Annotated in this window: 60 protein-coding genes (2 of these 60 only partly in view); 53 read left to right on the top strand and 7 right to left on the bottom strand. The window is 63.4% G+C overall.

Translation table 11 applies throughout. The annotated features are described in order from the left end of the window. Both secD and secF read left to right on the top strand, forming a co-directional pair. On the top strand, window positions 1-886 hold the end of the coding sequence (secD, locus tag EGJ68_RS13210) for a protein translocase subunit SecD (protein ID WP_123035040.1). The gene continues 989 nt to the left of window position 1, outside the view; 886 of the gene's 1875 nt are visible here — the last part of the coding sequence; the start codon falls outside the window, past its left edge; its stop codon occupies window positions 884-886. A 2-nt stretch (window positions 887-888) separates the two neighbouring features. Continuing rightward, window positions 889-1803: a protein translocase subunit SecF gene (gene secF, locus EGJ68_RS13205; protein WP_027948736.1), complete on the top strand. Its 915-nt coding sequence runs from the start codon at window positions 889-891 to the stop codon at window positions 1801-1803. A 92-nt stretch (window positions 1804-1895) separates the two neighbouring features. Here secF and EGJ68_RS13200 read toward each other — a convergent pair whose 3' ends face one another. Beyond that, entirely contained in the window at window positions 1896-2693 is a 798-nt protein-coding gene (locus tag EGJ68_RS13200; protein WP_123035039.1) for an inositol monophosphatase family protein, read from the bottom strand. 125 nt (window positions 2694-2818) lie between these two features. On the opposite strand from EGJ68_RS13200, the gene trmJ reads away from it, so the two are divergent. From trmJ to EGJ68_RS13110, 18 genes are all read left to right on the top strand, one after another. After that, window positions 2819-3601, top strand: a complete 783-nt coding sequence (trmJ, locus tag EGJ68_RS13195) for a tRNA (cytosine(32)/uridine(32)-2'-O)-methyltransferase TrmJ (protein WP_123035038.1) — start codon at window positions 2819-2821, stop codon at window positions 3599-3601. A 52-nt stretch (window positions 3602-3653) separates the two neighbouring features. Continuing rightward, the gene (gene iscR, locus EGJ68_RS13190) at window positions 3654-4133 is read left to right on the top strand and encodes a Fe-S cluster assembly transcriptional regulator IscR (RefSeq protein WP_123035331.1); all 480 of its coding nucleotides are present in this window, start codon (window positions 3654-3656) and stop codon (window positions 4131-4133) included. A 25-nt stretch (window positions 4134-4158) separates the two neighbouring features. Continuing rightward, window positions 4159-5310, top strand: coding sequence for an IscS subfamily cysteine desulfurase (locus EGJ68_RS13185; RefSeq protein WP_123035037.1), 1152 nt, complete (start codon window positions 4159-4161; stop codon window positions 5308-5310). A gap of 97 nt (window positions 5311-5407) precedes the next feature. Next, on the top strand, window positions 5408-5836 hold the full coding sequence (gene ndk, locus EGJ68_RS13180) for a nucleoside-diphosphate kinase (protein ID WP_123035036.1): 429 nt from the start codon (window positions 5408-5410) through the stop codon (window positions 5834-5836). Window positions 5837-5860: 24 nt separating this feature from the next. Then, window positions 5861-7009 (top strand): 23S rRNA (adenine(2503)-C(2))-methyltransferase RlmN, encoded by a 1149-nt coding sequence (gene rlmN, locus EGJ68_RS13175; RefSeq protein ID WP_123035035.1) that lies wholly within the window; start codon window positions 5861-5863, stop codon window positions 7007-7009. After that, complete coding sequence (gene pilW, locus EGJ68_RS13170; protein WP_123035034.1) at window positions 7006-7800, top strand: type IV pilus biogenesis/stability protein PilW; 795 nt, start codon at window positions 7006-7008, stop codon at window positions 7798-7800. The genes rlmN and pilW overlap by 4 nt, the downstream gene beginning before the upstream one ends. After that, window positions 7790-8221, top strand: coding sequence for a helix-turn-helix domain-containing protein (locus EGJ68_RS13165; protein WP_123035033.1), 432 nt, complete (start codon window positions 7790-7792; stop codon window positions 8219-8221). Before pilW ends, EGJ68_RS13165 begins: the two co-directional genes overlap by 11 nt. Before the next feature lie 4 nt (window positions 8222-8225). Next, window positions 8226-9353 (top strand): flavodoxin-dependent (E)-4-hydroxy-3-methylbut-2-enyl-diphosphate synthase, encoded by a 1128-nt coding sequence (gene ispG, locus EGJ68_RS13160; protein WP_123035032.1) that lies wholly within the window; start codon window positions 8226-8228, stop codon window positions 9351-9353. Between the two features lie 19 nt (window positions 9354-9372). Then, the gene (gene hisS / locus EGJ68_RS13155; RefSeq protein WP_123035031.1) at window positions 9373-10671 is read left to right on the top strand and encodes a histidine--tRNA ligase; all 1299 of its coding nucleotides are present in this window, start codon (window positions 9373-9375) and stop codon (window positions 10669-10671) included. Between the two features lie 3 nt (window positions 10672-10674). Further along, entirely contained in the window at window positions 10675-11349 is a 675-nt protein-coding gene (locus tag EGJ68_RS13150) for a YfgM family protein (RefSeq protein WP_158283656.1), read from the top strand. Further along, a complete protein-coding gene (bamB, locus tag EGJ68_RS13145; RefSeq protein WP_123035029.1) occupies window positions 11346-12530 on the top strand; it encodes an outer membrane protein assembly factor BamB in 1185 nt (394 codons plus the stop codon). The genes EGJ68_RS13150 and bamB overlap by 4 nt, the downstream gene beginning before the upstream one ends. 5 nt (window positions 12531-12535) lie before the next feature. Continuing rightward, window positions 12536-13951 (top strand): ribosome biogenesis GTPase Der, encoded by a 1416-nt coding sequence (gene der, locus EGJ68_RS13140; RefSeq protein WP_123035330.1) that lies wholly within the window; start codon window positions 12536-12538, stop codon window positions 13949-13951. Between the two features lie 10 nt (window positions 13952-13961). Then, a complete protein-coding gene (locus EGJ68_RS13135) occupies window positions 13962-14339 on the top strand; it encodes a group III truncated hemoglobin (protein WP_123035028.1) in 378 nt (125 codons plus the stop codon). Between the two features lie 97 nt (window positions 14340-14436). Next, window positions 14437-15306 carry a GIN domain-containing protein gene (locus EGJ68_RS13130; RefSeq protein ID WP_123035027.1) on the top strand — a complete coding sequence of 290 codons (870 nt, stop codon included), beginning with the start codon at window positions 14437-14439 and terminating at the stop codon, window positions 15304-15306. 4 nt (window positions 15307-15310) lie between these two features. Beyond that, entirely contained in the window at window positions 15311-15676 is a 366-nt protein-coding gene (locus EGJ68_RS13125) for a GntR family transcriptional regulator (protein WP_123035026.1), read from the top strand. Next, window positions 15673-16536 (top strand): ABC transporter ATP-binding protein, encoded by an 864-nt coding sequence (locus EGJ68_RS13120; RefSeq protein WP_123035025.1) that lies wholly within the window; start codon window positions 15673-15675, stop codon window positions 16534-16536. Before EGJ68_RS13125 ends, EGJ68_RS13120 begins: the two co-directional genes overlap by 4 nt. Then, the gene (locus EGJ68_RS13115) at window positions 16529-17644 is read left to right on the top strand and encodes a hypothetical protein (RefSeq protein ID WP_158283655.1); all 1116 of its coding nucleotides are present in this window, start codon (window positions 16529-16531) and stop codon (window positions 17642-17644) included. The genes EGJ68_RS13120 and EGJ68_RS13115 overlap by 8 nt, the downstream gene beginning before the upstream one ends. A 118-nt stretch (window positions 17645-17762) precedes the next feature. Then, the gene (locus EGJ68_RS13110) at window positions 17763-19361 is read left to right on the top strand and encodes an isocitrate lyase (RefSeq protein ID WP_123035023.1); all 1599 of its coding nucleotides are present in this window, start codon (window positions 17763-17765) and stop codon (window positions 19359-19361) included. Window positions 19362-19379: 18 nt separating this feature from the next. On the opposite strand, the gene EGJ68_RS13105 is transcribed toward EGJ68_RS13110, so the two are convergent. Next, window positions 19380-20585 carry a M24 family metallopeptidase gene (locus EGJ68_RS13105; RefSeq protein WP_123035022.1) on the bottom strand — a complete coding sequence of 402 codons (1206 nt, stop codon included), beginning with the start codon at window positions 20583-20585 and terminating at the stop codon, window positions 19380-19382. A 92-nt stretch (window positions 20586-20677) separates the two neighbouring features. Here EGJ68_RS13105 and EGJ68_RS13100 point away from each other — a divergent pair, with 92 nt between their 5' ends. The 3 genes from EGJ68_RS13100 to EGJ68_RS13090 all read left to right on the top strand — a co-directional run bounded on the left by EGJ68_RS13100 (window position 20678) and on the right by EGJ68_RS13090 (window position 24923). After that, the gene (locus EGJ68_RS13100) at window positions 20678-21211 is read left to right on the top strand and encodes a winged helix-turn-helix transcriptional regulator (protein WP_123035021.1); all 534 of its coding nucleotides are present in this window, start codon (window positions 20678-20680) and stop codon (window positions 21209-21211) included. A 107-nt stretch (window positions 21212-21318) separates the two neighbouring features. Further along, window positions 21319-23670: a TonB-dependent receptor gene (locus tag EGJ68_RS13095; RefSeq protein ID WP_123035020.1), complete on the top strand. Its 2352-nt coding sequence runs from the start codon at window positions 21319-21321 to the stop codon at window positions 23668-23670. Between the two features lie 119 nt (window positions 23671-23789). After that, window positions 23790-24923, top strand: a complete 1134-nt coding sequence (locus EGJ68_RS13090) for an SPOR domain-containing protein (RefSeq protein ID WP_123035019.1) — start codon at window positions 23790-23792, stop codon at window positions 24921-24923. On the opposite strand, the gene EGJ68_RS13085 is transcribed toward EGJ68_RS13090, so the two are convergent. The 5 genes from EGJ68_RS13085 to flgA all read right to left on the bottom strand — a co-directional run bounded on the left by EGJ68_RS13085 (window position 24920) and on the right by flgA (window position 28174). After that, window positions 24920-25414 (bottom strand): hypothetical protein, encoded by a 495-nt coding sequence (locus tag EGJ68_RS13085; RefSeq protein ID WP_123035018.1) that lies wholly within the window; start codon window positions 25412-25414, stop codon window positions 24920-24922. The genes EGJ68_RS13090 and EGJ68_RS13085 overlap by 4 nt on opposite strands. Continuing rightward, a complete protein-coding gene (locus tag EGJ68_RS13080) occupies window positions 25399-26328 on the bottom strand; it encodes a GGDEF domain-containing protein (protein WP_158283654.1) in 930 nt (309 codons plus the stop codon). Before EGJ68_RS13080 ends, EGJ68_RS13085 begins: the two co-directional genes overlap by 16 nt. A gap of 226 nt (window positions 26329-26554) precedes the next feature. Continuing rightward, entirely contained in the window at window positions 26555-27040 is a 486-nt protein-coding gene (locus tag EGJ68_RS13075) for a flagellar protein FlgN (RefSeq protein ID WP_158283653.1), read from the bottom strand. Window positions 27041-27042: 2 nt separating this feature from the next. Next, window positions 27043-27351, bottom strand: a complete 309-nt coding sequence (flgM, locus tag EGJ68_RS13070) for a flagellar biosynthesis anti-sigma factor FlgM (RefSeq protein ID WP_123035015.1) — start codon at window positions 27349-27351, stop codon at window positions 27043-27045. 103 nt (window positions 27352-27454) lie between these two features. Further along, on the bottom strand, window positions 27455-28174 hold the full coding sequence (gene flgA, locus EGJ68_RS13065) for a flagellar basal body P-ring formation chaperone FlgA (RefSeq protein WP_123035014.1): 720 nt from the start codon (window positions 28172-28174) through the stop codon (window positions 27455-27457). A 251-nt stretch (window positions 28175-28425) separates the two neighbouring features. Between flgA and flgB the strand changes: the two genes are divergently transcribed. The 30 genes from flgB to fliN all read left to right on the top strand — a co-directional run. Further along, window positions 28426-28815 carry a flagellar basal body rod protein FlgB gene (flgB, locus tag EGJ68_RS13060; RefSeq protein ID WP_233248812.1) on the top strand — a complete coding sequence of 130 codons (390 nt, stop codon included), beginning with the start codon at window positions 28426-28428 and terminating at the stop codon, window positions 28813-28815. A 2-nt stretch (window positions 28816-28817) separates the two neighbouring features. Beyond that, window positions 28818-29237: a flagellar basal body rod protein FlgC gene (gene flgC, locus EGJ68_RS13055; RefSeq protein WP_123035013.1), complete on the top strand. Its 420-nt coding sequence runs from the start codon at window positions 28818-28820 to the stop codon at window positions 29235-29237. Between the two features lie 18 nt (window positions 29238-29255). Next, window positions 29256-29963, top strand: coding sequence for a flagellar hook assembly protein FlgD (locus tag EGJ68_RS13050; protein WP_123035012.1), 708 nt, complete (start codon window positions 29256-29258; stop codon window positions 29961-29963). Window positions 29964-30019: 56 nt separating this feature from the next. Continuing rightward, entirely contained in the window at window positions 30020-31285 is a 1266-nt protein-coding gene (gene flgE / locus EGJ68_RS13045; RefSeq protein WP_123035011.1) for a flagellar hook protein FlgE, read from the top strand. A 19-nt stretch (window positions 31286-31304) separates the two neighbouring features. Then, window positions 31305-32045, top strand: coding sequence for a flagellar basal-body rod protein FlgF (gene flgF, locus EGJ68_RS13040; RefSeq protein WP_123035010.1), 741 nt, complete (start codon window positions 31305-31307; stop codon window positions 32043-32045). A gap of 12 nt (window positions 32046-32057) precedes the next feature. Continuing rightward, window positions 32058-32843: a flagellar basal-body rod protein FlgG gene (gene flgG, locus EGJ68_RS13035; RefSeq protein WP_027948765.1), complete on the top strand. Its 786-nt coding sequence runs from the start codon at window positions 32058-32060 to the stop codon at window positions 32841-32843. A 9-nt stretch (window positions 32844-32852) separates the two neighbouring features. Further along, window positions 32853-33539 (top strand): flagellar basal body L-ring protein FlgH, encoded by a 687-nt coding sequence (locus EGJ68_RS13030; RefSeq protein ID WP_233248811.1) that lies wholly within the window; start codon window positions 32853-32855, stop codon window positions 33537-33539. 9 nt (window positions 33540-33548) lie between these two features. Next, complete coding sequence (locus EGJ68_RS13025) at window positions 33549-34664, top strand: flagellar basal body P-ring protein FlgI (protein WP_123035009.1); 1116 nt, start codon at window positions 33549-33551, stop codon at window positions 34662-34664. A gap of 9 nt (window positions 34665-34673) precedes the next feature. Beyond that, a complete protein-coding gene (gene flgJ, locus EGJ68_RS13020; RefSeq protein WP_123035008.1) occupies window positions 34674-35717 on the top strand; it encodes a flagellar assembly peptidoglycan hydrolase FlgJ in 1044 nt (347 codons plus the stop codon). Window positions 35718-35736: 19 nt separating this feature from the next. Continuing rightward, complete coding sequence (gene flgK / locus EGJ68_RS13015; protein ID WP_123035007.1) at window positions 35737-37653, top strand: flagellar hook-associated protein FlgK; 1917 nt, start codon at window positions 35737-35739, stop codon at window positions 37651-37653. Between the two features lie 14 nt (window positions 37654-37667). Then, a complete protein-coding gene (flgL, locus tag EGJ68_RS13010; RefSeq protein ID WP_123035006.1) occupies window positions 37668-38870 on the top strand; it encodes a flagellar hook-associated protein FlgL in 1203 nt (400 codons plus the stop codon). 145 nt (window positions 38871-39015) lie between these two features. After that, the gene (locus EGJ68_RS13005) at window positions 39016-40434 is read left to right on the top strand and encodes a flagellin (protein WP_123035005.1); all 1419 of its coding nucleotides are present in this window, start codon (window positions 39016-39018) and stop codon (window positions 40432-40434) included. A gap of 104 nt (window positions 40435-40538) precedes the next feature. Further along, on the top strand, window positions 40539-40964 hold the full coding sequence (locus EGJ68_RS13000; protein WP_123035004.1) for a flagellar protein FlaG: 426 nt from the start codon (window positions 40539-40541) through the stop codon (window positions 40962-40964). A gap of 88 nt (window positions 40965-41052) precedes the next feature. After that, window positions 41053-42516, top strand: a complete 1464-nt coding sequence (fliD, locus tag EGJ68_RS12995) for a flagellar filament capping protein FliD (RefSeq protein ID WP_123035003.1) — start codon at window positions 41053-41055, stop codon at window positions 42514-42516. A gap of 20 nt (window positions 42517-42536) precedes the next feature. Then, window positions 42537-42938, top strand: a complete 402-nt coding sequence (fliS, locus tag EGJ68_RS12990; RefSeq protein WP_123035002.1) for a flagellar export chaperone FliS — start codon at window positions 42537-42539, stop codon at window positions 42936-42938. Beyond that, window positions 42935-43345, top strand: coding sequence for a flagellar protein FliT (locus EGJ68_RS12985; protein WP_123035001.1), 411 nt, complete (start codon window positions 42935-42937; stop codon window positions 43343-43345). The genes fliS and EGJ68_RS12985 overlap by 4 nt, the downstream gene beginning before the upstream one ends. A gap of 155 nt (window positions 43346-43500) precedes the next feature. Beyond that, entirely contained in the window at window positions 43501-44064 is a 564-nt protein-coding gene (locus EGJ68_RS12980) for a PilZ domain-containing protein (RefSeq protein WP_123035000.1), read from the top strand. 63 nt (window positions 44065-44127) lie between these two features. Next, a complete protein-coding gene (locus tag EGJ68_RS12975) occupies window positions 44128-45270 on the top strand; it encodes a sigma-54 interaction domain-containing protein (RefSeq protein WP_456298012.1) in 1143 nt (380 codons plus the stop codon). Window positions 45271-45395: 125 nt separating this feature from the next. After that, window positions 45396-46529, top strand: a complete 1134-nt coding sequence (locus tag EGJ68_RS12970) for a sensor histidine kinase (protein ID WP_123034999.1) — start codon at window positions 45396-45398, stop codon at window positions 46527-46529. Window positions 46530-46531: 2 nt separating this feature from the next. After that, on the top strand, window positions 46532-47890 hold the full coding sequence (locus EGJ68_RS12965; protein WP_123034998.1) for a sigma-54-dependent transcriptional regulator: 1359 nt from the start codon (window positions 46532-46534) through the stop codon (window positions 47888-47890). Between the two features lie 13 nt (window positions 47891-47903). After that, complete coding sequence (fliE, locus tag EGJ68_RS12960) at window positions 47904-48215, top strand: flagellar hook-basal body complex protein FliE (protein WP_123034997.1); 312 nt, start codon at window positions 47904-47906, stop codon at window positions 48213-48215. A gap of 42 nt (window positions 48216-48257) precedes the next feature. Then, the gene (gene fliF / locus EGJ68_RS12955) at window positions 48258-49919 is read left to right on the top strand and encodes a flagellar basal-body MS-ring/collar protein FliF (RefSeq protein WP_123034996.1); all 1662 of its coding nucleotides are present in this window, start codon (window positions 48258-48260) and stop codon (window positions 49917-49919) included. Between the two features lie 16 nt (window positions 49920-49935). Then, on the top strand, window positions 49936-50925 hold the full coding sequence (fliG, locus tag EGJ68_RS12950) for a flagellar motor switch protein FliG (RefSeq protein ID WP_233248808.1): 990 nt from the start codon (window positions 49936-49938) through the stop codon (window positions 50923-50925). After that, window positions 50918-51517 carry a FliH/SctL family protein gene (locus EGJ68_RS12945; RefSeq protein WP_123034994.1) on the top strand — a complete coding sequence of 200 codons (600 nt, stop codon included), beginning with the start codon at window positions 50918-50920 and terminating at the stop codon, window positions 51515-51517. Before fliG ends, EGJ68_RS12945 begins: the two co-directional genes overlap by 8 nt. A gap of 38 nt (window positions 51518-51555) precedes the next feature. Next, on the top strand, window positions 51556-52884 hold the full coding sequence (locus EGJ68_RS12940) for a FliI/YscN family ATPase (protein ID WP_233248844.1): 1329 nt from the start codon (window positions 51556-51558) through the stop codon (window positions 52882-52884). Next, the gene (gene fliJ / locus EGJ68_RS12935) at window positions 52881-53345 is read left to right on the top strand and encodes a flagellar export protein FliJ (RefSeq protein WP_123034993.1); all 465 of its coding nucleotides are present in this window, start codon (window positions 52881-52883) and stop codon (window positions 53343-53345) included. Before EGJ68_RS12940 ends, fliJ begins: the two co-directional genes overlap by 4 nt. 34 nt (window positions 53346-53379) lie before the next feature. Beyond that, on the top strand, window positions 53380-54732 hold the full coding sequence (locus EGJ68_RS12930; RefSeq protein ID WP_123034992.1) for a flagellar hook-length control protein FliK: 1353 nt from the start codon (window positions 53380-53382) through the stop codon (window positions 54730-54732). Window positions 54733-54944: 212 nt separating this feature from the next. Continuing rightward, window positions 54945-55478: a flagellar basal body-associated FliL family protein gene (locus tag EGJ68_RS12925; protein WP_123034991.1), complete on the top strand. Its 534-nt coding sequence runs from the start codon at window positions 54945-54947 to the stop codon at window positions 55476-55478. 7 nt (window positions 55479-55485) lie between these two features. Beyond that, window positions 55486-56457 carry a flagellar motor switch protein FliM gene (locus EGJ68_RS12920; protein ID WP_123034990.1) on the top strand — a complete coding sequence of 324 codons (972 nt, stop codon included), beginning with the start codon at window positions 55486-55488 and terminating at the stop codon, window positions 56455-56457. 4 nt (window positions 56458-56461) lie between these two features. Beyond that, window positions 56462-56593, top strand: partial view of a flagellar motor switch protein FliN gene (gene fliN / locus EGJ68_RS12915; RefSeq protein ID WP_123034989.1) — the 5' portion only. 219 nt of this gene lie beyond the right edge of the window; the window shows 132 of its 351 coding nt (coding positions 1-132); the start codon lies at window positions 56462-56464; its stop codon lies off the right edge, out of view.

Below are 56593 nucleotides of genomic sequence, written 5' to 3'. Positions count from 1 at the left end.
CCAGGCCAGTTTCGACGAGAACGGCCGCCCCAACGTACAGATCAGCCTCGATGGCGAAGGTGGCACGCTGATGTCCCGTGCCACGCGCAACAACGTCAAGCGGCGCATGGGTGTGCTGTTTATCGAACGCAAGTTCCGCACCCGCTACGAGCTGCAGGAGGATGGCAGCGAGAAAGCCGTACAAATCCCCTACGACGAACGCAAGTTGCTCACCGCACCGGTGATTCAGTCTGCGCTCGGCGCCCAGTTCCAGATTACCGGGCTGGATAGCCCGCTGGAGGCCTCCGAGCTGGCGCTGATGCTGCGCGCAGGTGCGCTGGCGGCACCGATCTCCTTTGTCGAAGAACGTACGGTGGGTCCCTCTCTGGGTGCCGAGAACATCCGTCTCGGTGTGAAGTCGGTGCAGTTCGGCCTGGCACTGGTGGTGTTGTTCATGATTCTTTATTACCGCGTGTTCGGTGTTATTGCCGTGGTCGCGTTATCCGCCAACCTGGTATTGCTGGTGGCATTCATGTCGCTGATCGGTGCCACACTCACCTTGCCCGGCATTGCGGGTATCGTGCTCACGGTGGGGATGGCGGTGGACGCCAACGTGCTTATTTTCTCGCGAATACGTGAGGAACTGCGCGATGGCCGCTCGCCGCAGATGGCCATTCACTCGGGCTATGATGCTGCGCTGTCGACCATTCTCGACGCCAACATCACCACACTGATCGTAGCGGTTATTCTCTATGCCGTGGGCACCGGTCCGGTCAAGGGCTTTGCGGTCACGCTGTCGGTGGGCATTGTCACCTCGATGTTCACGGCCATCGTCGGTACGCGGGCGCTGGTGAACCTGTACTACGGTGGACGCAAGGTGAGAACCCTGTCCATCGGGGGAGTTTGAGTATGAAAGTGATCAACTTCATGGGCCAGCGCAAGCTCGCCATGGCCGTCTCCGCGGTGCTGCTGCTGACCGCCATTTTCAGTCTCTCCACGCGGCAGCTGAGCTGGGGCCTGGACTTTACCGGCGGCACCCTGGTTGAGGTGCACTACAGTGAATCTGCCGATCTGAAAGCGATCCGCTCCACCCTTGATGGCGGCGGCTATGCCGGTTCCATTGTGGTCAGTTTCGGTACCGACCGCGATGTGCTGATTCGTTTGCCCCAGGGGCATGCCGACACCGACGGCACCGCACTGGTGCGGCTGCTGGAGGATACTTTTGAGGGGACCGTCGAATTGCGGCGCATTGAGTTTGTCGGCCCGCAGGTTGGCGACGAGCTGCGTGAGCAGGGTGGCCTCGCCATGCTCATGGCACTGGGTATGGTCATGCTGTATATCGGCTTTCGCTTCCAGTTCAAATTTGCTGTGGGCGCGGTGGCGGCACTGGCGCACGACGTCATCATCACGCTCGGCTTCTTTTCCATCATCGGTTTGGAGTTTGACCTCACGGTGCTGGCGGCGCTGCTGGCGGTGATCGGCTATTCGCTGAATGACACCATCGTGGTGTCGGACCGGATTCGCGAGAACTTCCGCAAGCTGCGCAAGTCGGACCCGCTGGAGGTCATCAATATTTCACTGTCGGAAACCCTGGGGCGCACGCTGGTCACCTCATTGACCACCTTGCTGGTGCTGGTTTGCCTGGCGCTGCTCGGTGGCGAGATGATCAAGGGTTTCGCCATCGCCCTGTTGGTGGGCGTGGTAATCGGTACCTATTCTTCGGTATACGTTGCCGCGAGTGTGCTGGTGCTGATGGGGGTGAGCAAGGAAGACCTGATGCTGCCTGTGAAGGAAGGGGCGGAACAGGACGACCTGATGCCCTAGCGGTGCCCGCGTGCCGGGGCGTATGAAACGCCCCGGTCAGGCCAGCGACGACCTATGCGCGGTGCGCCCACGAGGGAAACGACAGCGTTTTTTTATTTGCCCAGCAGGGGCCTGGTTGTTTGCAGCACGGCCTTGAAGCACTTCGGATTGCCGCAGACGATGTTGCCGGAGTCCAGGTAGTTATCAGAGCCGTTGATGTCGGCGACCAGGCCACCGGCTTCCCGCACCAGCAACGCGCCCGCCGCCATATCCCATTGCGCCAGGCCAATTTCCCAGAACGCATCCAGGCGGCCGGCGGCCACATAGGCCAGGTCGAGTGATGCAGCGCCCGCCCGACGGATACCCGCACACTGGCCGGCGAGCACTTCCAGACTTTTGCTGTAGGCGCCCAGGTGCTGGTCGCAATGGTCCTTGAACGGGATGCCGGTACCCAGCAATGCGCCGTCCAGTGAGGCGCGGCTGCTGACACGGATGCGGCGGCCATTGAGCTGTGCGCCGCGACCGCGGGAGGCGGTGAACTCCTCGCGGCGTACCGGGTCCACAATGACCGCGTGTTCCAGCTTGCCACGGTACAAGCAGGCGATCGATACCGCGTAGTGTGGTATGCCGCGCAGGAAGTTGGTGGTGCCGTCCAGCGGGTCGATCACCCAGCGGTATTCTGCGTTTTCGTCGCCGCTGAGGCCGCTCTCTTCACCCAGAATGGCGTGCTCGGGATAGGCCTTGCGCAGGTGATAGATGATTTCGCGCTCGGCGTTGCGGTCCACGTCCGACACGAAGTCATTGACGTTTTTTTCCTGCACATCGATCCGCTCAAGTTCGTCGGAGGCACGGACGATCTGTTCGCCGGCTTTGCGCGCGGCGCGCAGCGCGATTGTGACCATCGGTTGCATAGCGGTTTCCTGGGAGTGCGTGTTTTGGGGCGCGCGATTATAACAGCACATCAGGGCCTGATCCTACCGGCAATCTGCTACACTTGCGCACTTTTACAGGCAGCGCGTGTGCGCATGATTGGGCCATGAATCTCGACAATATTCGTATCGTGCTGGTGAACACTTCGCATCCGGGCAACATTGGCGGTGTGGCCCGGGCGATGAAAAACATGGGGCTTTCGCGGCTGGTGCTGGTGGAGCCGCGCCAGTACCCGGATGAGCAGGCCACCTGGCGGGCAGCCGGTGCACTGGACGTGCTGGAAGCGGCGGTGGTGTGCCCAACACTGGATGAAGCGATTGCCGACTGCCAGTTCGTGGTGGGCACCAGCGCCCGTGAACGCCGCATACCCTGGCCTCTGCTGGACCCCCGGCGTTGTGCCGAGCAGGTTGCCGCTCGCGCGGGCGACGAGCAGGTCGCGTTGCTGTTCGGGCGTGAGGACCGTGGGCTGACCAACGACGAGCTGCAGCGCTGCAACCTGCACCTGCACATTCCGTCTGATCCGGCCTACAGCTCGCTGAACCTGGCGATGGCGGTGCAGATTGTCTGCTATGAACTGCGCATGCTGCACCTGGCAGGCAGCCTGCCCGCGGTCGCTGAGGACCAGTGGGACGCCCCGTTCAGTACCGCGCAAAACATGGAGCGCTTCTACGAGCACCTGGAAGAAACGCTGGTGGGTATCGGTTTCCTCGATCCGGCCGCCCCCCGGCAATTGATGGTGCGTCTGCGGCGGCTGTACGGGCGCGTGCGGCTGGACGAAATGGAGCTGAACATCCTCCGCGGCATCCTCACCGAGACCCAGAAATACCTGCCCGATGCCGGCAGCGATCCCGGGCGCAGTGGCACGGACGGCGCCGCGGACAAAAGTTGATCAATTTGGTGGGTTATTGCATACTCGGGGCTTTACGCTATCGGGTATGGTCATGCGGCTGACAACCAAGGGACGCTATGCAGTGACGGCAATGCTGGATCTGGCTCTCCACGGACAGCAGGGGCCGGTAAGCCTCGCGGAAATTTCCGGCCGCCAGGCGATCTCACTGTCGTATCTTGAACAGCTGTTCGCGCGCCTGCGTCGGCGCGACCTGGTGAGCAGTGTGCGCGGCCCGGGCGGCGGCTATCGGCTGGGCCGTGACAGTGAAGCGATTTATGTCGCGCAGATTATCGATGCGGTCGATGAGGCCGTTGACGCCACTGGCTGTGGCGGCAAGGCCGACTGCCAGCAGGGCGAGGTCTGCCTCACGCATCACCTCTGGCAGGACCTGAGCGACCAGATTCACGGCTTCCTCAGCCAGATCAGTCTGGCGACCCTGGTGGAGCGCCGCGAAGTGCGCCACATTTCCTCCCGGCAGGATGCCCGCGCGCGCGTGAACCCGGAGAGCCTGGTCGCCCTGAGGGAACTGTAATCCCGGCGTTGGCCCCTGGATAACCATGCAAGCACCCGTTTATTTCGATTATCTCGCCTCGACCCCGGTAGACCCGCGGGTTGCCGAGGCTATGGGCGGCTGCCTGACCCTGGAGGGCAACTTCGGTAACCCCGCTTCGCGCTCCCATGTTTACGGTTGGCGTGCCGAACAGGCGGTGGAGCAGGCACGGCGCGACCTCGCGGACCTGATTCACGCCGACCCGCGCGAGCTGGTATGGACGTCGGGTGCCACCGAGTCGGACAACCTGGCCATCAAGGGGGCTGCCGCACTGGCCACTGACCGCCGTCACCTGGTGACCTCTCGCATTGAGCACAAGGCGGTGATTGACACCTGTGCCTGGCTGGAGCAACAGGGCTGGGAGGTGACCTGGCTGACGCCGGGGCCGGATGGCCTGACCAGCCCGGAGAGCGTGGCCGCTGCCCTGCGCCCCGATACGCTCATGGTAAGCATCATGCACGCCAACAATGAGCTCGGCACCGTCAACGACATCGCCGCTATCGGCGCGTGCGTACGCCAGAATGGCGCGTTGTTTCATGTCGATGCGGCGCAGAGTGTGGGCAAGATTCCCCTCGATATGGAGCAGCTGCCGGTTGATCTGCTGTCCATATCAGCGCATAAATTCTACGGCCCCAAGGGCATCGGTGCGCTCTATGTCCGGCGCCAGCCAAGGGTGCAACTGCAGGCCCAGATCCACGGCGGCGGGCACGAGCGGGGCATGCGCTCAGGTACCCTGGCGACACATCAGATCGTTGGCATGGGCGAAGCCGCTCGCCTGGCCACCGCCGAGCTGGCGGCGGAGAGCGAGCGCCTGCTTGCGCTGCGCGAGCGCCTGTGGCGCGGTGTAGCCGCCATTGGCGGCGTGCAGCTGAACGGTCACCCCGAGCGGCGCCTGCCGGGTGCCCTCAGCGTGAGTGTGGAGGGCGTGGACGGGGAAACCCTGTTGATGGCCCTGCGCGAGCTGGCGTTGTCCAGCGGCTCCGCCTGCAATTCCGAGAGCGTGGAGCCCTCCTACGTACTGCGTGCTATCGGTGTGCCGGATTCCCTGGCGCACAGCACCCTGCGCCTGTGCTGTGGCCGGTTTACCACCAGAGAGGATGTCGACCACGCCATCGCTCACCTGCAGGACGTTATCAGTCGCCTGCGTCAGCGCGTTTAGCGCGTGAAACCGGGCCGTAAAGCCCGTATAATTGCGCGGTTTTCACCCTGGGGCCCGCTGCCCCGATTCATTTTCTGGAATTTTTGGAGAAAGTCAGATGGCTGTTGAGCGTACCTTGTCTATCGTGAAGCCCGATGCTGTGGCAAAAAACGTAATTGGGCAGATTTATTCACGGTTCGAGTCCGCGGGCCTGCGCGTGGTTGCGGCAAAAATGCTGCGCCTGAGCGATGCCGTTGCCGGTGGTTTCTACGCCGAGCACAGCGAGCGTCCTTTCTTCCCCGCGCTGATCGAGTTCATGACCTCCGGTCCGGTTATGGTGCAGGTGCTGGAAGGTGAGAACGCCATTGCCCGCAACCGGGAGTTGATGGGCGCCACCAACCCGAAAGATGCGGACGCGGGCACCATTCGTGCCGACTTTGCCGAGTCCATTGATGCCAACGCCGTGCATGGCTCTGACTCCCCGGCATCAGCCGAACGGGAAATTGCCTATTTCTTCGCCGCCAGCGACCTCTGCGGTCGCGGCTGATAACAGGCTGCAGGCCGGCTCATCATGAACGCCACCGTTATCGCCTCGTCTGACGCCCCCGGCAAGGTCAACCTGCTGGGCATGACACAGTTGCAGCTGGAGCAATTTTTCCTCGATCTCGGGGAGAAGAAGTTCCGCGCGCAGCAGGTGATGAAATGGATGCATCATGCGGGTGTTATCGACATCGAGGCGATGTCCAATCTGGGCAAGGCGCTGCGCGAAAAGTTGCAGCGGGTGGCCGAGGTGCGCCCGCCGGAGATTGTCAGCCAGCTGGATTCGGCCGACGGCACCCGTAAATGGGCGATTCGGGTGGGCGGTGGTGGCCTGGTAGAAGCCGTGCTGATTCCCGAAGGGGGCCGCGCCACGCTCTGTGTTTCATCCCAGGTGGGTTGCAGCCTCGACTGCAGTTTCTGCTCGACCGGCAAACAGGGCTTCGAGCGCGACCTCACCGCGGCAGAAATCATCGGCCAGGTGTGGCTGGCCATAAAGTCCTACGATGCATTTCAGGCCGGCAACCGCCGCGTGGTCACCAACGTGGTGATGATGGGGATGGGCGAGCCCCTGCTGAACTTCGACAACGTGGTCGCGTCCATGGACCTGATGATGTCGGACCTTGGTTACGGTATCTCCAAGCGTCGCGTCACCCTGAGCACCTCTGGTGTGGTGCCGGCGCTGGACCGTCTGGCCAAGGTCAGCGAGGCGTCCCTGGCGATTTCTTTGCATGCCCCCAATGATGCGCTGCGCAACCAGCTGGTGCCCATCAATCGCAAGTACCCGATAGCAGAGCTGCTGCGCAGCGCGCGCGCTTATATCGACGCACAGGCCGACAGCAAACGCGTGGTGACTGTCGAGTACACCCTGATTGCCGGGGTCAACGACCAGCTGGAGCATGCACGCGAATTGGCCCTGTTGCTGGCGGACTTCCCCTGCAAGGTCAATCTGATTCCCTTCAACAGCTTCCCCCAGTCGGATTATCAGCGCCCCAGCGGTAACGCGGTGTCGCGCTTCTGGCAGGTGCTGGTGGATGCGGGGTACATTGTCACGATACGCACCACCCGTGGCGATGATATTGCAGCGGCCTGCGGCCAGTTGGTCGGCCAGGTTGTGGATCGCACCCGGCGCAGCGAGCGCTACCGGGCGGCCGGACAGGCCGCGGAGGTTGAAGCACGATGACAACGTTACCCCGGCGGACCACCCGTCCGCTGCGCTTCACCTGGCTGCTGGCTGCATTGCTGCTCACCGGCTGCGTCACCACCACAGACAGCGTGTACACCAATCCGCCTTCCCCGGAAGACGCGCTGGAACGCCGGGTATCGCTTGCGCGTCAGTATATCGGCGAGCGGGACTGGGAGAATGCCAAGCGCAACCTGTCCCAGGCGGTGAAAATCGATGACCGCAATGCGGAGGTCCACGAGGCCTTTGCGCTGGTCTATCAGAGCACCGGGGAGAAGGAGCTGGCGGAGGAGAGCTTTGAAAAGGCCATTCGTCTGCAGCGCGACTTTTCCCGTGCGCGCAACAATTATGCCGCCTTCCTGTTTTCCGAACAGCGCTATGCGGATGCCGAGAAGCAGCTGGATTACGTGGTGAAAGACACACTGTACAGCGCCCGGCCGCTGGCGTTTGTAAACCTCGGCCTGTGCCAGCTGCAGCTGGGCAAGCGTCTGGAGGCGGAGGAGTCCTTCGGTCGCGCACTGTCAATGGACCGCGTGAACACGATTGCCTTGCTGGAGCTCGCCATTCTGAAGTACGAGGACGGCGACTATCGCATTGCGGAACGTTACTACGGTACCTATCGTACGGCGGTTCGGCCGCAGAGTCCGCGAGGCCTGTGGCTGGGCGTACGCCTCGCCCGTGCGACCGGTGACAAGGACGGCGAAAGCAGCTACGCCCTCGCCCTGAGCAGCCTGTACCCGCAGTCGCCCGAATTCCAGGAATACCAGCGGACGCTGAACAGTGGGCAGTAAGGAAACGCTCGAGCCAGCCCCCGTAGTACTGGCGCCCGGCGCACTGTTGCAGGCGGCACGTCAGGCGCGCGGCTGGACGCCCGCCGAGGTCGCAGATCGCCTGCACTGGCTACCGGAGGTTGTAGGCCTGCTGGAGCGGGATGCCTACGATCGCCTGCGCCGTCCTGCCTTTGCCCGCGGCTATATCGGCGCTTACGCGCGCCTGTTGGGCCTGAACGAAACGGACGTACTCGCCGGCTTTGATCTGCACAGCCCCGATACAGTGGCGCGCTCCGCAGGCCAGTGTCCGCGTCGGCTGCGCCCCCTGCAGCGCACCGGGGTGGGCATTGTTATTGGCCTGGCGGTGCTGGCGCTGCTGATTCTGGGTTTGTGGTGGACGCAGGTCGGCCACGCCGCCACCCATCACCTGTCTGGAGGATAAGCCCATGCACAAGCCTTCTCCCATCACCCGGCGCGTCAGCCGCCAGATCATGGTCGGCTCCGTGCCGGTGGGCGGTGATGCACCGATCAGTGTGCAGAGCATGACCAACACGGAAACCTGCGACGTCGACGCAACGGTGGCGCAGATTGTGGCTATTCAGGATGCCGGTGCAGACATCGTGCGCGTGTCGGTGCCGAGCATGGATGCCGCGGAAGCGTTTCGCGCCATTCGCGCCCGGGTCGACGTGCCGCTGGTGGCGGATATTCACTTTGATCACAAGATCGCGCTTAAAGTCGCCGAGTATGGCGTCGATTGCCTGCGCATCAACCCGGGTAACATCGGCAGCGACAAGAAAGTGCGCGCGGTGATCGACTGCGCCCGGGACAAGGGCATACCGATTCGTATCGGGGTTAACGCCGGGTCGCTGGGCAAGGAACTGCAGCGCAAGTACGGCGAGCCCACGGCCGAGGCGCTGGTGGAGTCCGCCCTGCATCACGTGGACATACTCGACCGCTTCAACTACCCGGACTTCAAGGTCAGCGTGAAGGCCTCTGAGGTGTTCATGGCGGTGGCCGCCTATCGGCTGCTGGCAAAGCAGATCGATCAGCCGCTACACCTGGGTATCACCGAGGCCGGTGGCTTGCGTGGTGGCACCGTGAAATCGGCGGTGGGCCTGGGCATGCTGTTGATGGATGGTATTGGCGATACTATCCGGGTGTCGCTGGCCGCAGACCCGGTGGAAGAGGTCAAGGTCGGTTTCGAGATACTGAAAAGCCTCAAGCTGCGCGCCAATGGCATCAACTTCATTGCCTGCCCCAGCTGCTCGCGGCAGAACTTTGATGTTATCGCCACCATGAATACGCTGGAGCAGCGCCTGGAAGACATTCGCACGCCTATGGATGTGGCCGTGATCGGCTGTATCGTCAATGGGCCGGGTGAGGCGCGCGAGGCGGATGTGGGCCTCACCGGCGCCAGCCCCAGCAACCTGATTTATGTCGACGGCAAGCCGGATCACAAGGTCAGCAACCTGGACTTCGTGGACCATCTGGAGCAGGTGATTCGCCAGCGGGCCGCCTCTCTGGAGACCCAGCGCGCCGCCGCCGAGGCGCAGTTGATCGCGCGATCCAAATAATGAATTTGCAGGAGCACAGGTGACAACGATTCGAGCCATCCGGGGGATGAACGACATTCTCCCGGATGAAACTGACCGCTGGCAGTATCTTGAGCGCACCGTGGCAGAGGTGCTGGCGAGCTATGGTTACGGAGAAATCCGTATGCCCATCGTCGAGCAGACGGCGCTGTTTCGCCGCTCTATCGGCGAAGTGACGGACATCGTCGAGAAGGAAATGTACAGCTTCGACGACCGCAATGGTGAAAGCCTCACTCTGCGGCCAGAGGGCACTGCGGGCTGTGTGCGCGCGGCCATCCAGAACAGCCTCTTGGGCACGGTCCAGCGGCTCTGGTACAGCGGCCCCATGTTTCGGTACGAGCGGCCGCAAAAGGGGCGCCAGCGGCAGTTCCACCAGATTGGCGCGGAGGTGTTTGGTGTGCCCACACCGGACATCGACGCCGAGCTGATTCTTATGACCGCGCGCCTCTGGCGTGCCCTGGGCATTGATGAGCACGTGGAGTTGCAGCTGAACTCCATCGGCAGCAGTGCCGATCGCCAGGCGTTTCGCGCGGCGCTGGTGAGTTATCTGTCCGAGCATCAGGCGGACCTGGATGAGGACAGCCAGCGCAGGCTGTTGACCAACCCGCTGCGTATTCTGGATAGCAAGCACCCGGGTACCCGCGCCCTGCTGCAGCAGGCTCCGGTACTTACGGACTACCTGGACGGTGAATCGAAGGCAGATTTCGCCCGCGTGTGCGAACTTCTGGATGCGGCGTCTGTCTCCTATGTCGTCAATCCTTCGCTGGTGCGCGGGCTGGACTACTACAACAAGACAGTGTTCGAATGGGTGACCGACAGGCTGGGTGCGCAGGGCACCGTGTGTGCCGGCGGTCGCTACGATGGACTGGTGCAGCAACTGGGTGGCAAGCCCGTGCCGGGCATCGGCTTTGCCATGGGCAAAGAGCGTCTGGTGCTGCTGCTGGAAGCCCTGGAGGCGTTGCCGGCAGCCCTGCCTGCGGCCGACGTGTACGTTGTCAACTCCGGGGGACGCGCAGAGATTGCGGCGTTTGCTGCACTCGAGAGCCTGCGCAGCGCGTTGCCCGGGCTGCGCATCGTGCAGCATACCGGTGGCGGCAGTTTCCGCAGCCAACTGAAAAAAGCCGACAAGAGCGGTGCCCGCTGGGCGCTGATCTGGGGCGACGATGAAGTGGCTGCTGCCACGGTCACCGTCAAGCCGCTGCGCGAGCAGGGCGAAGCGCAGGCGACGCTGCCCCTGGCAGATGTGGCCGCGTTCCTCTTGCGCAGTCGTACCCCCGACACCACAACCGAAGGAAGCTAGATCGTGGAACAATATCGTACAGAAGAAGAACAGGTAGAAGCACTGCGGCGCTGGTGGGACGAGAACGGCCGCTCCACCCTGGTCGCCATTGTGCTGGTGTTGGCGGGGACCTTCGCCTGGCAGGGCTGGCAGCGTTACGATGCGCAGCGTACGGCGAGTGCATCGGACCTGTATCAGCAAATGCTGGAGGCTGCCGCGCGGGCACAGGAGGGTGCGGCAACGGCCGCACCGGTGTCGCAGCTGGCCACGCAGCTGCGCAGGGACTTCGCCGGCACCAGCTATGCCCAGTTTGCGGCGCTGCACCAGGCGCGTGTCGCGGTGATCGCCGAGGATCTTGAGACTGCCGAAGCGGATTTGCGCTGGGTGTTGGGCAAGGCTGACGGTGGCAGTGAAACCGCGCTGGTCGCGCAGCTGCGTCTGGCCCGGGTGGTTGCCGCGCAGGGCAATGTGGAGCAGGCGCTGGCACTGCTGGCGCCGGAAGCAATGGGCAAGTACCAGGCCGCTGCCGCTATGGCGCGGGGTGATGTGCTTGCCGGGGCCGGGCGTGCGGAAGAAGCGCTCGCCGCCTACCGCGAAGCGCAGGCACTGGTACAGACCTATCCCGCGCAGCTCAACCTGGAAACCCTGGCCGCCAAGCTGCAAAGCCTGGCCGCCGCAACCGCAGGGGATGACGCATGAGGGTTGCCGCAACACGCTGCAGTGTCCTGCTGCTCTGTTTACTGGCGCTGGGCGGCTGCAGCACCATCAAGGGCTGGTTCGAAATCGATGATGACGAGGATCCACGCCAGCCCGTGGAGCTGGAAAAGTTCGAGCAAACGGTGAAAGCCAAGCGGCTCTGGTCTACCGGGGTGGGTGATGGACAGGGCGACGGCTTGTACCGGATTGAGCCGGTGATCGGTGACGGGCGCATCTATGCCGCATCCGCCGACGGTGAAGTCAAGGCGCTGGACGTTGCCAACGGTCGGCGCCTGTGGGACGCGGATTTGGAGCTGCCGATTTCCGGTGGTGTGGGTCTGTACGAAAACAGTCTGTTCCTCGGGGCCAGCGATGGCTTTGTCATTCGTCTCGACGCCAGCAGCGGTGACCTGGTCTGGCGCGCAGCGGTAACCGGCGAAGTGTTGGCTCCGCCGCAGGGCAACGGCAAAGTGGTCGTCGCCCAGACCTACGACGGCAAGCTGCACGGCCTGGACTTCGCCACCGGCGAGCGGCTGTGGACCTATGACAGCAACATGCCGGTGCTGACCATCCGCGGCACCAGCACGCCCATTCTGCAGGGTAACCGCGTTATCGCCGGTTTCTCCAATGGCCGCGTAGTCGGCTTCGAGGCGGCCACTGGTGCGGTGGAGTGGGAGGCCCGGGTGGCCATTCCTCAGGGTCGTTCGGAGATTGAGCGTATTGTCGATGTGGACGGCAGCATGGCGCTGGTCGGCAACGAGCTGTTTGCCTCCAGTTACCAGGGCTTCGTGGTGTCCATCGACATCAACACGGGGCGCAAGCTCTGGGAGCGTCCGGTGTCTTCGGTGTCCGGTGTTTCACAGGGCTTCGGCAACGTCTACGCCTCGGATGAAGACGGCACGGTCATAGCCTTCCTGCGCACCGGCCAGGGCCAGCGCTGGACCCAGGAAGCGCTGGGCTGGCGCGGGCTCGGCCGGCCAGTGCCGGTGAGCAGTTACCTGGCCGTGGCGGACTTCGAAGGCTACGTGCACCTACTGTCCCAGGTGGATGGCAGTTTTGTCGGCCGCTTCCGGCCCGACAGCGATGGCGTGCGCGCCGACATGCTGAGTGACGGCAACGTGCTCTACGTGTTCGGTAACAGCGGCGATCTGCAAGCCTACGAACTCAGCTCCACCTCCAGGTAACAATGATGATTCCCGTAATCGCCCTGGTCGGCCGCCCCAATGTGGGCAAGTCGACCCTGTTCAACCAGCTCACCCGCAGCCGCGATGCGCTGGTCGCCGACCTTGCCGGGCTCACACGGGATCGTAAATACGGTGAGGCACGCATTGGCTCGCGGCCCTTCATGGTCATCGACACCGGGGGTATCAGCGGTGACGAAATGGGCATCGAGGCGCAAATGGCCGGGCAGTCACTGCTGGCCATTGAGGAAGCCGACGCGGTGTTGTTCCTGGTTGATGCCCGGGAGGGCCTGAACCCGGCGGACCAGGCGCTGGCCCGCCACCTGCGCCAACGCAACAAGGCCTTCCACGTTATCGTCAACAAGATCGACGGTCTCAATGAAGATGTGGTGCTGGGTGACTTCTACGCCCTGGGTGTAGAGCAACTGCATGGCATTGCGGCGTCCCATGGCCGCGGTGTGCGCCAGATGATCGATGACGTGCTCGCCACGTTCCCGGAGGATACTGAAGAAGACGCGGCCGAGGTGGATCGTCGCGACAGCATTCGTGTCGCCATTGTCGGGCGGCCCAATGTGGGCAAGTCGACACTGGTCAATCGCTTACTGGGGGAAGAGCGCGTGGTCGTTTACGACCAGCCGGGTACCACGCGCGACAGTGTGTATATCGATTACGAACGCGATGGTCAGCGCTACACGCTGATTGACACGGCCGGCGTGCGGCGGCGCAAGAATGTGCGTGAGACGGTAGAAAAGTTCTCCATCGTCAAAACCCTCAAGGCCATTGATGACGCGCACGTGGTGTTGCTGGTGATGGACGCGCACGAGGGCATTGTCGATCAGGACCTGCACCTGCTCGGTCACTGTATCGAGGCGGGCCGCGGCCTGGTCTTGACCGTGAACAAGTGGGACGGTATCGAAACCCACCAACGGGACTGGATTCGCAATGAGCTCAGCCGGCGGCTGATATTTGCCGACTACGCCGATACCCATTTCATTTCCGCGCTGCACGGCACGGGGGTGGGGCACCTGTACAAGTCTATCCTCGGTGCGCACAGCTCGGCCACGCGCAAGCTGAACACCAACCAGCTGACACGCATTCTCGAAGGGGCCGTGTTTGATCATGCGCCACCCATGGTGAACGGCCGTCGCATCAAGCTGCGTTACGCGCACCCGGGTGGGCAGAATCCTCCCCTGATCGTCATACACGGCAACCAGACCGGTAGTGTGCCCAACAGCTACCAGCGCTACCTGGAAAAGGTGTTTCGTCGCGAGCTCAAGCTGAGCGGCACGCCCGTGCGCATAGAATTCCGTACCGGTGACAACCCGTTCGCGGACAAGCGCAACCAGCTCACGCAGCGTCAGGTGCAGCGCAAGCGTCGCCTGATGGCCCACGTGAAAAAGAACGAGAAGAAGAAAAAACGCTGACGCGGATACCATGGGTAAACCGGATCTGGACAATCGCGCGACCATAGAAGGGTTTGTCGACCAGTTCTATGCCCGGGTACTTGCCGATCCCCGGCTTGCCCCCATTTTCCTCGACGTGGCGCAGATTGACCTCGACGTGCACTTGCCGCACATCAAGGACTACTGGTGCAAGCTGCTGCTCGGCGAGCAGCGCTATCGCCGCCACACCATGGCCATTCACCGCCGCCTGCACGCCAGGCAACCGCTACAGGCCAATGACTTCCAGCGCTGGCTGGCGTTGTTTATTGCCACTGTGGATGCCGGTTACGCAGGGCCCCGTGCGCAGCGCGCCAAGCGCGTGGCAACGGCAATCGCCGGCAATATGCAGCAGGGGCTTGAGCCCGGCTGAGCCCCGTTTGGGGGTGCGCTCCTCGCATTGCAGTGCTTGCGCATTCCAATTTAAGTGTTATAGTTATGTATAACACTATAGCAATGAGGCGAAAGCCATGCTCACTCTGAACCCTGTTCGCCATCCCCGGCTGCCCACGTTCACCGCTTTGTTTGGGCGTAGCACGGCATTTGGCCTCTGTCTGCTGCTCGTATCGGCGGTGGTCAGTGCCGGGGAGAGTCCGGACGTGCTGCGGGTCACCGGGTTCGATGTCCGCAACGTGGAAGTACAGGGTGCGGTCGACGTGGAGATCAGCCAGGGTGCCAGCGCCGAGTTGTTGTTGCGGGGTAGCCCTGCCAGCTTGAGCCCCGAGCCCTTTCATGTGCGCGGTCAAACGCTGGTGCTGGGCACACCGGCGGGCAGTACGCAGGCCGCCGGTGGAGTCGCCTTCAAACTGACCCTGCCGACGCTGGAATCAGTGCTGATTGCCGGGTCTGGTGATGTCTTTGTACGTCCGCTGGAGGTTGCTACCTTTACATTGCGCATGGATGGCACGGGGGACGCTCATCTCTTTGCCCTGCGCGCTGACAAAGCGCGCATAGACATGCGCGGGGCCGGCGATGTGCAGGTGGCTGAGCTCTCAGTGCCGCAACTGCAGTTGCGGCTATCCGGTGCAGGCGACATTCAACTCGGGCCCCTGCAAACCGAATCACTCGAAGCCGTGGTCAACGGGGCGGGCGATATTGCCGCAGCCGGTGAAGGCCGAACCGCGGAGGTATCTGTCACCGTGGTGGGCTCCGGCGATGTCGATTTCTCCGGGCTGGACATTGGTGAGGCGTATGTCACTGTGATCGGCTCCGGCGGCGTGCGGCTGGGGCCCAGCTCGCGGCTCCAGGCCACCATCATGGGCAGCGGCGACATCACCTATGCCGGTGAGCCAGACATTGACCAGAACGTGATTGGCTCCGGCCAGCTACAGCAGGAATAAGCCGGTGCAGTGGCACGACGAGCAGCCCATCTATCGACAACTGCGCGACCTCGTTGTGGAGCGGATCATGGACGGCTCTTTTGCGGAGGGTGACGCGGTGCCTTCGGTGCGCCAGGTGGCAAGCGACTACCGCATTAACCACCTCACGGTGGCCAAGGCCTACCAGGAACTGGTGGAAACGGGCCTGCTGGAGAAGCGCCGCGGGTTGGGGATGTACGTTACCGTCGGTGCCCGCTCGGCACTGACTGCCGATGAGCAGGCACGCTTTTTTGCCAGGGAGTTGCCGGCGTTTGCCGAGCGGGTGCGCAACCTGGGCCTGGATATCCAGCAGGTGGCCACGCGCCTGCTGCAAGAGGGAGAGGGGAAATGACAAGTGTTGTAGAGGCGCGGGGGCTGCAGCGCCGGTTTGGTCACCAGCAGGCGGTCGCCGGGGTTGACCTGCAGTTGGAAGCGGGTTCTGTGCTCGGCCTGATCGGGCCGAACGGCGCGGGGAAAACGACGCTGCTGCGCTCGCTGCTCGGGCTCACCCACTGCAAGGGCGAGCTGACGATACTGGGTGTTGACCCGCGGCGAGACCATGCGCGGCTGATGCAGGAAGCCTGTTTTATTGCCGATACCGCCGTCCTGCCGCGCTGGATGCGGGTGGATGAATTGCTGGATTATACGGCCGGTGTTCACCCCCGCTTCAACCGGGCGCACGCGGTACACCTGTTGGCCGCTACCGAGGTGGGTCTGCGGCGGCGCATCGGTGAGCTTTCGAAGGGCATGACTGTGCAGCTGCATCTCGCGCTGGTCATGGCAATCGATGCGCGGTTGCTGATTCTCGACGAACCCACGCTGGGCCTCGATATCCTGTTCCGCAAGCAGTTTTTCGAACAGCTACTGAATGATTACTTCGACGAGGAGCGCACCATCATCATCTCTACCCATCAGGTGGAAGAGGTGGAGAATATTCTTACCCACGTCATGTTCATGAACCGTGGGCGCACGCTGCTCTGTGACTCCATGCTGGCGGTGGAAGAACGTTACGTCGAACTGCGTGCTGTCGGCGAGGCTGCCACCCGCGCGGCCGGTATCCCGCACCTGGGCCAGCGGCCTTTGCTCGGGGGCAAGGCGCTTATTTACGAGGATGTGAACAAGGAGTTGCTCGCGCCGCTGGGTGACTTGCGCACGCCGGCGCTGGCGGATCTGTTTGTGGCGAAGGTGGCTGAGGACAATGCGCATGACTGATAGCAAAAGCCAACGCTGGTTCTCACTGGTGCAGCGCGAACTGCGCGAGTACCGTGTCTCACTGGTCTGGACGCCGCTGGCGACCGCGGTACTGCTCTCGTTGCTGATGTTGGCGGGCCTGTTTGTCGCCAACCAGTTCAGTTATCTCGGCGAGGTGGTGCTCGATGCCATCACCCAGGCGCCGGATGAAGACGGGTTGAACCTGAATGTGCAGGTATCTATCGATGAAGACGGCAATCGCGTCACGGAAATCATCACGCGCAGCACAGATGTCAATCCGGCCGGCGCTGAACCGCTGCGCCAGGACTTTCAAGTCACGCCGGCACCGGAGCTGGCGGACGAGCACTTCTGGCAGTTTTCCTCTGACTGGCACTTCAACCCGACCGTCCCCGCTGATGGGCCAGATGATGCAACGGATTCACCCGCCGACCCGATAACCAGCCTGCACCCGCTGCTCTACGGCGTGCACGCGATCATGTTGCTGGTGTTGCTGCTGGTGAGCGTGAACTACCTGCAGGGTTGCCTGTATATCGATCGCAAGGACCGCAGTATCCTGTTCTGGAAATCGATGCCGGTATCGGCCTGGGAGGAGGTGCTGGCCAAGCTTGCGGTGGCATTGCTGGTGGCGCCGGCCTTCTTCATTGCGGCGTCCGTGCTGACGCAGTGGGCCATGTTGCTGGTGGCGCTGGTGCTGTCCTCCCGGATACAGGTGGATGCACTGGGCGTGGTGCTGGCGAATGTGCAGATAGGTCGCGTGTTGCTGGATCAGGTGCTCGGCTGGCTGGCCAGCGCGCTCTGGGCGCTGCCGCTCTATGCCTGGATCATGCTCGCCTCCGCCGGGGCGCGCCGTTCGCCCGCGCTGCTCGCCGCAACGCCTCTGGTGGTGCTGGCCCTGCTGGAAGCAGTCCTGCTGGGGTCGCAGTTCTTGGTTGATGCGCTCTGGGCGCGTATCCCCGCGTTGGCGCCGCAGGGTGCCAGTGGCGGCTTTTTCCTGCAAGGTCTGCCCTGGCAGGGCAGCGGGTTCCTCGCCGTGGTCGCGGGCCTGCTGGTTGCCGGCTTGCTGCTGTGGGGCTGTGTCTGGCTGCGTCGCAACCGCTGGGAGCTGTGATCACGGCGCGCACCTGATTCATAGAATGAATAGTAAAAATACTTTCTATTTATTTCAATTATGGACCACTGATGGCTAAGATGCGCTGCATACCCACTTCGCAAGACAGAGGCCAGCCATGTCAGACTACCTGAAAGACGTCGAATCCTTCGCTGCACTGCGCGCTGCGCAGGGCGGCACCTGGGACAATATCCACCCCGAATACGCCGCGCGCATGAAGCACCAGAACCGCTTCCGCACCGGTCTGGACATTGCGCGCTACACCGCGGGCATCATGCGCCGCGACATGGCCGAATACGATGCTGACAGCAGCCAGTACACGCAGTCGCTGGGGTGCTGGCATGGGTTTATCGGTCAGCAGAAGCTGATTGCCATCAAGAAGCACCACGGCACCACTAACAAGCGCTACCTGTACCTGTCCGGCTGGATGATTGCCGCGCTGCGCAGTGAGTTCGGCCCGCTGCCCGACCAGTCGATGCACGAGAAAACGTCTGTGCCGGCGCTGATTGAAGAGCTCTACACCTTCCTGCGCCAGGCAGATGCGCGTGAACTCGGTCACCTCTACCACGACCTCGACGCGGCGCGTGCCGCCGGTGACGAGGTGCGGGAAAAGGCGCTGGTCCAGGCCATCGACAACTACGAAACACACGTGGTGCCGATCATTGCCGACATCGACGCGGGCTTCGGTAACGAAGAGGCCACCTACCTGCTGGCCAAGCGGATGATTGAGGCGGGTGCCTGTGCCATCCAGATCGAAAACCAGGTGTCCGATGCCAAGCAGTGTGGACACCAGGACGGCAAGGTGACGGTGCCGCACGAGGACTTTCTGGCCAAGATCAACGCCGTGCGTTATGCCTTCCTCGAACTGGGTGTCGACGACGGTGTCATCGTGGCTCGCACCGACTCACTGGGTGCTGGCCTCACGCAGAAAATCCCTGTGTCTCGCGACCCGGGCGACCTCGCACACAAGTACAACGCCTTCCTGCAAACGGACGTTGTAGAAAGTGCCGAAGACGTGCGTGAAGGCGACGTCATCATCAAGCAGGATGGCAAGCTGGTACGTCCGGTACGCCTGCCCAATGGCCTGTACCGTTTCAAGGACGGCACCGGCGAAGCACGCTGCGTGCTCGACTGCATCACCAGCCTGCAGAGTGGTGCCGACCTGCTCTGGATCGAGACCGAAAAGCCGCACGTGGGCCAGATCGGTGCCATGGTGGACCAGATCCGCCAGGTCATCCCCAACGCCAAGCTGGTGTACAACAACTCACCGTCCTTCAACTGGACGCTGAACTTCCGCCAGCAGGTGTTCGATGCCTGGAGTGCCGAGGGCAAGGACGTGTCGGCTTACGAGCGCGACAAACTGATGAGCGCGGAATACGACGCCACCGACCTGGGCCAGGAAGCGGATCGCCGTATCCAGACTTTCCAGGCGGACGCGGCGCGCGAAGCGGGCATCTTCCACCATCTCATCACGCTGCCCACCTATCACACGGCGGCGCTGTCTACCGACAACCTGGCCAAGGGATACTTCGGCGAAGAGGGCATGCTGGCCTACGTGCAGGGTGTGCAGCGCAAGGAAATCCGTCAGGGTATTGCCTGCGTCAAGCACCAGGACATGGCCGGCTCCAACATGGGCGACGACCACAAGGAGTATTTTGCCGGTGAAGCTGCGCTCAAGGCAGGCGGCAAGGACAACACCATGAACCAGTTCGGCTGAGCGTCAGGCCGAACACCCTCACGACCCGAAAGGGTCGTCCACGGAACGGGCCGGCTGGGTAAACCAGCGCGGCCCGTTTTCCGTCATGTAGAAATGGTCTTCAAGGCGCACGCCAAACGCACCCGGCACACAGATCATCGGCTCATTGCTGAAACACATGCCGGGCGCCAGCGGTGTGCTGTTGTCGCGCACCAGGTAGGGCCACTCGTGAATGTCCAGGCCGATGCCGTGGCCGGTGCGGTGGGGCAGTCCGGGTAACTGGTAGTCGGGGCTCAGTCCACCGGCGGCCAGTACGGCGCGTGCGGCGTCATCCACGCTGCCGCAACTGGCACCTATCTGCGCCGCCTCGAATGCCGCCTGCTGCGCGGCTTTTTCCAGGTTCCAGATCTCACGCTGTTGCGCGCTGGGTTCACCCAACACGTAGCTGCGTGTAATGTCGGAAATGTAGCCGTGCAACTGGCAGCCGGTGTCGATCAACACCATATCGCCCTCGTCCAGCGCCTTGGGCTGTGCAACACCGTGCGGGAACGCGCTATCCGGACCGAAGAGCACAATGCAGAAATACGAACCTGCGGGTGCCCCGACACGCTTGTGCGCCTCGTGGATGAAGGCGGTCACCTCGCCGGTGGTAATGCCCGGGCGCAGGATACGTGCCACCGCGCGGTGCACCTCCAGTGTCATATCCTTGGCGCGCTGCATCAGGGCCAGCTCCGCCGCTGACTTCTGCATGCGACAGCCGGCGGTAATCGGCGTGGCACTTTGCACGCGGCACTGGGCTGCAGCCTGTTGCAGGCCATCGACGATGAAGAACTGCGCGGATTCATCCACGCCCAGCGTCGTGACCTGCATGTCTTCCAGCAGCTGTGCACAGAGCCGGTAGGGGCTTTCATGCTCTTCCCAGCAGTGCACGTCGCCTGCCACTCGCAGAAAGCCCTGCAGCGTGCCCAGTTCGAACGCCGGTGCGATATAGCGTGGCGCGCCCTGCGCCGGAATCAAGGCCCCCACCATGCGCTCGCTGGGCGACCAGCGCGTCCCGGTGAAATACAGCAGGTTGGTGCCGGCATTCAGGTACAGGGCATCCAGCCCCGCAGCCTGCATCAGCTGCTGGGCGCGCTGCAGCCGCGCCGCAAACTCAGCGTCGCCGATGGGTTCTGCGCCGACGCTCATATCCTGCAGTCGGGCGAGTTCAGTGGCGGCGTCAGAGCCGCCGATACCTCGAGTCATGGAATCTCCTCATTGGCGTTCGCGAGGCGGTCGTTTATGCTCACCGCCGTTAGGTGGAATCATAACTGCAGGGCATGCAGGGGGAAAGGGCGATGCGTTGGACCGAGATTGATCAGCAGTTGTGTTCCGTGGCGCGCGCGCTGTCGGTGGTGGGTGAGCGCTGGACACTGCTGATCCTGCGCGATGCCTTTCTGGGTACGCGGCGCTTCGAACAGTTTCAACACAATCTCGGCATCACGCGGCATCGGCTCTCCGAACGCCTCAGCAAACTGGTGGAACAGGGGGTGCTGGTGAAGGTGCCCTATAACGAACGGCCCCTGCGTCATGAGTACCGTCTTACGCGCAAGGGACTGGGCCTGTATCCGGTTCTCATGAGCCTTGCCCGCTGGGGCGACGACTGGATGACAGGGGAGGAGGGCGTTCCCCTGCAGTACGTGCACCGCAGTTGCGGTAAGGTCACTCGGCCGTTGTTGGCCTGCAGCGAGTGTGGTGAACCGCTGCGCCCCGAGGGCGTGATGCCGCAGCCCGGCCCCTCGTTGCAGGCGATTGCCGATGACCTTGCAGAGCAGGGACGCCGCGATGTGCCGATTCCCGAGTTGATCGGTCATTCGCGGCCGCAGGAGTGAAACAGTCCGCGCGAATTCGGTGAAATTGTAACACTTCTGTTTCCTTCAACTTTTGGGGTAAGCAACTAGACTCTTGGCATACCCATAAAAACAGAAGGACGCTTGCCATGACCCCTTTCCGCAAAACACTGCTCGCCGCCGCTATCATCGCTGTGCTGCCCGTAACCGCGTTCGCTCAGCTGGAGGAAGTGGTGGTGACAGCAACCAAACGCGCGGTTTCGGCACAGGACCTCCCGTTTTCCATCAACGCCCAGTCTGAGGCCGATATCCGCCGACTGGGTGCGACCACGCTGGAGGACCTGTCGCGCAATGTGGCGGGTTTGGCAATCCAGAACCTCGGCCCGGGCCAGAGCCAGGTGTCCATTCGCGGCGTATCGGCAGGCCAGGTGGTTCGCGACCAGCCGGGGGTCAAGGAGCAAGTGGGGGTTTACCTCGACGAGACGGTGATCTCGCTGTCGCTGTTCACGCCCGACCTCGATCTGTATGACTTGAACCGTGTCGAGACACTGCGGGGCCCGCAGGGCACCCTGTTCGGTTCGGGCTCTGTGGGCGGGACCATTCGTTTCATTACCAACCAGCCTGATTTCGAAACACTTGAAGGGTCTGTCGAAGCCAACCTCAACACCATTGAAGACGGTGATATGGGTGGCCACTTCAAAGGCATGATCAACATCCCCATGAACGATCGCGCCGCTTTGCGCGTCGTTGGCTATGGTACGGAGTATGGCGGCTGGGTAGATGCCCTGCGTGAAGGCGGAGGCATCAGCGAAGACGTTAACAGCGGTGGGCGATATGGCGGCCGCATAGCGCTTGCTGTGCAGCCTACAGACAACCTCACCATCACACCACGCGTGGTTTTCCAGAAAATTGAAACCGACGGTTTCAACCGCGAAGAGGTGTACAACCTGTTTGCCAACCCCTACACCACCACTCGTCCACCCGTGCAACTCGCTGAGCGTCAGCAGTACCTCCGTTTGGATGAGGCGTTCGAAGACGAAACGATGATCGCTGATCTGGTCATCAATTGGAGCCTGGACGCGGTTGATGTGACCTATGCCGGTAGCTACGTCGATCGCGAGATTCTCGCCAGCCGCGATGCCAGTGCGCTCTCTGGCTCAGTATCGGTTGATCTCGGGTTTCCCGAGTCGGCGGTGCTGCTGCCTTCGAATCTGCGTGATACCACCGATTTACAGCAAATGACGCACGAATTGCGCTTCGCGTCCAACAGCGATGGCGCCTTCAATTGGGTGTTCGGCGGTTTCTATTCCGACGTCGAGCGTACCTATGCGCAGCGCCTGCCGACGCCGGGGTACGATGTGGTGACCGACCAAGTGTTGGGCGCGGGCACAGCGGAGGCTGTCAGCAACGGCTATGGGCCGGACTCACCCTACAATTCCGATTTGCCCTATGATATCGAGCAAACCGCGCTGTTTGGTGAGGTCAGCTACGATGTCACCGATCGCTTGAACGTCACATTGGGCGGGCGCTATTACGATTTTGAGGAGGAGCGTCGTTTCACCACGGGCGGGCTGTTCTCCAACGGTGACGATCAGGTGGACTCCACATCATCGGATGGCTTCAATCCCCGCCTGCTCGTCAGCTACGATGTCAGCGACGACATGACCGTTAACGTGCAGGCCTCGCAGGGTTTTCGCTTGGGCGGCGTAAACGACCCGCTCAACGTACCGCTGTGCGATGCGGGTGACCTGCAAACCTTCGGCAACTTTCAGTCCTATGAAGATGAAACCCTCTGGAACTACGAGTTGGGCTTCAAGAGCGAGTTCGAGCGGGTGCGCTTCAATGCGGCCATTTTCTACACCGACATCGAGGACTTGCAAGTCACCCTGGACGCCGGCTCCTGTTCATCGCGGATCAGCTTCAATGTGCCCGAGGCGCACACCCTGGGTGTCGAGTGGGAGTTGGTGGCATACCCGTCAGAGCTGCTGATGCTGACGCTGTCCGGTAGCATGCTTGAAGCCGAATTCGATTCCACCGTGGTCGACAGCGAAGGCACCGTGCTGGGCGGTGTGGAGGACGGCAACAGGTTGGCTTCGGTGCCTGAATTCCAGGTTTCCGCCTCTGCAACCTATACCTTCCCGGTTGATGCCTTTGGTTCCGATGAGATGTACGTATCCGCCGTGCTGCAGCATGTCGGTGATCGCTTCACCCAGCCCAGCGACCAGGTTGAAGGGGCGGGCAACTTCGTTTCCGGCCTGCCTTTTGGCGGCGCGACGGGCAACGAGGTTACCGCGGTGGACCTTGAGCTGGATGCTTACGAGCAGCTGAACCTGAGTGCGGGTATCATCTGGAGCACATTTGAAGCAGTGGTGTATGTGAATAACGTCACCGATGAAAATGCCCAGCTCTCCTTCGATCGCGAGCGTGGTGGTCGTGCACGTCTTGCTTTCCGCAATAACCAGCCTCGCACCGTGGGTATCACGCTGCGCAAATTCTTCTAAGGCCGACAACGGTGCCTCGGTAACGGGGCACCGCCACCTCGATACCCCGGACGGAGCATTGCGCCGGCTGGCGGGATAGTGTCTCCTTATCCGCAGGATTCCGTGTTTAAGGAAGGTGGGTGGCGCAGAGAGGCAACAAGTGGTCACAGTTCGCAGTCGGCGGCAGCTATGTCGACCGGGATGACGACCTCGTGCCTGCCTCTCTGGTCGACCGGGACTGGGAGCCACGGCCCCGTAATATGCCGGCCTCTGCCGCGGAGCTGGCCGAGCGCGGCTACGACCCCGACACCTGGGTGATAAATACAGAGCCCGAACCAGAGCCCGAACCAGAGCCAGAGCCAGAGCCAGAGCCAGAGCCAGAGCCAGAGCCAGAGCCAGAGCCAGAGCCAGAGCCAGAACCCGAGCCAGAACCGGAACCAGAGCCGGAACCAGAGCCGGAACCAGAGCCGGAACCAGAGCCGGAACCAGAGCCAGAGCCAGAGCCCGAATTAAAGCTGGAGCGAACGCCCAGGCCTGAGCCTGTTGCGGTGACGCCCTCAGAGCCTCGTGTGACTGCGGGCCAAAAGCTGTCCTGGGCCCTGTTTGCGGCCACGCTGGTGATCGGTGGCCTGGTCTACGGCTATCTGGTGCAGCAGCGCGAGGCCTTGCGTGCCGAGTTTGTCGTCCTGGAGCAGCGCCGGGCAGATGTGGTCTCCCGAGAGGACCTGCTGTTGCAGGAGCGCCTTGCCCGCGTGGTGGCGGATGGCAACGCCAGATTGGAGCGCGACCTCGAGCAGCTGCGCGATGAAAACCGCGAGTTATCCGCCATGATCGAACAGCTTGAGGCGGGTTTGACGCAGCGCGGGTCCGTGGCGGGAAGCACGCCCAGTGCGAATACTGCCGAGGCTGCACATGCTGCAGATGCTGGCGTGACACGCGAACCGGTCAGCCCTGAACCCGAGGTGCCCGCGCCGCCGCAGGCGCTCGATGAGACCACCCCGGCTGCGGCGTCAGGCGGCGCCTGGTTTGTCAATTTCGGTTCTTATGTGCAGCGCGCTATCGCCGAGCGTTGGGCACAGCGACTTGAGCGTGATGGCGGCAATGCGGTGGCGGGCCGCGTGGTGGTTCAGGCGGCCACCGTGTCCGGACAGGATCTGTTTCGAGTACGGGTTTTCGGGCTGGAATCCCAGCAGCAGGCGCGTGGTATTGCCGCAACGCTGGAGGCCCGCTACGGCCTGGCACGGCTGTGGGTTGGGCGCAGCGAGCCGGGCTAGTCGGCCAGCGCCATATTGGCGTCAGGGGCCATGGCGGCTTGCAGGTGGTCCAGGCGGCTGAGTAATGCCCGGTTGGAGGCCTGAATCGCCTCTACCTGGGTTATTAGCTGCTGTTGCGTGTCTTCCAGCGCATACAGAGCGGGCAGGGTGCTCGCGGGCTCGGCGCGCTGCGCCGGCACCTCGGTGTGTATGGGTGGCTCAGTCGCCGCCGCTATAAGGTGGGATGGCTCAGCCCCCGGTGGCGCTTTGGGTTCCGTAGCGAGAAAACCGTGGCCTGCCGCCGCGGTTGTCACCAGCAGCGCACCAAATAGCGTCCAGGTCATCCAGCTGCGCACGGCGGGTCGTGCAACGCTGCCGGTTGCGGGGCGCCGCAGTGAACGTGCGGGTTGACTTGCGGGGGCCGGGCGGCGCAGGTCACTGCGTAACCAGAGGTTGCCGTTTGTGGACGGGACCGCGGGGGCATTGCGGCGCCGCGCTAGACGCTGATGCATACCCGCCCCCGGCCCTGAGCCTTCGCGTGGTACAGGTGTGTGTCGGCGCGCTGCATCAACGCTTTGTCGTCATCACCGGGGAGCAGGTCGGCCACGCCGATACTCAGGCGCGGCAGCACCTCACCGGCGCGGGTGGGGAGCCCCACGGCGAGGTGCTCTACCGTCTCGCGTATTTTGCGTGCCACGTCTGCTGCGCCACTGAGCCCTGTGCGTGGCAGCAGAATGGCGAACTCGTCCCCGCCGAGGCGAAACAGGAGGTCTGATTCGCGCACACAGCCACGAAACGACTCAGCCAGGCGACACAGCACTTCGTCACCTACGAGGTGACCAAGCTGGTCGTTGATGTCCTTGAAGTGGTCGATGTCGATAATCATCAACGACAGCGCACTGCCATGGCGCTTGGCCAGCAGGAGCTCGTGGCTCAGGCGCTCGTCCATTGCCCGGCGGTTCAACAGCCCGGTGAGCCCATCGTGCAGGGCGGTAACCTGGGCGTGGGCCAGCTGCTGCGCAAGGCGTACTGCGCGCGCCAGGCCGCCGAGGGCGCGTTCCAGCAGCGTTAATTCGGCTTCGCTGAAGCGCTGGCGACGTGACAGGGTCACGGCGCCGAGTGTTTTTCCGTCTATATCCAGTTGATAGAGTGCGCGGTGGTGGCGCTGCTCGCCGAAAATGTGCTCCTGCTGATCGCCCGCGGTGGTAAAACCCAGGCTGTCGGCGAGCCCGCAGCGGCTGGCCCAGCGGTGGAAGCGCTCCAGCAAGACGGTCTGGTCTGCTTCACCGATCAAGGTATCGAACAGTCCCAGTATCTGGTCGGCGGCCTCGATGTCCGCCATGGGCGCGGCCAGAGGCGTGGCGGGAGACGTCGCCAGGTTGGCGGCGCGGTCGCTGACAAGGGTGAACGGCGATCTGTCGGTCATGGCGTCAATGCTCGAGTGTAGGTCCATCGAGCAGGTACAAGCAATTGCCGTGCCAATAATTATTTGTCGAATTTTTTCAGGGATTTGCCGATTTTCAAGCTAATTTGGCGTGTTTTCGACGAATAAAGTGCAGGCGGTGACATGCCACAGAGCGCCGTTTACGTGGCGACCGGCAAGAAGATGCCGGTCAGGCAGTCAAATAATTGACGTTATTCGGCTGGTCGGCTCAGGCTTTACCGAGGCTTTGGCTGTCTCTGGTGCTGTCGGCCCCGCCGGTACCCGAGTACAACCGCGGATCGCCGTCTTGCTGGCGCAATACACGCAGGGCACTGCGGGTGTGCTCTGCCAGCCGGTCTATCAGCAGGCCGTTGGCTGCGTTCAGCTCACTGCACTGCTCGCCAAGTGCAATCAGGCGCGCCTGCAAGCCGCGGTTTTCCGCACTGTTGTCGAGCCCGGCAATCTGGCGCGAGAGCGCGCCATCCGCGTGGTTGGGTGAAGCGCCCTCAGCCGACTCGGCTGCCACAGTGGGCCGTTGCTGTTGCAGACTGGAAAGCGCGCGGACTGCCGCATCCTTCGCCCGGGCGGCGCTTTCTATCTGTTGCGCATCGGCGCCGCGCAGCGCCCGTTGCTCAGCTTCAAGGTGGGTGAGTACGTTTTCCAGCGCGGTGATTTCGGCGCGCAGCGCCTGCGCAAGGTATTCACCGCTGGTCACGGTCAGGAGAGGTCCTGCTCGGCCTGCAGCAGGTTGTTCACAATGCGCTCCAGGTCGACCTTGTAGCTGCCGTCGCTGATGGCGGCGCGCAGTTGTTCCACGCGTTCCATGTTGGCATCGGGCACGTCGGCCAACTGGTTTTCCAGCTGCAGCATGTCTGTTGCCATGCGTGTGATGGTCACCGCGTCGGCTTCAACAACTGGCTTGCTGCTGGCAGCTTCGCTGCGTCCAGCCTGTTCCACGCCGCCCGTGCGCGCATCACCGCCGGCGCGCGACGGTTTGATGTTGGCATTGTTGTCGATTGGGTCCATGGCAGTGTCACACAGTCAGTGAATGGCGGGCACGTGCGGGTGCCTTGATAGGTATAGCGGCAGCAGCGCGGAAAAGTTTAGCACACGCGTGATCTCCTCGCGCTCACGGGATGTGCACACTGCCATCGGCGCTGACGATGCCCTCCACTCGCCGGCCGGACGCCAGATTGGTCACCAGCAGGCGGTCCCCGGCGGCGGCGTTGGCCATGGCGCGTCCCTGCATCGTCACTTGCAGGCCCTCACTGCCGGCGATGAGTGTGACCGTCTGGCCCCTGGCGATCAGTTGGGGCGGTCGCAACTGGCTGTGGCGCAGGGTGGAGCCGGCGCGCGCCGGGCGAACCAATTCGAGGCCGATCGCCTGTTGCGGGTCCAGGATCACGGCGTCGGTGGCGTTGGTGATGGTGCGCTCCACCAGGATGAGGTCGCGTTCGCTAATCACTGTGCCGCGGGGCAGGTTGTCGGTGAGTACCGGCAGTGTGGCGCGGGTGCTGACGTCCAGGCGCACATACAGGGTCCAGGCGCTGGGCTGGGCGCAGCGCACGCCCACGCTCACCGGGCCCAGCACGCTGGCATTGGGGCTACTGAACGTTTCCAGTGGCTCGGCGCAGGCCTGCAGTCGCAGGCGTGAGTCCAGCGGCCGCGCGCTGATTTCCAGATCGCTGTAGCCCTGTGCCTGGGCGGCATCGGTGGCCGCGCGGGTGGCAGCCGCCACCACGTCTTCCAATGCGTGCAGGGTTTCGGCACGCACATCGCCGCCGATCAGGCCGGGCATGGCCATGGCGGCAAGCAGAAGAAACGCAGTGGCGCGCCGGAAAATTGACATGATGCCTCCCAAAAGTACGGTCGGTGAGATGTAAAGCAGGAACCATGCCACGTGCTGGCGGCGACGTCCGGCGCAGGGGAGGGCGGCAATTCTTGCCGCTCAGGCGGCAAGGGGGCTGTCGAAGCGGCTCCAATGGCGCTCGGGAAATATTATAACCTATTGTATTTGTTAGCTATTTTTCTGTTGGCACGGTTCCTGATAGGTATCTCCCGCAGATGTTGTATGCACAGGGCACAGAGGAGCAATTGAGCATGAGTTTTACCGACCGGGTATTTGGCATGAGTGGGCAGGCGATGGCCCTGCGCTCGCAGCGGCTGGAGCTGATTGCGGCGAATCTGGCGAACCAGGATACGCCCGGCTACAAGGCGCGTGACATCGATTTCGCCGCAGCCATGCAAACGGCGACCGCTGGTGGGCTGCGGCGCACTCATGCCCGCCACCTCGATGCCAACGGCGGCATGAACGGCGCGGACCAGCCCCTGCTGTATCGGGTGCCGAACCAGCCCTCACTGGACGGCAACACCGTGGATGCCCAGCGCGAGCACGCCGAGTTCATGGATAACGCCATCCGCTACCAGGCCAGCCTGACCATTCTGGACAGCCGCATCAAGTCCACCCAGCGCGCGATCCGGGGCGAATAAGCATGAGCCTGTTCAACATCATGGCGGTATCCGCCTCGGCACTTGAAGCGCAAAGCGTGCGGCTCAACACCATCTCCAGCAACCTGGCCAACTCCCAGGTGGTCAGCAGCACACCGGAAGGGGCCTATCAGGCGCGCTACCCGGTTTTCCAGACCATGCTGCAGGACAGTTTTGGCGGTGGGGATGGCGCGGCTGAGGGGGTGCGTGTCGCCGAGATCTATCAGTCGAAGTTGCCACCGCGGCAGGAGTTCTCGCCCTCCCACCCGTTGGCCAATGAAGAGGGCTACATCTACCGCTCGAACATCAACCCGGTGGATGAGATGGCCAACATGATCTCCGCCTCACGCTCCTACCAGAGCAGCATCGAGGCGATGAACACGGCCAAGCAACTGATCCAGCGCACCATCACGCTGGGCCGATAACCACAGAGGATTGCACAGATGAGCACGCTTGCCGGCATTAACGAACTGTTTCCGCAGCCAGAAGCGACCCAGCGCCAGAGCAGCTCGGTCGAGGATATGGGCTCCGAAGAGTTCCTGACGCTGATGGTGGCGCAACTGAAGAACCAGGACCCGACCAAGCCGCTGGACAACATGGATTTCATGGGCCAGCTGGCACAGTTCGGCACCGTATCCGGCATTCAGGACCTGAACAGCGGCTTCGGTGGCCTGGCATCGGCAATGACCGGTAGCCAGGCCCTGCAGGCGGCGAATCTGGTCGGCCGCGATGTGGTCACGGAAGGCAATGTGGGGTTGTTGCGGCCGGTTGCAGGGAGCGCTGAAGGTGAAGGCGCTGAACCCGCGCTGGCTCTCGATGCCACGGTCGCCTTTGACGGCAGTGCCACGGCGGCAACCCTGTTTGTGCAGGATATGAGTGGCCGGCTGGTGTACAGCGCCGCGTTGCCGCCCGGTGTGGATGCCGACTTCCGGGTGCAGTGGGATGGCCGCGATGGCAGCGGCGAGCAGTTGGAAGCGGGCCAGTATCGCGTGTCCGTGGAGGCGCTGATAGGTGGGGTGTCTACCACCGTGCCGGTGTACGCCCACCAGCGCGTGGAGTCCGTGGCGATCGCCGCCGGTTCCGGCGATGTTGCCCTCAACCTGGGCAATGGCCAGACCGTGGGCATGAGCGCGGTCAAGAGCATTTTATAACGGTGTGCACCCGGTGGGGTGCACGCCAGTCAGTGTGTTGAGCCAGGAGAGAGACAATGGCCTTTGATACAGCAATTTCGGGCATTAACGCTGCGACTGCAGACCTGAATGTCATCAGTAACAACATCGCCAATGCCTCGACGGTGGGCTATAAAACATCCCGCGCCGAATTTGCGGACGTGTTTGCCACCAGCCTGCTCGGCGCCGGGGGCAATGCCATCGGCAAGGGCGTGAGCCTGTCTGCGGTGACGCAGGAGTTCGGCCAGGGCAATATCAGTTTCACCGATAACGCTCTGGACCTGGCCATCAGCGGCGGCGGCTTCTACCAGCTGAGTGTGGACGGCGCGCTGCAGTACACCCGTGCGGGCAACTTCAAGGTGGATCGCGAGGGCTTTGTGGTGAGCAATGCGGGCTCGCGCCTGCAGGGCTTTCAGGTGAACGCCGCGGGCGACGTGACCGGTCAGCTGGGTGACATCCAGATCGACACCTCCCTGCTGGATCCGAATCCGACCGGGCTGGTGGATCTCACCTCCAACCTGGATTCGCGCGAAGTGCCACCGACAGTGCCCTTTGGCGGCCCGTTTGATGCGTTTGCCGCGCCACCCACGGCGCCGGACCCCAGCTCTTTCAACGCCACCACGTCAACCACGGTGTACGATGGCCTGGGTAATCCGCACGTGCTAAGCCTCTACTTCGTCAAGACTGCAACGCCCAACGAGTGGGAAGTGCACTCACTGGTCGACGGGGTGACGACCTCCGGCCCGGATACACTGACCTTCCAGTCGAATGGTCAGTTCGACCCACTGACCCTGCCGGTCGAAGTGAGCATCACCGGCTGGCAGCCCCTCAACGCAGCCGGTGCTGGCACGGGTGCCGACCCGCAGGACATCACGGTGTCGCTCTCTGACACTACGCAGTTCGGTACGCCCTTCGCGGTGAGCAGCGTGGTGCAGGATGGCTTCTCCGCGGGCCAGCTGCGCGGGCTGGAGATTGACTCCACGGGCATCGCCTTTGCCCGCTTTACCAACGGCGAGTCGCGCGCACTCGCGCAAATTGCCCTGGCCAACTTCAACAACCCCAACGGCCTGCAGCCCATTGGCGACACCAACTGGGTGGAAACCTTCGCCTCGGGGCCTTCGAACGTGGGTGCACCGGGCACCTCTGGCCTGGGGGTAATCCAGTCGGCGGCGCTGGAGGAATCCAACGTGGAAATTACCGCCCAGCTGGTGGACCTGATCATTGCCCAGCGCAACTTCCAGGCCAATGCGCAGGTGATTCAGGCGGAAGACGCGGTCACCCAGACCGTGATCAACCTGCGCTAAGTTACGCCGAGCCTGACTGATGGACCATTTCGTCTACATCGCCGCCTCTGGTGCCCAGGAAATGATGCTGGCGCAGGCCGCCAACAGCCACAACCTGGCCAACGCTTCAACGCCCGGCTTCAAGGCCGACATGGTGAGTGCGGAAAGCCGCTACCTCGACGGTGTGGGCGTCGACAGCCGCGTGTACACCATCGAGAAGCGCAAGGGCACGGACCTGGCACCGGGCAGCCTCGAGCAAACCGGGCGCGACCTGGACGTGGCCATTGTCGGCGAAGGCTGGATGGCGGTGCAGGCACCGGATGGCACCGAGGCGCTCACCCGACGCGGTGACCTGCGGGTGGATGCCTTCGGTCAACTGCTCAACGGCGCGGGGCAGCCGGTACTCGGCGAGCGCGGGCCCATAGCGCTGCCCCCCTTCAGCTCGCTGACCGTCGGTGCCGATGGCACGGTGTCCATTGTGCCGCTGGGCGAGCAGATCAATGCGGTGGCCGTGCTCGACCGCATCAAGCTGGTGAACCCGCCGGCGGAGCAAATCGACAAGGGCGCTGACGGACTGCTGCGCCTGGATGATGGGCTGGCCTCCGAACCCGCCGCGGACGTGCGCCTGGCTTCCGGCATGCTGGAGTCCAGCAACGTCAACCCGGTGTCCGCGATGGTGCAGATGATCGAGCTGTCCCGGCAATACGAAATGCATGTGCGCATGATGTCCACCGCTCAGGAGCTGGACACGGCGTCAACCCAATTAATGCGACTCGAATAAGGAATTCAGGCCATGTCACAGTCACTGTGGATTTCCAAGACCGGCCTCGACGCGCAGCAGACGCGCATGTCGACCATTGCTAACAACCTGGCGAACGTCGGCACCACCGGTTTCAAGCGCAGCCGCGCCATCTTCGAGGACCTGGTGTACCAGAACGTGCGTCAGGTCGGCGCGCAGTCCTCGCAGGACACGCTGCTGCCCTCGGGCCTGCAGATCGGCACCGGCACCCGGGTGGTGGCGACCGAGAAGCTGTTCACCCAGGGCAACCTGACCAAAACCGACAACTCGCTGGACCTGGCCATTCAGGGCCGCGGCTTTTTCGAGATCCTGCTGCCGGACGGGACCCAGGGCTACACCCGCGACGGCTCTCTGCAAATCAATGATCAGGGCATTGTGGTGACGTCCGCCGGCTACCAGCTGCAACCGCCGATCACCATTCCCCAGAACGCCACCTCCATCAGCATCGGTGGCGACGGCACAGTCTCGGTGACGGTGCCGGGCAGTGCGGCGGTGAGCCAGGTGGGCAACATCCAGCTGACTGACTTCATCAACCCGGCGGGGCTGCAGGCCCGCGGCGAGAACCTGCTGGTGGAATCCGGTGCCAGCGGTGCGCCGCAGCCGGGCAACCCGGGTATCAACGGCCTGGGCACGGTGGTGCAGGGTTATGTCGAAAGCTCCAACGTCAACGTGGTGGAAGAGCTGGTGAACATGATTGAAACCCAGCGCGCCTACGAGATGAACTCCAAGGCCATCTCCACCGCTGACCAGATGCTCCAGTTCGTCTCCAACAATCTGTAAGAGGTGACTGTGTACGCTTCCTTCAAGTGTGTGCTGCTGGCAACTGCCCTGTTGGCCCTGGCCGGCTGTGGCGGGGTGCCCGAGAAGAGCCACGAGCTGTATGGCCCGGTGGACCCGATAGACTACTCGCAACTGCCGCAACCACCCGGCAACGGCGGTGTATTCCTGCCCTCCAGTGGCCTGGCGCTGTTCACCGATACCCGCGCAGTGCAGGTAGGGGACATCGTCAGCGTGGTGCTGGTGGAAGCCACGACCGGCAGCAAGAGCAGCGACACCGAGCTGGATAAAAGCAGTGAGATCAACCTCACCAGCCCCACCGTGTTCGGTCAGCCGGTTACCGTGAATGGGCGCTATAACTTGGGCGTGGATATCAACGGCGCCAGCGCTTTCTCCGGTGAAGCGGCGCTGGGTCAGAGCAATAGCCTGCGCGGCGCCATCGCGGTGCAGGTGGCGCAGGTGTTGCCGAACGGGAACCTGTATATCCAGGGCGAGAAGTGGATCAATATCAACCAGGGCGACGAGTACATTCGCCTGCGCGGCATTATCCGCCCCGAGGACCTGAGCCCTACCAACACCATTTCCTCTACCCTGATTGCCGACGCGCGCATCTCCTACAGCGGCACCGGCGTCAGTCAGGAAACCAACACGCCCGGGTGGCTCACCCGGTTCTTTATGAGCCCGCTGGTTCCTTTCTGAGGCACGCTGATGTTAACGCTACTCTGGACTCGTCTTTCCCCGCTGTTGCTTGCGCTGCTGCTCTCCACCTCCGCCAGCGCCGAGCGCATCAAGGACATTGCCAGCGTCAACGGTGTGCGCAGCAACCAACTGATCGGTTACGGTCTGGTGGTGGGCCTGGACGGCAGTGGTGACCAGACCATCCAGGCCCCGTTTACCATCCAGAGCCTGAAAAGCATGCTGGCGGAACTGGGAGTGAATATTCCTGCGAATGTAAACCCGCAGCTGACCAACGTGGCCGCGGTGATGGTGCATGCGGATCTGCCGGCCTTTGCCAAGCCAGGGCAGACCATTGACGTGACGGTGTCGTCACTCGGCAACGCCAAAAGCCTGCGCGGCGGCACCTTGCTGATGACGCCATTGAAAGCGGTGAATGGGGAAACCTACGCCCTCGCGCAGGGCTCCCTGTTGGTCAGCGGCTTCGGTGCGGAAGGCGCGGACGGTTCGCGGGTGACGGTGAACGCCACCAGCTCCGGCCGCATACCCAACGGCGCCACCGTCGAGCGCACGGTCGACAGCCCCTTTGCCACGGCGCCGACACTGATCATGAACCTGAACTCCGCGGACTTCACCACCGCCCAACGCGTGGCCGGGTCGATCAATGCGGCCCTGGGCGTGGGCACCGCACAGCCGCTGGACGCCGTGTCCATCGAAGTACAAGCGCCCGCCGAGCTGGCGGACCGCGTGGCGTTTCTGTCGATTGTCGAGAACCTGCAGGTTGATCCGGCCGCGGCGCCTGCCCGGGTGGTGGTCAACTCGCGCAGCGGCACCATCGTGATTGGCAGCGAGGTGCGGGTAGAGACCGCCGCAGTGGCGCACGGCAATCTGGTGGTCACGGTGTCGGAAGATATCGGCGTGAGCCAGCCTGGACCGTTTTCGCGCGTGGGTGAAACCGTGGTCGCACCGGACTCCGAAGTGGCTGCGGAGCAGGAGGATGCGCGCATGTTCCTGCTGGATGCCGGCATCACGCTGCAGGAACTGGTGACCGCGGTGAACCGTGTGGGCGCTGCCCCGGGTGACCTCATCGCGATCCTGGAAGCACTGCAGCAGGCGGGTGCCCTGCGTGCCCAGTTGATTGTGATCTAGGCGCTTCTGATGCAGGCGGCACAGGCTTCTCTTTACCACGACTTCAGCGGCCTCGCCGCCCTGCGCCGCGATGCGCGCAACGATGCGGCATCCGCGGTGGAGCCGGTGGCGCGGCAGTTCGAAGCGATTTTCGTGCAGCAGATGCTGAAATCCATGCGCGATGCCACGCCCGAAGGCGGCCTGTTCAACAGCAGCCAGCTGAAGAGCTGGCAGCAGATGTTCGACCAGCAGCTGTCGGTGGACCTTGCGGATCACGGCGGCCTGGGTTTGGCCCAGGTGCTGGTGGAGCAGCTGCAGGCGGCGGGCGCGGTAGGGGGCGCTGCGGAATCCGGGGGTGCGCAGGCGGTGGTGCCGCCGCAGGGTGGTCAGCAGGGCCTGGCGATGCCGTCGGCGCGTTACGGCAGCACACCGGTCGCTACCGGCGCGGCGCTTGCGGCTGAACCTGCTTCTACTCAGTCTTCAGGGCAGCAGCCATCCCCGGCGCAGCCGCCACTGGCCGCCGCCGGTGGACCGCCGGCCGCACCCACGCCCCCCGAAGCGTTTGTACGTGAGCTGTGGCCTCTGGCCGAACCGGCGGCGGCGGAGCTGGGCGTGGACCCGGCGGTGCTGATTGCGCAGGCAGCGCTGGAGACGGGTTGGGGCCAGCGCGCACTGCCCGCTGCCGCCGGTAGCAGCCACAACCTGTTCAATATCAAGGCCGGAAGCGGCTGGCAGGGCCCCGTCACCCGTGTGCAGACCGTGGAGTACGACGGCGCGGCGGCTCGCCTTGAGCGCGCGGCCTTTCGCGTGTACGACTCCCCGGCGGATTCCTTTGCCGATTATGTCGACCTGATTCGCAGTGCGCCCCGCTACCAGGATGCGCTGGCCAGTGCGGCCGAGCCCGAGGCCTACCTGCGTGAATTGCAGGCCGCCGGCTATGCCACCGACCCGGCCTATGCCGACAAGATCCTGGCAATCCTGCAGCGCGGCACCGTGGCAGACACCGTGGCGGAGCTAAAGAATTCCGCGCAGCTGCCGCCATCACAATCAGACATGCGGCCTGAGGCCGCTTGAACCCCGAGCGAGGCTCACCGTGGCAGATCTGCTGAACATTGGGACGTCCGCGCTGCTGTCACTGCAGCGGGCACTGTCGACGACCGGCCAGAATATCGCCAACGTGAATACCGCGGGTTACAGCCGGCAGCGGGTGGACTTTGCCACCCTGCCGCCCGAGGCGACCGGTGCGGGATTCCTGGGCACCGGGGTCAAGGTGGACTCCATCACCCGCAGTTACGACCAGTTTCTTGCCCAGGACGTACGCAGCCGCAGCTCCTCCAGTGCCGGTTTCAGCACCCTGAGCGGCCTGACTTCCCGCATCGACAACCTGCTGGCGGACCCGTCTGTGGGTATCGCCCCGGGCATTGAGGGCTTTTTTGGCGCCCTGCAGGATGTAGCCAATAACCCGGGCTCCATTCCCGAGCGCAAGGTGCTGTTGGGCGAGGCCAGTGAGCTGGCGGGGCGCTTTCAGGCGCTGGACACCCAGCTGCGCAGCCTCAACAGTGAAGTCAGCCAGCGCATCACCACCACGGTGAAAGACATCAATGCCCTGGCCAGCAATATCGCCTCCCTCAACGAGCAGGTGGTGCGCGCCACCACGGCAACCGGCGGCCAGCCACCGAACGACCTGCTGGACGCGCGCGACCAGGCCATCAACCGCCTGGCGGAAAAAGTGGGGGTGACCACCGTCACGCAGGAAGACGGCGCCATCAACGTGCTGGTGGGCAATGGTCAGGCGCTGGTGGTGGGCTTTACCGCCAGTGAGCTGCAGACCTTTCGCGACCCCTTCGACGCCACGCGGTTGAATGTGGGCATCGCCGGCCTTGCCTCCAGCACCGACATTGGCCGCTTCCTGACGGGCGGCGAGCTGGGGGCGGCGCTGTCGTTCCGCGGCGGTGTGCTGGACAGCACCCGCAATGAGCTCGGCCTGCTGGCGGCCGGCATTGCCGCCACGTTCAACGAACAGCACAGCCGGGGCATGGATCTCAATGGCCAGCTCGGCGGCAACTTTTTCCGCCCGCTGGAGCCCGCCGTGGCCGCCTCCTCTGGCAACACCGGTGCCGCCACCGTCAGCGCCAGCCTGGGTGATGTGAGCGCGCTTACCGGCGCCGACTACCGTATCAGTTTCGATGGCACCCAGTGGACCTTGCGCAACGAACAGACGGGCGCCAGCCAGACCGGCGCCGGCCCCACATTTACCGTGGACGGTGTCGACATTGCCATCAGCGGCACAGCGGCAGCGGGTGACAGCTTCCTTATCCAGCCTGTGGGGCAGGGCGCCAACCTGTTCGCGCTGGAAATTACCAACGCGGCGGACTTCGCCGCCGCCAGCCCCGTGCGCAGCAGTGTCGGCAGCGCGAACCTCGGCGACGCCGGTCTGTCGGCGCTGTCCGTAGATGATGCCGCCGGCCTGCCATTGGGCGGCGCCATCACGCTGACCTTCAACCCGGACGCGCTGGGCGTGGGCGTGCCCGGCTACGATGTGGCGGGTAGCGCCGGTGGGCCCATTGCCTACAACCCGGCCACTGACAGCGGCGGCATCGCCGTGACCCTGGGCGGCCTGAGTTTTGAGCTGGGCGGCACGCCCACCGCTGGCGACACGCTGAGTATTGCCAACAACACCGATGGCAGCGGCGATAACCGCAATGCGCTGGCCCTGGGTGCCCTGCAAACCGCGCAAACCCTGGATGGCGGTACCGCCAGCTATCAGGACAGCTATGCCGGCCTGGTGGCGGATGTCGCCGTGAGCAGCCGTCAGGCCAGCGCCGCCGCCGATGCGGAATCCACCTTGCTGCAGCAGGCGATTTCCGCCCGCGATAGCGTGCAGGGGGTCAACCTGGATGAAGAAGCCGCCGACCTGTTGCGCTTCCAGCAGGCCTACCAGGCCGCAGCGCAGGTGATTTCCGTGGCGGACACCGTGTTCCAGACCCTGCTCGACGCCACGCGTCGCTAACACCGGAGCTCCCCATGCGACTGTCAACCGCCCAGATTTTCCAGCAGGGAATCAGCAACATCCTGAACCAGCAGGCTCAGCTGCAGAAAACCCAGCAGCAGCTGGCCAGTGGCCTGCGGGTCACCACCCCGGCTGACGACCCCATTGCCGCCGTGCAGATTCTGGACCTCACGGAAGACCTGTCCCAGCTCGACCAGTTTCAGCGCAACGGCAACCTCGCCGAGGGGCAGATTGCCCTGGCGGATACCGTGCTGCAGGACGTGACAGACGTGCTGCAGCGCGTGCGCGAACTCACCGTGCAGGCCAACAACGCCACCCAGACCCCCGAAACCCGCCGTGCCATCGCCACCGAAATGGAAGGGCGGCTGGATGAGCTGGTCAGCCTGGCCAACACCCGCGATGCCAACGGCGAGTTCGTGTTCGCCGGTTTTCAGGCCCAGACCCAGCCCTTCAGTCGCAGCGGTGGGGACGTGGTGTACAGCGGCGATGACGGGCAGCGCTTCCTGCAGGTGGCACCCAACACACAGCTGGCGGTACGTGATTCCGGCCGCGCCGTGTTCATGGATATCCCCGCCGGCAACGGCAGTTTTGATATCCGTGCGACCGCCGGCAACGCGGGTACCGCGGTGGTGGATGCCAGCAGCGCGGCGGCGAACTATCAGCGCGATACCTACACTATCACCTTCAGCCAGCCAACGCCCGCCGACCCGGTCACCTTCGAGGTTACCGACAGCAGCGCCGTGGTGGTCGCCAGTGGCCCCTACGAGCCTGGCGCGAGCATCGCCTTCAACGGCGCCAGCGTGACCTTTGAGGGTACCCCGGCGGACGGCGACAGCTTCACAGTGCCCGCCGCACCGCGCCAGGACGTGTTCAGCAGCGTGCAGAGCATTATCGACAGCCTGAAGTCCTCCACCACCGGCCCCGCGGCGTCTGCGGCGGTGAATAATGCGGTGGCCAGCGGCCTGGGTAACCTCGACCAGGCGCTGGGCCGCATGTTGGAGCAGCAGGCGGACCTCGGCGTGCGCTTGAACCGCATAGACAGCCTGCGGGAAAGCAATGATGCCTTCACCCTGCAGCTGCAGGAAACCCTCTCGGAAGTGCGCGATCTGGACGTTACCGAGGCCATCAGCCGCCTCAATCTGCAGCTGGTTGCCCTGCAGGCCGCCCAGCAGAGCTATGTGCGCATTCAGGGCCTGTCCCTGTTCAATTTCCTCTAGTAAAAAAACCTGACACTTGGCCTAAAGTTCCTTCAACACCGTCCGCTAACTCTTTTGAGCGGGGAGCTCTCTCCCCGGGCCGATGGACGGTGACCAGCGACGACTCCACAGGGGAAGCCGGCGCGAAACGAGAAGGAATGAAACCATGCCTCAGATTATCAACACCAATATTCCCTCGCTGACTGCTCAGCGTAACCTAAACAGCTCCCAGAATGATGTGGCGACCTCGCTGCAGCGTTTGTCCTCCGGCCTGCGTATCAACAGTGCCAAGGATGATGCGGCTGGCCTGGCCATCTCCGAGCGTTTCACCGCACAGATCCGCGGCCTGAACCAGGCGGCGCGTAACGCCAATGACGGTATTTCCCTGGCGCAGACCGCCGAGGGTGCCTTGAGTGAAGTGACCAACAACCTGCAGCGTATTCGCGAACTGGCGGTACAGTCTGCCAACGCCACCAACAGCAGCTCTGACCGTGCGGCGCTCGACGCTGAAGTACAGCAGCTCATCGCTGAAATTGACCGCGTTGCAGGACAGACCAACTTCAACGGCGTCAAGCTGTTGGACGGCTCTTTCAGTGCGCAGATTTTCCAGGTAGGTGCCAACGTTGGTGACACGATCACCGTTAGCGCGGTGGTTGATTCTACGGCTTTGGGTTTGGGGCTGGATACTGGCGGTGCTGCAACAGCTGACATTTCTGTGGCTGGAGCGACAGGCGCTTTGACCGCCGGCGATCTAACGATCAATGGCACGGACATAGGGACTGTCGGCGCTGGCGTTACTGCCTTGGCTGCTGCTGTTACCGGGGCAGGGATTAGCGGCGTATCAGCGACTGCGACCTCTGGTACCTATACTGTTGACTATGTAGGTTCTGGTGAGCGCGTACTGGCAGCCGGCACAGATACGCTGTCGTTCGATATCTCCACTGGCGGCCTCACTGATACCGTTACAATTACTGGCACTGGTGCAGATGATGAAGTGACACTCACGGAGATCGTTGATGCCGTGAACTTGCAGAATGGTAATACGGGAATTACGGCAGCTGCAGATGGTGATAATCTTGTGCTGACTGATGCGACCGGCGGGACAATTTCTGTCACTAGTTTTGCGGTTACAACAGGCGGCACAGGTGACACGGCCACCACTCTCGAGGGTGGCACCGCGGTAGAGGGTTCGTTTGACCTGACGTCTACCGAGACGCTCACGATTGGAGGTGCAAGCCCCAGTACGGCGGGGTTCACCGCAGGCGTATTTGCAGCTACCAGTAACATCAACCTTCTCAACGTGGGCAACTCCACCGCAGCAATCACTGCGGTAGATTCGGCACTGACCGCCATCAACTCCACGCGTGCTGACCTCGGCGCCATCCAGAACCGTTTCGAGTCAGTGGTAACCAGCCTGCAGACCACCTCCGAAAACCTGGATGCCTCACGTTCACGGATTCGCGATGCGGATTTTGCGGCAGAAACGGCTAACCTGGCGCGTGCCCAGATCCTGCAGCAGGCCGGTATTTCAGTGTTGGCGCAGGCGAATGCCCAGCCCCAGAACGTGCTGGCTCTGCTGCAGTAAGTGGCTGAGACCATGCGCTAGTTGCACTGGGGTGAGGTGGTTTCCACCTCACCCTTTTGTGTTTCTGGCTTGGTCTTGAGTAGCGCAGATACGAGGATACGATCATGGCGAGTTCAATCACGCCTTCCAATGTAAACGCAGCACCGACTCTGCCCGCGAGCACGGCATCTGCGCCCGCGCAAAATGCAGCAACCCGGCAAGATATCGCCGCGAGCGGCAAGGCGGCGCCGCAGGCGCGTGAAACGCAGCAGCCAGAGGCAAAGCAGCGCGACATGACGCAAGAGCTGGCGCAGGCCTCGCGGGATATCGCTGATTACGTACAGACGGTAAATCGCTCCCTGCAGATCTCTGTCGATCAGGATTTGGGCTCTACCATCATCACCGTGAAGGACAAGGCCACCGATGAGGTCGTGCGGCAGATTCCCTCAGAAGAAGCCGTGTCCCTGGCGCGTTTTCTAGCCCGCCAGCAGGCCGAGTTGGGTGGTTCGGAATTACCGTCCAGGGGTGTGTTCATGGATCAGGAGGGATAAGCGCGCTCAGCTACGGTAGCTGGCACTTTATTTGCTAAGCTGTAACGCACAGGGTAATGATGCCGCGTAAGCGATTGTGGGGTTGTAAATGGTTTCGGTAACCGGGGTTGGCTCGGGGCTGGATATAGAAGGTTTGGTGACTCAGCTGGTCGCTGCTGAGCGGGCACCGGTCGAGAACAGACTGCTGCGTCGCGAGGCATCACTCACCAGTGACTTGTCCGGTTTTGGCACATTGAAAGGCGTACTGGCAGATTTGCAGGCTCGCTCGGCGGCGCTGCGTCAGGAAAGCACTTTCACACAGCGTACAGCGACTAGCTCAAATACCTCTGTTTTTACTGCCACAGCCTCGGCTGATGCGGCAGCCGCAAACTACAGCATTACCGTTGATGCCCTGGCTCGCACCCAGTCGCTGGCGTCCGGCAGCTTTGCAACGGCGGCCGAGGTCGTGGGCGAGGGTACGCTCACGTTCAGTTTCGGTACGGTGGACGCAACGCCAGCGGTGCCAGGACCGCAGGTGCTAAACAGCTTCACCGTGAACCCGGAGCGAGACAGCGCAAGCATTACCATAGGCAGCAGTAACAACACGCTCGCCGGTATACGTGATGCAATCAATGCGGCTGACATAGGCGTGTCGGCGGCCATTGTGAACGACGGCAGCGGCGCGCGCTTGCTATTCAGCTCAACCGAAACGGGCGCCGCTAACGCCATTCAGGTGTCAGTCGCGGATGCCGGTGATGGCGATAACCTCGACGCTGCAGGACTGTCTCGCCTGGCCTTCAATACCGATGCTGCCAATCTGACACAGACCGCGGCCGCGGGTGACGCCAGTTTCACGCTTAACGGGCTCGCTTTGACCAGTGCGAGCAACACCGTTACGGGTGCACTCGACGGCGTGAACCTTACGCTCAAGGATGTGACCAGCGGCACGCCCGCAAGCCTCGTGGTGGCGGAGAACCGTGCCGCCACGCGTAACGCCATGCAGCAGTTTGTTACTGCCTACAATACCTTTGTTTCAACATCGGCCAATTTGACCCGTTTTGATCCGGACAGTGGTCGCGCTGGCGCGCTGCAGGGTGACTTTTCTGCCCGCACGATAATCAGCCAGGTGCGCAATGCGGTGACGGCCTCGGTGGAAAACCCGGATGGCCCTTTTGGTTCCCTTGCGGAACTGGGAATAACAACATCATCCAACGGCACATTGACTATAAACACTGAGCGGCTTGATGCGGCGCTCGCGGATGGCAATGCGAATCTCGCCTCCTTGTTCAGTCGTGAAAGTACGGGTATTGCGCAACGTCTGGACAGCGTACTCAATGGCTTTTTGAGCACTGGTGGTTTGCTGGATACCCGTACGGATGGGCTTCAGGGCAGCGTTGATGCCATTGCTGACGACCGCGAAGCGCTCAACCGTCGTATGGAAGCTGTCGAAGCCCGCTACCGCGCCCAATTCAACGCGCTCGACGGTCTGCTCGCGCAGATCAACAGCACAGGCAGTTTTGTGAGTGAGCAGCTGGCGAATATCCCGCTGCCCAGTGATCGCTTCTCCAATTAGTGACAGGCAGGATTCCCGTTATGAATACCAGGCAGGCGCTCAGCGCCTACAAGCAAGTGGGCGTGCAGAGCGGTGTCACTGACGCATCGCCACACCAGCTCATCAGCATGTTGCTCGACGGTGCGATGGATCGCATCGCCTCGGCTCAGGGAGCTATGGAGCGGCGCGATACGGGTCGCCAGGGTGAGTTGATCGGTAAGGCCATTACCATCATCGACAATCTCCGTGTGAGCCTGGACCATGACCAGAGCCCGGAACTGGCCGGTCGCCTGAGCGACTTGTACGAGTATATGCAGGGGCGGCTGGTTGAAGCGAGCGCAGCGGCCGATACGGCCGCACTGGTGGAGGTGCGTGATTTATTGGGCACTATTCGCGACGGTTGGGAGAGCATTCCCGCAGAACAGCGGCGGCCCGCAGGATGATTTTGCCTTTCCCCGGTGTGGTGGCAGCTGAGGGCTCTGTTTCTGCCGCTGAAGGCTCTCTCGCAGCCGCTGAAGGCTCTGAAGCCGCACTCAGTCAATGCCGCCGGTTGGCCCGCGTGTTGACGGTTACCCGCGAAATGGTCGCCCTCGCCGAAGCGGGCGACTGGGACGCCGTAGCCGCGCGCGAGCAGGACCGTCGCGACGACCTGGCGCGCTGCTTCAAGGAGGCCGTTTCCACCGAGCATGCGGAGCTGGTCGCCGAGGCATTGGCCGCCATCCTCCACCTCAACGAAGAAATGATGGCCCACCTCAGCAAGGCGCGCGATGCGGTATTACAGCAAGGTGTCGCACAGGTGCGTACGCGTTCGGCGATCGGCCACTATGAGCGGGTGAAGTCGCAACCCTGACCGGCGCCGCAGCCCCTAAACCCCCGATAACGGCCCTCAGCCCCTGATTAAAGCTTTAGCTCCTGAGAGAGCCCCAGCCCAGATGTAAGCCACCCCCAGGGGAGTTCCGTCCCCTGCACCCTGTGGTATCGTAATGGTTTTGCGGAGCATCGGGCATGAGCAGCAAGAGCGCCGGCAACGGCCTTGTCTATAGCGATAACATTGCGCTGTCCTGGAAGCCGGTTGACTACGAGCCCGAGCAGACTCACCTGGCCATGGTCAACGCGTCCAACGAGAGCTTCCTGCGTGCCGTGTCGGCGGTGGGCGATGGGCTCAACACCAAGGACGATACGGACTCGCCGCCCGGCGTGCAGCAGGACATTGCCCGGCTCGACCTGAAGCTGAATCTGGTGCTCGATCTGGTCAGCGCGCTGGTGTACCACGAGCTGGATATCCCGCCGGTGAGCGCGGTGCAGGTGTCTGCCGAGCAGGTGAGCTGGAAGGGCGAGGGCCCACCGGCGGGCGCCCGTATTTTCCTCGAGCTGTACATTCAGCGGGGCTTGCCCAAACCACTGTGTTGCTATGGTGAAGTCATCAGTAGCCCGGAAGAATTGGCGGACGGTGGCAACACGGTGCGCTTCGTTGGCCTGGCGGGCGCCGCCCGGGTGTGGCTGGAAAAGCTCATTTTCCGCCATCACCGCCGGGAGGTTGCTTATCGTCGCGCCCACAGCGGAGATTAATCGCGCTTTTCTCCGTCAATAAGTTGACAGTTCACGCTCAGCTGCGCAGACTCTGCGCCGTGGTTGTTCTTCCTTTCTGGCTGTGTACATGGATTGATACGGTTGCCCCAGTATTCTGACATTTCTTCTCCGATTGTGGGCCCCAGTGCTGCCATGCGTGCAATTCGCCGGTTGGTGCAGCAGGTGGCGGGCAGTGATGCCACGGTCCTCATTCTGGGTGAGTCCGGCACCGGCAAGGAAGTGGTTGCCCGCGGTATTCACAGCGCTTCGCCGCGCGCCCGGGGGCCGTTTGTGCCGGTGAACTGTGGGGCCATTCCGGCAGAGCTGCTGGAGTCCGAGCTGTTCGGGCACGAGAAGGGCGCATTTACCGGCGCCATCAGCACCCGGCGTGGCCGCTTCGAGTTGGCGGCGGGCGGCACACTGTTTCTGGATGAGATCGGCGACATGCCCCTGCCCATGCAGGTGAAGTTGCTGCGGGTATTGCAGGAACGCTGTTTTGAACGGGTGGGCAGCGCCAGCTCGCAGCCCACCGACGTGCGGGTGATTGCCGCTACTCACCAGGATCTTGAGCAGCGCGTTGAGGATGGCCGTTTCCGCGCAGACCTCTACTACCGCCTCAATGTGTTTCCGATTGAGGTGCCGGCCTTGCGGGCTCGACCAGAGGATGTGCCGGTGCTGGTGCAGCACTTTCTGGCCCAGTTGGCGCGCGAACAGCGCGACAGCGTGGCGCTTGCGGCGGATGCCATGGCGGCCCTGCAGCAGTACGCCTGGCCGGGCAACGTGCGTGAACTGAACAATCTCGTCGAGCGTTTGGCCATTCTGTTTCCCGGTTCCGAGGTGGGTTTTGCCGACCTGCCGCCGAAATTCTGCGAAGGCTTCGACCCCGCTCAACCGCCCCCGGCGTCCGCGCATGGTGTCGAGGGTGAAGCGCCGGACGACGGTGCGCCTCGCGCGGTGGCCCCGGGTGTGTCCCACGAAGTGCCGGTAGCCGCCTCACAGGCTGAAACCCTGCAACTGGGCCCGGACGGCCTGGATCTCAAACAGCACCTCGCTGACACCGAGCGCAGCTTGCTGCTGCAGGCGCTGGAGCGCAGTGGCTGGGTGGTGGCGCGCGCGGCGCAGTTGCTCGGTTTGCAGCGCACCACCCTGGTGGAGAAGATGCGCAAGTTTGCATTGCAGCGCGATGCGGTGCCGTCAGATTCCTGACGCCGACGGCTGGCCGGCCTTCCCGTTTTATTTCTAAGCTGCTGAAAAATCGATGAATTCTACTTTGGGCATGGCTTTTGCTTTGACTGCCGCAATGGCGTGATAGCGCTCGGTGGAACTCGATCATGCAGCAGGCAGTACCCCTCGAAAAACACGACCTGGAAGCGGCTTTTCGCAGCCTTGCCGAGGTCTCACATCAACTGGATGCCTCCTACCGCGACCTTGAGTCGCGGGTAGCGCGCCTCAACGAGGAGCTCGCAGCCTCGCGTTCGGCGCGGCTGGATGAGTTGGCGGAGAAGGAGCGCCTGCTCGAGCGGCTGGCTTCCCTGATGGCCATGCTGCCGGGCGGTGTGTTGCTGGTTGATGAGCGCCAACAGGTGCGCGACGCCAACCCGGAGGCGGTGGCGCTGTTTGGGGAGCCGCTGCTGGGTGAAGACTGGCCCGCCGTGCAGGCGCGCATACGCGAGCGCGAGCCGGAGCGGCATCTATCGCTGCACAGCCGCCATCTGGCGCAGCAGGGCGAGACGCTGGTGCTGGTGACCGACACCACCGAACTGCACGACCTGCAGGCACAGGTGGGCCGCGAACAGCGCCTGAGCGCGCTGGGTGAAATGGCGGCGCGGCTGGCGCACCAGATCCGTACGCCCTTGTCGTCCACCACGCTGTATCTGGCGCAACTGCGCCGGCCGGACCTTGCGGTCGCGCAGCGTGAGCGTATTTGCGATCGGCTCGCCGAGCGCCTGGTGCATATGGAAGGCTTGATAGAAAGTATGCTGGGTTTTGTGCGCGGCGCTCCCCCGCGCACGGAGCTGATTTGCCTGCAGGACGTACTCGGTGATTTCCAGGCGCATGTGCAGGCGCGGCTGCAGGCCGCCGGCGCCACGCTGTCGGTGACGCCGGTGGATCGCACGCTGGCCCTGCGCGGTGACCGCGACGCGCTGGCCGGCGCACTGGCCAACCTCGTAGTGAATGCCATCGAAGCCGGCGGTGCGGCGGTGCATGTGGATGTATGGGCGGGCGCCCTGAACCGCGAGCGCATGCTGCTGAGGGTGCGGGACAACGGTCCCGGCGTGGCAGAGGAGCTGCGCGAGCGTATTTTCGACCCCTTCTTTACCACCCGGTCCACCGGCACCGGCCTCGGCCTGGCGGTGGTGGCACGCACGGTGAACGAGTTGGGGGGTGAAATCCGCCTGGGCGACAGCCCGCAGGGTGGTGCCGAGTTCATTCTGGAATTTCCGGTCGCAGAAGGAGAGGGTTGACTGTGGGAGCCGCGTTGAAAGTTCTGGTGGTCGAAGACGACAGCACGCTGCGGGAAGCGCTGTGTGACACCATCGAGTACGGGGGTTACCGCGTGTGGAGCGCCTGCGACGGCGCGGCGGCATTGCAGCAGCTGGAGCGCCAGCCGGTCGACCTCATCATCAGCGATGTACAAATGGCCGGGATGGACGGCGAGCGCTTGTTGCGTGAGGTGCGCGCCCGCAGCCCGGAGCTGCCGTTTGTGATGATTACTGCGCACGGCTCGGTGCAGCATGCGGTGGCGGCCATGCGCGATGGCGCAACCGACTATTTGTTGAAACCCTTCGCCGCAGAAGTGTTGCTGGAAATGCTGGCCCGGTTTGAACCGGTGCCGGAGCCGGGTGTGGCCATGGTGGCAGAAGACCCCGCCATGCAACGGGTGTGTCGTCTGGCAGAGCGCCTGGCGCACAGCGATGCCACAGTGTTGGTCACCGGTGAATCCGGCACCGGCAAGGAAGTGATTGCGCGTTACCTGCACGCCTGTTCCAGCCGTGCCGAGCGGCCCATGGTCGCCATCAACTGCGCCGCCATTCCCGAAAACATGCTGGAGTCGATGCTGTTTGGCTATGAAAAAGGTGCCTACACCGGCGCCCACCAGTCGCGCCCGGGCAAATTCGAGCAGGCCAACGGCGGCACCCTGCTGCTGGATGAAATCTCCGAGATGGACCTGGGCCTGCAGGCCAAGCTGTTGCGCGTGCTGCAGGAGCGTGAGGTGGAACGCCTGGGCGGCAACAAGGTGATTGCGCTGGATGTGCGGGTGATTGCCACCAGCAACCGCAACCTCGCGGAAGCCGTTGCCGCTGGCCGCTTCCGGGAAGACCTCTATTATCGCCTGAGTGTCGTGCCGCTGGAGGTGCCCGCTTTGCGCGATCGCCCGGCGGATATCCTGCCGCTGGCACAGCGCTTCCTGCAGCGTTACGCGCCACCGCGCAGTGGGCTCGCTTTCAGTAAGGCCGCCCTGCAGCGCCTCGCCGCGCATAATTGGCGCGGTAACGTGCGGGAACTGGAGAACTGCGTGCAGCGTGCCAGCCTGCTGGCACTGGGGCCAGAGATCGGCCCCGACGATATCGACTTCGTTGCCGCCATGGCGCCCGCCGCAGCAGTCGCGGCTGCACCCACTATGGTGGAAGCCACCGCCCCGGCCGAACCGCAGCTGGAGGGCGACCTGAAGGAGCGCGAGCGCGAGCTGATCGTGGCCGCGTTGTCGGCGGTGGATGGCAACCGCAAGGAGGCCGCGGAGCGCCTGGGTATCAGCCCGCGCACGCTGCGCTACAAACTGGCGCGCTTCCGTGAACTGGGGTTGGCCGTACCCCGCGCACATTGAGAGAGGACAGGTTATGAGCGAAATGGCAATCAACCAGGTGCTGGCACAGATGCGCAGCATGGCGGCGGAGGCGGGCAGCGAATCTGCCGCGGCGGCCGGCGGTGCCGACTTTTCCAGCTTTATGAAACAGTCCATCGACGACGTCAATCAGGCGATGCAGAATTCGCGCGAAATGGCCACGGCCTTCGAGGCGGGTGAGCCGGGGGTGTCGCTGGCGGAGTTGATGGTGACGGCGCAGAAAGCCAGCCTGGAATTCCAGGCGCTGAGCGAGGTGCGCAACAAACTGCTCACCGCCTATCGTGAAGTCATGAGTATGCAGGTCTGAGCCCTGCTGGTTTACGATGTGCCCTGAGGAGTGAGTTGATCCATGGCAGAGAATAGCGGCGGGCTTGTCGCGCGCTTCAACGGATACAGCCGGCAGCCCATTTCCCGCCAGCTCGCGCTGCTGGTGGGCCTGGCGGCAAGCATTGCGCTGGGCATTGGCCTGGTGCAATGGGTTTTTGTGCCCGAGTACAAGCCCCTGTTCGGCAGTATGGCGGCCGAGGACACCACTGCGGCCATGTCTACACTGGACGCCAACGGCATCGACTACCGGCTCGATGATCGCACCGGCATGGTTACCGTGGCCTCCGACCAGGTGCACCGGGCGCGGCTGCTGCTGGCGACCGAGGGCTTCCCGCGCTCCGGCGACATCGGCTTCGACAAGATTTATCAGGAGCAGGAGATCGGCGTCAGCAGCTTTATGGAGCAGGCGCGCTATCACCGTTCGCTGGAACAGGAGCTTTCCCGCACTATCAGCGCACTGGATGGTGTGCGCGGTGCCCGCGTGCACCTGGCCATGGCCAAACAGAGCGCCTTCCTGCGCCAGCGAGAACAGCCGGCCGCATCGGTCGTGTTGCACCTGTACGGTGGCCAGGTGCTGTCTGACCGGCAGTTGGCGGGCATCGTGCACCTGGTGTCCGCCAGTGTGCCCAACCTGCAACCGGAGTCCGTCTCCGTGGTCGACCAGCAGGGCCGCCTGTTGTCGACGCAGGGCAACCCGGATGATTTCGGCTACAGCAAGGAACAGTTCCAGATGGCACAGCAGCTGGAGCAGCGCTACAGCCAGCGGATCGTCGATATTCTGGAGCCCATTCTGGGGCCCGGGCGCGTGCACGCGCAGGTGTCGGCGGATATCGACTTCACCCGCATCGAGCGCACCAGCGAGGTGTACGCGCCGGACACGGTATTGCGCAGCGAGCAAACCTCGGAGGAGATGACCACCCGGATGCTGGAGGGCGGTGTGCCGGGTACGCTGGCCAACCAGCCACCGGAAGACCCGGACGTGCTGGCCCAACCGCCAGAGGCCGGGCTGGTAGAGAACACGGCGCCAACGCGGTCTACTCGCCGCGAAACGCGCAACTATGAAATGGACAAGACCATCAGCCACATTCGCGAAACGCCGGGTACGCTGCAAAAGTTGTCGATTGCGCTGGTGCTGGACCACGTGGAAATCACTGCCGAGGACGGCTCGGTGGAACGGGCGCCGCTGGCACCGGAACGGGTGGAAGAAATCACCCGCCTGGCGCGGGAGGCCGTTGGTTTCAGCGAAGCACGCGGTGATACCGTGAGCGTGATCAATGCCTCCTTTGTCGAACCGCCCGCACTGGAAGCGCCACCGGAGCCTTCGCTGCTCGAGGAAGACTGGCTGTGGCGCGTGCTGAAAGGCCTGGGCGTGGCGGCCGGGTTGGCGGCGCTGCTGTTCTTCGTGCTGCGTCCCCTGATGCAGTTTTCAGTGGCGCCCGTGCCAGCGGCAATCGGCCCATCGGGGCAGCGGGCCCTGGGCAACGACGGTTACGGTGAGGCGGGATATGCCCAGGGTGGTGGTGAATTGATGAGCGACGACCAGGTGACCCTGGCCGGCGACCGGCGCGGCCTGCCCGGCAACACCGGTTACCAGCAGCAATTACAAATGGCGCGCAATGTGGCTGAGGGCGAGCCGCAGCGCGCTGCACATGTGATGAAACAGTGGGTGGCGGGCGATGGCTGATGCTGCGGGAGCAGGTTTGAGCGGCGCGCAGCGCGCAGCGGTATTCCTGCTGGGGGTAGGCGAGGATTCGGCCACCGCCATCATGCGCCACATGGAGCCGCGTGAAGTACAGCGCATCGGCGAGGCCATGGCGTCGCTGTCGTCTATCTCCAACGAGCAGGTAGAGACGGTGCTGGCGGCGTTCCACGAAGACGCCAGTGCGCTCAACCCGCTGGGTCTGGGTGCCTCGGAATTTACCCGTCGTGTGCTGACCAACGCGCTGGGTGAAAGCAAGGCGCGCTCCATGTTGGCTAAAGTCATGCCGGGCAAGCAGCAGACCTCCGGCATAGAAGCGCTGAAGTGGATGGACCCGGGTGCGGTGGCGGAACTGCTGGAGGACGAGCACCCGCAGATCATTGCCATTGTGCTGGCCTCGCTGGACGAGGAACAGTCAGCCCAGGTGCTGGTCAATATCCCCGAACCCGTGCGCAGCGAGGCGCTGTTGCGCGTGGCGCGTTTGCAGGTGATTGATCCGGCGGCGATGGAAGAGCTGGACAAAGTGCTGGAAAAACAGCTGGGCAAGGTGCGCAAAACGCCGCCACGTTCGGTCAACGGCATGACCAGTGCGGCGGCCATTCTCAACAACGTCAAGGCGGATATCGAGTCCGAGTTGCTCGGCTCTCTCAAGGAGGCCGATGCCGACCTCGGGGAGAAAGTGAGTGAGCTGATGTTCGTGTTTGACAACCTCACAGAGCTGGATGATCGCGGTATGCAGCGCCTGATTCGGGAAATTGCTGTTGATAGCCTGGTGATTGCCCTGAAAGGCGTCGATGACCAGCTGCAGGACAAGTTTTTCAACAACATGTCGTCTCGCGCTGCGGATATGCTGCGCGAGGATCTCGAGGCCAAGGGCCCGGTGAAACTGGCCGAAGTTGAGGCGGCCCAGAAGGAAATTCTCGCGGTCGCGAGCCGTCTGTCAGACGAGGGCGAGATCACGCTGGGCAAAGGGGGCGACGACTTTGTCTGACGCCGGTCGCCCGCGCAGCTGGCAACCCCCGCCGCTGCGGGAGGCAGCGCCCGCAGCGGCGGCGCCGCCGGATACCGCGGCAATCGCCGAGCGTGCGCGCGCCGAGGGCTATGCTGCGGGCCACGCCGAAGGGCTCGCCGCCGGTCGCGCCAAAGCCGAAGGCACGGCCAGGGAGCTCGCGGCCCTGCTGGAGAATATGGCAACGCCGTTTCGACAGCAGGAGTCCGGCTTGCTGCGGGAGCTGTCGGAGCTGGTGGTGCAGGTGGCCACGGCAGTGGTCCAGCGTGAGCTGGAAACGTCGTCCGGCGCCATCGAGGCCGTGCTGGCCGAGGCACTGGAACTGCTCGAAGCGGTGGAGGGACCGGTTGATGTGCACTTGCATCCCGCCGATGCCGCGCTGGTGCGGGAGTGGCTGGCGGATAACCTGCCCAAGCTGGCGGTCACGGTGCATACGGATGCCGCCTTGCTGCGCGGCGGTTGTCGCGTGGCCACTGCGGAAAGCTACGTCGACGCCTCCACTGAGCGTCGCCTCGACGAGGTGGTGCGCGCGCTGCGCGAGAGTCGCGGTGCCGTCGGCGGAGCGGAGTCTTGAGCGCGGCGGAACAGCTGGGTGTTGAGCGGGCGGTTCGCCTGCGGCAGCAGATCAGCAGCCTGGGAGCGCGGGTGCATGCCAACGCACCCATCCGCGAAGGTCGGTTGGTGCGCATGGTCGGTACACGGCTGGAGGTGGCCGGGTGTACCGGCGCGGTGGGCAGCCGCTGCAGTATCCAGGCGGAGGAAGAGCGCAGTGTGGAGGCCGAGGTCGTGGGGTTCTCCGAAGGGCGCCTGATTCTCATGCCCGAGGGCAACCTGCATGGCGTGATGCTGGGGGCGCGGGTGCGCCCGCTGGGGTTCAGCCACCGTGTGGGGGTGGACGAGCATTTGCTGGGGCGCGTCATCAATGGTGCCGGGCACCTGCTGGATGGCGGCCCCACCGTGATGTTTCGCGACTACGCGCCCCTGCGCGGTCCCTCCATCAACCCCCTGGCGCGCGGGTCGGTGCGCGAACCACTGGACGTGGGTGTGCAGGCGATCAATGCCCTGGCGACCATCGGCCGTGGGCAGCGTCTCGGCCTGTTCGCGGGTAGCGGCGTGGGCAAGAGCACACTGCTGGGTATGATGACCCGGCACACCGCCGCGGACGTCATTGTGGTCGGTCTGGTCGGTGAGCGCGGGCGTGAAGTGCGCGAGTTTGTGGATGAAATTCTGGGGCCGGAAGGCTTGGGCCGTGCCGTGGTAGTGGCGACCCCTGCCGACGATCCACCGCTGATGCGGGTGCACGGTGCCTGGCGTGCCACGGCCATTGCCGAACATTTCCGCCGCCAGGGCAAGAACGTCCTGCTCTTGCTGGACTCCCTGACCCGCTTTGCCCAGGCCCAGCGTGAGATCGGCCTCGCGGCCGGTGAGCCGCCGGTGGCCAAGGGCTATCCGCCGTCGGTGTTCTCCTTGCTGCCGGCACTGGTTGAGCGCGCGGGCAACACGCAGGAAGGTTCCATTACGGCGATCTACACCGTGCTGGTGGAGGGCGACGACCTGGCCGATCCCATTGCCGATTCCGCGCGCGCCATTCTCGATGGCCACATCGTGCTCTCGCGCCAGCTGGCAGACTCGGGACTGTTTCCGGCCTTTGATATCGAAGCCTCCATCAGCCGCTCCATGGTCAATGTGGTGGACCCTGCCCAGCTGCAGCTGGCACGCCAGCTCAAGGAGTTGTATGCTGTGTGGCGGGAGAATCGCGACCTGATCACCATTGGTGCCTATGAGCGAGGCACTGACCCGGCCATCGACCGGGCGCTGAGTGCGATTGGCCCACTGCGAGCGCTGATAAGCCAGCCCTGGAACGAGAAACGGGATATGCAACACAGCCTCAACGCCATGCTTGAAGCGGCCCGTGCTGCCGGTCTTGGAGGCCAGTTGTGAGCGCCGTAGACAAGCTCGACAAGGTCGTTACCGTCGCCCGCGCTGACCAGGCCGGCGCAGCGCGCAGCCTGCAGGAGCAGCAGGCTCACCACAGCCGCAATAACGACCAGCTCAACCAGTTGCAGCGCTTTGCCGAGGAGTATGAGCAGCAATTGCGCGACATGTCGGCCTCCGGAATGGCGGCCGCACAGCTGCAGGACTATCGCCAGTTCCTCTCCAATCTGAATGATGCCATCCGCGTGCAATTGAGCACGGTCGCCGAGAGCACCGAAAAGCTCCAGCAACAGCGCGACGACTGGATGCAGAAGTCGCTGCAGACCTCCACCCTGGAAGACTTCGTCGCGCGTCGACGCATCGTCGCCCAGGACCACGCCGAACGCCTGGAACAGCGCGCTGTCGACGAGCGCTTCAATGCCGGTTTTGTGCCAGCGGGACAAGAGCCCTCGGGCTCTGGCACGTAAATTGCTTTTTCTCCCCTGATACGGGAGACCCTAGATGATTACGGTACTGCAAACCCTGCCTGTCGCCAGCTCGGACGCCAACAGTGCGCCCGGGAATACGGTGCAGGACGGGGCTCAAAATGGATTTTCGCAGTTGTTTGCCGCCACGAGAGCGGGCGCTTCCGACCGGCCAGCCGGGGGCGGCAATACCTCGCGCGATGGCAACGGCGGCAATGCGGCGTCGTCCGGCGGCAGTGGTTTGCCGCCTGTGGCTGGCAATGCTCAGGGCGCTGGTGACCTGGAGGCCGGTTCGGGCCTGTGGCAGCCCTTTACCCTGACCCTGCAGGAGGGGCTTGCTGAAGCCACGCCTGACGGTGCCGCCGCTACCGAGAATACCGCTCTGCCCAACCTGCTGAGCGGCTCGACGGATGCAGCCACAGATGCGACGGCAGATGAAAGCGCAGTGAGTGCCGCCCCGGTTACACCGCTAACGCTTGCGGAGACAACGGCCGGCGCGACCACCAACGCGCTTCTGCCCCCTGATGCGAAGGTGCTCACTAGGGGGACAGCCGCCAGCGGCAGCGTGTTGTTGACCCCGGAATTGGCCGCTGCGACGCCCGGTGCCGTGCCAGTCACATTGGGCGCGCAGTCAGCGGGGCAACCCGCAGTGCAGTCCACTGCGCAAGCGACCACCGCACGGGCGGAGGCACTGATCGCCGCAGAACCAACCGCGGCCAGCACGGAGGAAGCCGTTACGCTGGCGTCCGCCGAGCGCCTGCGCGGCGAGGAGGCCACGGCGTTGCAGGCGGCCCGCCAGCGCGCCCCGGAGGGTGGCCTTGAACCGCTGCGTGCGGCATTGGCTGCGGGCGGTGGCGAGTCCACGACCCCCACAACAGCGGTGAGCGCTAGCCAGGGCGCCAACGCCACGGCGGACACGTCCGCCCCCACGGCGCCGCGTACGCCCACGCACCTGGCCATGACCCATGCGCCACAGGACGCTGAATTCGCCGGCGAACTGGCCAACCGCCTGCAGGTATTTGCCCGCAACGGTGGCCACGAAGCAACGCTGCAGCTGCACCCGGCTGATCTGGGGCGTTTACAGGTCTCCATCACCACCGATGGCGACCAGGCCCGCGTGCTGTTTGTGGCGGATTCCGCCGCCGCTCGGGATGCCATCGAGCAGTCCATGCCGCGGCTGCGTGAAATGCTGGCCCAGAGCGGCCTGCAACTCTCCCATAGCGATGTTTCCGGCCAGTTCCAGGGCGGTGCCGACAGCCAGCGTGATGCCCCCGGCCTGCCGCGCACGGCAGGGGCGGAGGGCCTGGCTGACGGACCCGTCTCCGGCACCGCCGAACCCGGCGCTGCGCACGCGTCCGCGGGCGTTCGCCTGGTCGATTACTACATTTAACTTCCCCCGATTTTCAGTCTAGTATGCCTGCAGGCTGCCTCGGCAGCCACGCGGGCGCGGGGTGTCAAAATACTGGCACTCGCCGCACACTCTGCGCCTTAACACTCTGTATCTAATAGATTTTTTCATTCTGGTATAGCTTTTGCTTTCAAGGATGTTGCTGACAGTTGGCGGCATTCGGCAGGGCTGCCGGTCAGTTGCGAGGAGCAAGCATGGCTGCAAAAGACGATCTCAATCTCGGCAAGGGCAATGGCGCGGACGATGCCGGCAAGGCATCCGGTGGTGGCAAGGGCAAACTGGTCGCCATCATCGCGGTGGTTGTGGTGTTGCTCGGCGGTGGTGCCGGGGCAGCCTTCATGCTGCTGGGTAATAACGACGAGGTAGCCGCCGATGTGGCCGGTGCCGAGCCCGCGGCACCCAAGGAAGAGGAGCGCGAAGCGGTCTACATGCCGCTGGAGAAATTCCTCGTCAACTTCGACCACAAGGGCGGCATGCGCTATATCCAGACCGACATTCAGTTGATGGCCTATGAAGCGGAAGTGCTGGAGAAAGCCCAGCGCAACACGCCCGCCGTGCGCAACCGCCTCATCATGTTGCTCAGCGATCAGGATTTCGACGCGTTGCGCACGGTAGAAGGCAAGGAGGCACTGCGTCAGGACGTGTTGAAGGCCGTGAACGAGGTGCTCAAGATGTCCGGGCCGGATTCAGTGCAGGACGTTTATTTCACCTCCTTTGTGCTGCAGTAGGTAGCGTATGGCTGGCAGCGATCTGCTTTCCGAAGGCGAACTGGATGCATTGACGGGCGACAGCACCGCGGCGAGCGGTGGTTATCGTGCGTTCGACTTCACCGCCCGCGAGCAATCGCTGCTCAACCAGCTCACGCTGCTGCCACCGCTGCAGGAGCGACACGCCGAACAACTGGCTCACGGCCTTGAGGACGTGTTCAACAGCGAGTTCGAGGTAAGCGCTGCGGGATTGCGCGTGCTCGCCTGTGAAGAAGTGCTGGTATCCCTGGCGGAAAGCGTGGCGGTCACCACGCTCGATTTGCCGCCACTGGCGGGGCATTGCCACGTGGTGTGCCCCGCACCGTTATTGTCACAGCTGGTCAATGATTATTTCGGCGGTGTCCGTGGCGACAGCGTCGCCAATGTGCAGCGTGCCACGCTCACGCCCAGTGAACTGCGCCTGGCGGAACGTGTGGCCGAGCAGGTGGTTGCGGCGCTGGTAGCCGCCTGGGGTGACAAGCTGCCGCTGGAACCTGGCCCGATGCTAACCGCCCCGCATGTCGACGCCATTGCTTCGCTGCCCCGCGCGGACAAGCTGGTGCAGATGGTGTTTGCAGTGAGCTTGAACGAGCTGACATCCGAGGTGGCCCTGCTGTTGCCATTTGCGGCGCTGGAGCCCTGGAAGCAGCGCTTCAGTGCGCCGCGCAAGTCCGCTACCGAGGAAGCCGGGCAGGGTTGGGGGCCGCACCTGCGGCGCGAACTGCCCGCGGTCAAGGTGGATGTGGCCGTGATGCTTGCCAGCCGCGAGCTGACCCTGGGTGAAGTGCTGGGGTTGAAGGTGGGCTCGGTGATCGACCTGGCCGTGCCGGATGAAGTTGACCTCTGCGTGGAAGGCGTGCGCCTGGCCAGTGGGCGCTATGGCGCCTACGAGGGCCAGAAGGCCATAAAGATCACAGGTTTTGTCGGCCCGGAAGGGTCGACGGGCAAAAGCACAGGATAGAACCATGAGCGAACAGGACGAACAGGGCGCGGGCGAACCGTCAGGTGAGGCACTGCAACAGCTCTCGCCGGGCGGAGCCGGAGGCACGGGCGGCGAGATCAACTTTGATCTGCTGCTCGACGTACCGGTGACGCTG

Origin of the sequence: Haliea alexandrii (assembly GCF_003719295.1) — a bacterium.
GTDB lineage: Bacteria > Pseudomonadota > Gammaproteobacteria > Pseudomonadales > Halieaceae > Haliea > Haliea alexandrii.
This window is presented reverse-complemented; position numbering and strand designations above follow the sequence as displayed.

Bases quoted from the DNA above. Each gene is read 5' to 3' on its own strand.
- secF (WP_027948736.1), top strand. From the start codon at position 889: ATGAAAGTGATCAACTTCATGGGCCAGCGCAAGCTCGCCATGGCCGTC.
- EGJ68_RS13200 (WP_123035039.1), bottom strand. From the start codon at position 2,693: ATGCAACCGATGGTCACAATCGCGCTGCGCGCCGCGCGCAAAGCCGGC.
- trmJ (WP_123035038.1), top strand. From the start codon at position 2,819: ATGAATCTCGACAATATTCGTATCGTGCTGGTGAACACTTCGCATCCG.
- iscR (WP_123035331.1), top strand. From the start codon at position 3,654: ATGCGGCTGACAACCAAGGGACGCTATGCAGTGACGGCAATGCTGGAT.
- EGJ68_RS13185 (WP_123035037.1), top strand. From the start codon at position 4,159: ATGCAAGCACCCGTTTATTTCGATTATCTCGCCTCGACCCCGGTAGAC.
- ndk (WP_123035036.1), top strand. From the start codon at position 5,408: ATGGCTGTTGAGCGTACCTTGTCTATCGTGAAGCCCGATGCTGTGGCA.
- rlmN (WP_123035035.1), top strand. From the start codon at position 5,861: ATGAACGCCACCGTTATCGCCTCGTCTGACGCCCCCGGCAAGGTCAAC.
- pilW (WP_123035034.1), top strand. From the start codon at position 7,006: ATGACAACGTTACCCCGGCGGACCACCCGTCCGCTGCGCTTCACCTGG.
- ispG (WP_123035032.1), top strand. From the start codon at position 8,226: ATGCACAAGCCTTCTCCCATCACCCGGCGCGTCAGCCGCCAGATCATG.
- bamB (WP_123035029.1), top strand. From the start codon at position 11,346: ATGAGGGTTGCCGCAACACGCTGCAGTGTCCTGCTGCTCTGTTTACTG.
- der (WP_123035330.1), top strand. From the start codon at position 12,536: ATGATTCCCGTAATCGCCCTGGTCGGCCGCCCCAATGTGGGCAAGTCG.
- EGJ68_RS13135 (WP_123035028.1), top strand. From the start codon at position 13,962: ATGGGTAAACCGGATCTGGACAATCGCGCGACCATAGAAGGGTTTGTC.
- EGJ68_RS13130 (WP_123035027.1), top strand. From the start codon at position 14,437: ATGCTCACTCTGAACCCTGTTCGCCATCCCCGGCTGCCCACGTTCACC.
- EGJ68_RS13120 (WP_123035025.1), top strand. From the start codon at position 15,673: ATGACAAGTGTTGTAGAGGCGCGGGGGCTGCAGCGCCGGTTTGGTCAC.
- EGJ68_RS13115 (WP_158283655.1), top strand. From the start codon at position 16,529: ATGACTGATAGCAAAAGCCAACGCTGGTTCTCACTGGTGCAGCGCGAA.
- EGJ68_RS13110 (WP_123035023.1), top strand. From the start codon at position 17,763: ATGTCAGACTACCTGAAAGACGTCGAATCCTTCGCTGCACTGCGCGCT.
- EGJ68_RS13105 (WP_123035022.1), bottom strand. From the start codon at position 20,585: ATGACTCGAGGTATCGGCGGCTCTGACGCCGCCACTGAACTCGCCCGA.
- EGJ68_RS13100 (WP_123035021.1), top strand. From the start codon at position 20,678: ATGCGTTGGACCGAGATTGATCAGCAGTTGTGTTCCGTGGCGCGCGCG.
- EGJ68_RS13095 (WP_123035020.1), top strand. From the start codon at position 21,319: ATGACCCCTTTCCGCAAAACACTGCTCGCCGCCGCTATCATCGCTGTG.
- EGJ68_RS13085 (WP_123035018.1), bottom strand. From the start codon at position 25,414: ATGCATCAGCGTCTAGCGCGGCGCCGCAATGCCCCCGCGGTCCCGTCC.
- EGJ68_RS13080 (WP_158283654.1), bottom strand. From the start codon at position 26,328: ATGACCGACAGATCGCCGTTCACCCTTGTCAGCGACCGCGCCGCCAAC.
- flgM (WP_123035015.1), bottom strand. From the start codon at position 27,351: ATGGACCCAATCGACAACAATGCCAACATCAAACCGTCGCGCGCCGGC.
- flgA (WP_123035014.1), bottom strand. From the start codon at position 28,174: ATGTCAATTTTCCGGCGCGCCACTGCGTTTCTTCTGCTTGCCGCCATG.
- flgB (WP_233248812.1), top strand. From the start codon at position 28,426: ATGAGTTTTACCGACCGGGTATTTGGCATGAGTGGGCAGGCGATGGCC.
- flgC (WP_123035013.1), top strand. From the start codon at position 28,818: ATGAGCCTGTTCAACATCATGGCGGTATCCGCCTCGGCACTTGAAGCG.
- EGJ68_RS13050 (WP_123035012.1), top strand. From the start codon at position 29,256: ATGAGCACGCTTGCCGGCATTAACGAACTGTTTCCGCAGCCAGAAGCG.
- flgE (WP_123035011.1), top strand. From the start codon at position 30,020: ATGGCCTTTGATACAGCAATTTCGGGCATTAACGCTGCGACTGCAGAC.
- flgF (WP_123035010.1), top strand. From the start codon at position 31,305: ATGGACCATTTCGTCTACATCGCCGCCTCTGGTGCCCAGGAAATGATG.
- flgG (WP_027948765.1), top strand. From the start codon at position 32,058: ATGTCACAGTCACTGTGGATTTCCAAGACCGGCCTCGACGCGCAGCAG.
- EGJ68_RS13025 (WP_123035009.1), top strand. From the start codon at position 33,549: ATGTTAACGCTACTCTGGACTCGTCTTTCCCCGCTGTTGCTTGCGCTG.
- flgJ (WP_123035008.1), top strand. From the start codon at position 34,674: ATGCAGGCGGCACAGGCTTCTCTTTACCACGACTTCAGCGGCCTCGCC.
- flgL (WP_123035006.1), top strand. From the start codon at position 37,668: ATGCGACTGTCAACCGCCCAGATTTTCCAGCAGGGAATCAGCAACATC.
- EGJ68_RS13005 (WP_123035005.1), top strand. From the start codon at position 39,016: ATGCCTCAGATTATCAACACCAATATTCCCTCGCTGACTGCTCAGCGT.
- EGJ68_RS13000 (WP_123035004.1), top strand. From the start codon at position 40,539: ATGGCGAGTTCAATCACGCCTTCCAATGTAAACGCAGCACCGACTCTG.
- fliD (WP_123035003.1), top strand. From the start codon at position 41,053: ATGGTTTCGGTAACCGGGGTTGGCTCGGGGCTGGATATAGAAGGTTTG.
- fliS (WP_123035002.1), top strand. From the start codon at position 42,537: ATGAATACCAGGCAGGCGCTCAGCGCCTACAAGCAAGTGGGCGTGCAG.
- EGJ68_RS12985 (WP_123035001.1), top strand. From the start codon at position 42,935: ATGATTTTGCCTTTCCCCGGTGTGGTGGCAGCTGAGGGCTCTGTTTCT.
- EGJ68_RS12980 (WP_123035000.1), top strand. From the start codon at position 43,501: ATGAGCAGCAAGAGCGCCGGCAACGGCCTTGTCTATAGCGATAACATT.
- EGJ68_RS12970 (WP_123034999.1), top strand. From the start codon at position 45,396: ATGCAGCAGGCAGTACCCCTCGAAAAACACGACCTGGAAGCGGCTTTT.
- fliE (WP_123034997.1), top strand. From the start codon at position 47,904: ATGAGCGAAATGGCAATCAACCAGGTGCTGGCACAGATGCGCAGCATG.
- fliF (WP_123034996.1), top strand. From the start codon at position 48,258: ATGGCAGAGAATAGCGGCGGGCTTGTCGCGCGCTTCAACGGATACAGC.
- EGJ68_RS12930 (WP_123034992.1), top strand. From the start codon at position 53,380: ATGATTACGGTACTGCAAACCCTGCCTGTCGCCAGCTCGGACGCCAAC.
- EGJ68_RS12925 (WP_123034991.1), top strand. From the start codon at position 54,945: ATGGCTGCAAAAGACGATCTCAATCTCGGCAAGGGCAATGGCGCGGAC.
- EGJ68_RS12920 (WP_123034990.1), top strand. From the start codon at position 55,486: ATGGCTGGCAGCGATCTGCTTTCCGAAGGCGAACTGGATGCATTGACG.